43 protein-coding genes (1 of these 43 running past the window's edge) are annotated in these 57671 nt (G+C 32.9%); 8 read left to right on the top strand and 35 right to left on the bottom strand.

Annotation, left to right across the window (positions count from 1 at the left end; translation table 11 throughout):
- The 6 genes from HM981_RS12500 to HM981_RS12525 all read right to left on the bottom strand — a co-directional run.
- On the bottom strand, positions 1 to 2060 hold a 2060-nt coding region (locus HM981_RS12500; RefSeq protein ID WP_246286249.1), incomplete at its 3' end, for a choice-of-anchor L domain-containing protein.
- 178 nt (positions 2061 to 2238) lie between these two features.
- Positions 2239 to 2472, bottom strand: coding sequence for a hypothetical protein (locus HM981_RS12505; protein ID WP_179339149.1), 234 nt, complete (start codon positions 2470 to 2472; stop codon positions 2239 to 2241).
- A gap of 114 nt (positions 2473 to 2586) precedes the next feature.
- A complete protein-coding gene (locus HM981_RS12510) occupies positions 2587 to 4491 on the bottom strand; it encodes an OmpA family protein (RefSeq protein ID WP_179339150.1) in 1905 nt (634 codons plus the stop codon).
- Between the two features lie 20 nt (positions 4492 to 4511).
- Positions 4512 to 5417 carry a PorP/SprF family type IX secretion system membrane protein gene (locus HM981_RS12515; RefSeq protein WP_179339151.1) on the bottom strand — a complete coding sequence of 302 codons (906 nt, stop codon included), beginning with the start codon at positions 5415 to 5417 and terminating at the stop codon, positions 4512 to 4514.
- 30 nt (positions 5418 to 5447) lie between these two features.
- On the bottom strand, positions 5448 to 9467 hold the full coding sequence (locus HM981_RS12520) for a choice-of-anchor L domain-containing protein (protein ID WP_179339152.1): 4020 nt from the start codon (positions 9465 to 9467) through the stop codon (positions 5448 to 5450).
- A 129-nt stretch (positions 9468 to 9596) separates the two neighbouring features.
- Complete coding sequence (locus tag HM981_RS12525) at positions 9597 to 12662, bottom strand: T9SS-dependent choice-of-anchor J family protein (RefSeq protein ID WP_179339153.1); 3066 nt, start codon at positions 12660 to 12662, stop codon at positions 9597 to 9599.
- A 609-nt stretch (positions 12663 to 13271) separates the two neighbouring features.
- On the opposite strand from HM981_RS12525, the gene HM981_RS12530 reads away from it, so the two are divergent.
- The 6 genes from HM981_RS12530 to HM981_RS12555 all read left to right on the top strand — a co-directional run bounded on the left by HM981_RS12530 (position 13272) and on the right by HM981_RS12555 (position 19066).
- Positions 13272 to 15023 carry a tetratricopeptide repeat protein gene (locus HM981_RS12530; RefSeq protein WP_179339154.1) on the top strand — a complete coding sequence of 584 codons (1752 nt, stop codon included), beginning with the start codon at positions 13272 to 13274 and terminating at the stop codon, positions 15021 to 15023.
- A gap of 128 nt (positions 15024 to 15151) precedes the next feature.
- Entirely contained in the window at positions 15152 to 16054 is a 903-nt protein-coding gene (locus HM981_RS12535; protein WP_179339155.1) for a NifU family protein, read from the top strand.
- A gap of 77 nt (positions 16055 to 16131) precedes the next feature.
- Positions 16132 to 16824: a hypothetical protein gene (locus tag HM981_RS12540; protein WP_179339156.1), complete on the top strand. Its 693-nt coding sequence runs from the start codon at positions 16132 to 16134 to the stop codon at positions 16822 to 16824.
- A gap of 284 nt (positions 16825 to 17108) precedes the next feature.
- A complete protein-coding gene (locus HM981_RS12545) occupies positions 17109 to 17813 on the top strand; it encodes a hypothetical protein (protein ID WP_179339157.1) in 705 nt (234 codons plus the stop codon).
- A gap of 174 nt (positions 17814 to 17987) precedes the next feature.
- Positions 17988 to 18188: a dodecin family protein gene (locus tag HM981_RS12550; protein ID WP_179339158.1), complete on the top strand. Its 201-nt coding sequence runs from the start codon at positions 17988 to 17990 to the stop codon at positions 18186 to 18188.
- A 65-nt stretch (positions 18189 to 18253) separates the two neighbouring features.
- Entirely contained in the window at positions 18254 to 19066 is an 813-nt protein-coding gene (locus HM981_RS12555) for a mechanosensitive ion channel family protein (RefSeq protein ID WP_179339159.1), read from the top strand.
- Here the strand turns inward: HM981_RS12555 and tsaB are convergent.
- From tsaB to cyoE, 11 genes are all read right to left on the bottom strand, one after another.
- Entirely contained in the window at positions 19063 to 19734 is a 672-nt protein-coding gene (gene tsaB / locus HM981_RS12560; RefSeq protein WP_179339160.1) for a tRNA (adenosine(37)-N6)-threonylcarbamoyltransferase complex dimerization subunit type 1 TsaB, read from the bottom strand. The two genes, HM981_RS12555 and tsaB, sit on opposite strands and share 4 nt — an antisense overlap.
- A 70-nt stretch (positions 19735 to 19804) precedes the next feature.
- Positions 19805 to 21103: an efflux RND transporter periplasmic adaptor subunit gene (locus HM981_RS12565; protein WP_179339161.1), complete on the bottom strand. Its 1299-nt coding sequence runs from the start codon at positions 21101 to 21103 to the stop codon at positions 19805 to 19807.
- A gap of 2 nt (positions 21104 to 21105) precedes the next feature.
- Complete coding sequence (locus HM981_RS12570; RefSeq protein ID WP_179339162.1) at positions 21106 to 22428, bottom strand: TolC family protein; 1323 nt, start codon at positions 22426 to 22428, stop codon at positions 21106 to 21108.
- A 184-nt stretch (positions 22429 to 22612) separates the two neighbouring features.
- Complete coding sequence (locus HM981_RS12575) at positions 22613 to 22837, bottom strand: hypothetical protein (protein ID WP_179339163.1); 225 nt, start codon at positions 22835 to 22837, stop codon at positions 22613 to 22615.
- A 13-nt stretch (positions 22838 to 22850) separates the two neighbouring features.
- Entirely contained in the window at positions 22851 to 23396 is a 546-nt protein-coding gene (locus HM981_RS12580) for a DUF420 domain-containing protein (RefSeq protein ID WP_179339164.1), read from the bottom strand.
- Between the two features lie 40 nt (positions 23397 to 23436).
- Positions 23437 to 24204, bottom strand: a complete 768-nt coding sequence (locus HM981_RS12585; protein WP_179339165.1) for an SCO family protein — start codon at positions 24202 to 24204, stop codon at positions 23437 to 23439.
- A complete protein-coding gene (locus tag HM981_RS12590) occupies positions 24197 to 24916 on the bottom strand; it encodes a hypothetical protein (protein ID WP_179339166.1) in 720 nt (239 codons plus the stop codon). Before HM981_RS12590 ends, HM981_RS12585 begins: the two co-directional genes overlap by 8 nt.
- Before the next feature lie 167 nt (positions 24917 to 25083).
- Entirely contained in the window at positions 25084 to 25530 is a 447-nt protein-coding gene (locus HM981_RS12595) for a cytochrome C oxidase subunit IV family protein (protein ID WP_179339167.1), read from the bottom strand.
- Between the two features lie 86 nt (positions 25531 to 25616).
- Positions 25617 to 26618, bottom strand: a complete 1002-nt coding sequence (locus HM981_RS12600; protein ID WP_179339168.1) for a cytochrome c oxidase subunit 3 — start codon at positions 26616 to 26618, stop codon at positions 25617 to 25619.
- Between the two features lie 36 nt (positions 26619 to 26654).
- Entirely contained in the window at positions 26655 to 27254 is a 600-nt protein-coding gene (locus HM981_RS12605; RefSeq protein WP_179339169.1) for a cytochrome c oxidase subunit 3, read from the bottom strand.
- The gene (cyoE, locus tag HM981_RS12610; RefSeq protein WP_179339170.1) at positions 27255 to 28148 is read right to left on the bottom strand and encodes a heme o synthase; all 894 of its coding nucleotides are present in this window, start codon (positions 28146 to 28148) and stop codon (positions 27255 to 27257) included.
- A gap of 261 nt (positions 28149 to 28409) precedes the next feature.
- Here cyoE and HM981_RS12615 point away from each other — a divergent pair, with 261 nt between their 5' ends.
- Complete coding sequence (locus HM981_RS12615) at positions 28410 to 29273, top strand: MBL fold metallo-hydrolase (protein WP_179339171.1); 864 nt, start codon at positions 28410 to 28412, stop codon at positions 29271 to 29273.
- A gap of 5 nt (positions 29274 to 29278) precedes the next feature.
- On the opposite strand, the gene HM981_RS12620 is transcribed toward HM981_RS12615, so the two are convergent.
- From HM981_RS12620 to HM981_RS12655, 8 genes are all read right to left on the bottom strand, one after another.
- Positions 29279 to 31387, bottom strand: coding sequence for a gliding motility protein RemB (locus HM981_RS12620; protein WP_179339172.1), 2109 nt, complete (start codon positions 31385 to 31387; stop codon positions 29279 to 29281).
- A 125-nt stretch (positions 31388 to 31512) separates the two neighbouring features.
- Complete coding sequence (locus tag HM981_RS12625) at positions 31513 to 32307, bottom strand: energy transducer TonB (RefSeq protein ID WP_179339173.1); 795 nt, start codon at positions 32305 to 32307, stop codon at positions 31513 to 31515.
- A gap of 119 nt (positions 32308 to 32426) precedes the next feature.
- Positions 32427 to 33155, bottom strand: a complete 729-nt coding sequence (locus HM981_RS12630) for an energy transducer TonB (RefSeq protein WP_179339174.1) — start codon at positions 33153 to 33155, stop codon at positions 32427 to 32429.
- Positions 33156 to 33221: 66 nt separating this feature from the next.
- Positions 33222 to 33572, bottom strand: coding sequence for a VanZ family protein (locus HM981_RS17540; protein ID WP_179339175.1), 351 nt, complete (start codon positions 33570 to 33572; stop codon positions 33222 to 33224).
- A 4-nt stretch (positions 33573 to 33576) separates the two neighbouring features.
- A complete protein-coding gene (gene gcvH, locus HM981_RS12640; RefSeq protein ID WP_179339176.1) occupies positions 33577 to 33957 on the bottom strand; it encodes a glycine cleavage system protein GcvH in 381 nt (126 codons plus the stop codon).
- Positions 33958 to 34014: 57 nt separating this feature from the next.
- The gene (gene sov / locus HM981_RS12645; RefSeq protein ID WP_179339177.1) at positions 34015 to 41331 is read right to left on the bottom strand and encodes a T9SS outer membrane translocon Sov/SprA; all 7317 of its coding nucleotides are present in this window, start codon (positions 41329 to 41331) and stop codon (positions 34015 to 34017) included.
- The gene (gene ruvA, locus HM981_RS12650; protein WP_179339178.1) at positions 41331 to 41912 is read right to left on the bottom strand and encodes a Holliday junction branch migration protein RuvA; all 582 of its coding nucleotides are present in this window, start codon (positions 41910 to 41912) and stop codon (positions 41331 to 41333) included. The genes sov and ruvA overlap by 1 nt, the downstream gene beginning before the upstream one ends.
- Positions 41913 to 41990: 78 nt before the next feature.
- Complete coding sequence (locus tag HM981_RS12655; protein ID WP_179339179.1) at positions 41991 to 44273, bottom strand: NADP-dependent malic enzyme; 2283 nt, start codon at positions 44271 to 44273, stop codon at positions 41991 to 41993.
- Positions 44274 to 44383: 110 nt separating this feature from the next.
- On the opposite strand from HM981_RS12655, the gene HM981_RS12660 reads away from it, so the two are divergent.
- The gene (locus HM981_RS12660; protein ID WP_179339180.1) at positions 44384 to 46747 is read left to right on the top strand and encodes a DUF5686 family protein; all 2364 of its coding nucleotides are present in this window, start codon (positions 44384 to 44386) and stop codon (positions 46745 to 46747) included.
- Between the two features lie 6 nt (positions 46748 to 46753).
- Here HM981_RS12660 and queG read toward each other — a convergent pair whose 3' ends face one another.
- The 10 genes from queG to HM981_RS12710 form a co-directional block, all read right to left on the bottom strand.
- A complete protein-coding gene (gene queG / locus HM981_RS12665) occupies positions 46754 to 47680 on the bottom strand; it encodes a tRNA epoxyqueuosine(34) reductase QueG (protein ID WP_179339181.1) in 927 nt (308 codons plus the stop codon).
- A complete protein-coding gene (locus HM981_RS12670; RefSeq protein ID WP_179339182.1) occupies positions 47680 to 49014 on the bottom strand; it encodes a cytochrome P450 in 1335 nt (444 codons plus the stop codon). Before HM981_RS12670 ends, queG begins: the two co-directional genes overlap by 1 nt.
- Before the next feature lie 115 nt (positions 49015 to 49129).
- On the bottom strand, positions 49130 to 50152 hold the full coding sequence (gene ruvB, locus HM981_RS12675) for a Holliday junction branch migration DNA helicase RuvB (protein ID WP_179339183.1): 1023 nt from the start codon (positions 50150 to 50152) through the stop codon (positions 49130 to 49132).
- Positions 50153 to 50307: 155 nt separating this feature from the next.
- Entirely contained in the window at positions 50308 to 52101 is a 1794-nt protein-coding gene (locus tag HM981_RS12680) for a cytochrome c oxidase subunit I (RefSeq protein ID WP_179339184.1), read from the bottom strand.
- Positions 52102 to 52133: 32 nt separating this feature from the next.
- Positions 52134 to 53192 carry a cytochrome c oxidase subunit II gene (locus tag HM981_RS12685; protein WP_179339185.1) on the bottom strand — a complete coding sequence of 353 codons (1059 nt, stop codon included), beginning with the start codon at positions 53190 to 53192 and terminating at the stop codon, positions 52134 to 52136.
- A 24-nt stretch (positions 53193 to 53216) separates the two neighbouring features.
- The gene (locus tag HM981_RS12690; RefSeq protein ID WP_179339186.1) at positions 53217 to 54605 is read right to left on the bottom strand and encodes a quinol:cytochrome C oxidoreductase; all 1389 of its coding nucleotides are present in this window, start codon (positions 54603 to 54605) and stop codon (positions 53217 to 53219) included.
- A gap of 22 nt (positions 54606 to 54627) precedes the next feature.
- Positions 54628 to 55188, bottom strand: coding sequence for a c-type cytochrome (locus HM981_RS12695; protein WP_179339187.1), 561 nt, complete (start codon positions 55186 to 55188; stop codon positions 54628 to 54630).
- 1 nt (position 55189) lies between these two features.
- A complete protein-coding gene (locus HM981_RS12700; protein WP_179339188.1) occupies positions 55190 to 55729 on the bottom strand; it encodes a DUF3341 domain-containing protein in 540 nt (179 codons plus the stop codon).
- Positions 55730 to 55737: 8 nt separating this feature from the next.
- Positions 55738 to 57480, bottom strand: coding sequence for an NrfD/PsrC family molybdoenzyme membrane anchor subunit (gene nrfD / locus HM981_RS12705; RefSeq protein WP_179339189.1), 1743 nt, complete (start codon positions 57478 to 57480; stop codon positions 55738 to 55740).
- A gap of 28 nt (positions 57481 to 57508) precedes the next feature.
- Positions 57509 to 57671 carry the final stretch of a TAT-variant-translocated molybdopterin oxidoreductase gene (locus tag HM981_RS12710; RefSeq protein WP_179339190.1) on the bottom strand. It continues 3089 nt past the right edge of the window, so 163 of the gene's 3252 nt are visible here — the last part of the coding sequence; its start codon lies beyond the right edge, outside the window; it ends in the stop codon at positions 57509 to 57511.

Genomic DNA, 57671 nt, shown 5'->3' on the forward strand with positions numbered 1-57671 from the left:
TGTTCACTTAAATCAAACGATGCTAATCCATCATTACTATCGTCATCACAAACTTCTAAATCTGAGACGGGGTTGATGGTTGGTTGGCCTTCTGCAGATAACGTAAATGAGACGGTATCAAAACAAGTTTGAGAAATATCTGCTAAACGTGCCCAAATTGTTTGTGGACTAGATGTATTTGTGTAAAGACTAGGTAAGGCTGCAATATTATCCATAGCATCTTGTTCTGAAAGGTGATAACTTACAGATAATTCTGCTGCAGATTGTGATCCCAAAATATCATCATCATTTTGAGATAAATCAAATTCTTCTGAACCCGTACCACTACATATTGATAAATTTGGAGATGGATTAGCGGTTACACTCTCCCTAAATTCAATAACTATAGGATCTGCAGAACCTGTACATACACCATCAGAGTCAAAATCTGCATAGTAAACTCCAGGTTCTGTAACTGTAATTACAGAAGAGGATTCACCATCAATCACAACACCATCTTTGTACCAAATATGAGTTGCCATTTCAAGTCTTGTATCTAAAATAACTTCTGTACCATCACATCTTGCGTTTCCTGCCTCAATAGTGATATCATCACCTAAATCTCCACCTAAATTAAAACTACCGGCTTTTATGAAAACACCAGAATCAAAACTATTATCTCTATCATCTGCAATAACTAACTTTATCGTATAAGTTTCACCTGGAATAACAGCCGATTCTGCTGTAAAAACTGTAGTTCTTCCGTCAAATGAAATCGGTGATCCAGAGTTAGGAGTATAAGCACCAAAATATTCTTCGTTAATACCACCACAAGTTGCATTATTATCTGGATGAATATTAGTTACTAAGATAGGTGTATTGGTGTTTGGTATAACAGCTAAATTTGTAACGTTATCTTCTGAATCCATTAATAAAAACGCGAAGGCATCAGAATAGTTACACTCAAAAGTTCCCATATCATACTCCTCTGAAGCCATTAAAAAATCAAAACTAATAGTATCTGCCTGAGGTGTAAAATCAAATTGAATAAAAGTAGCATCATTAGAATCGACTCCCAAATAGGTATCTAAATCTTCATCACCTGCCCAATTACCATCACTTAAATTATCATTATTAGGCCCACCTGCTCTACTCGCATCACCTGTTGTAAGCAGTAAGCCATCTTCGAATGGAAAGTCAATTCCATTACTAAAAAAATAACCAATACCATTTGGCAAAATTGGACTAATAATAGACCCTGTTGAAGCAATAATATTAGAAACAGAAGCACAAGGACTATCAATTAAAACATCCTCAATAAGTTGTTCTGGAGTAAAAATATCTTGATCTACTACAACATTTTCTCCTAAAACAAAAACTGTAATTGTCGTCGTATTTGAGCATATCTGAGGATTATTATCTACAACTGTTAATTCTACTGTATAAGTGCCAGGACTAGTAAATACATGGCTTACATCAGCACCTGTTGCTTCGTTTGAATCTCCAAAATCCCAATTATAAGATGCATCTGTATCATCAAGCGAAAACGTAGCACTACCTGAAAAGTCAACATTTTCACCTGGAAGTATACCAACAACACCAGCTCCGTTAAGGGCTGGAGTTGTATTATCAATAGAAGCAACAATATCTTGACAAGGAGTTGCACATAAAATTTCTGCTTCCCAACCATTTATATTCCCACTGCTATTACTTGTAAACACAAAAGTTAAACACCCTGAACTATTACTTTCCGATGCTGAAACAAATCCTGGAGAAGTAGAACCTGAATACGTCCCAATTATATCTGCGGTTATATCATCGCCATCATAAATAGTTAAAATATCTTGATTAAACTGTGTGATAAACTGAGTAAAATTAACTATCGTAAACTCGTCTTCATTTTGAGGACAAATTGTAGTCGTGAAATTTTCATCATTTTCGTAATTACCAAATTCTCCGCCTGAATCAAAAAACTTATCTGGTGCACATCTGTTGAATGTGTCATTTTGCATTGATAAGTCTTGCGCAAAACTTATTGTAGTTATTAAAAAAGATATTATAAAGATTGTAATTTTTACCATAAGTTTCCTTTTACCAAACAGTCCATTATTAAGCATGAAATTTAACCATTTCATATGAATCAGCATAAAATTTTAAACGCGAAATGTATTTTTTTAGTTTAAGTGCAAAAATAAACTATAATATAAAGCTACCTCCACACTTATTATAATTGCATGCACATTACAACTGAGATCCGTTTTATGCGATTTTTTTTATAACTCTACGCTTATTTTTAAGTAAAAATTCTCTTGCATTTTTTTTGGATTTTCTATTTAAAAAATTTTCGATTCTCGCTCTTATTTTCACCTTACTTCCATGAGTAGGCAAATCATTTTCTTTGCAAAATTCGATTAATTCAAATTTTAAACAATAACGAAAATCATTTTCTGAATTCAAATCATCTAAAAGAGTCGCTTGTGAACTATATAACATTACTTTTTAAATTTAAGAATTAACTAAACCATGCACTGATTGACATCTGCATTTTTTTAAAGTAAAAATGATATGGTTTACTAATCAAATATTAAAACTAAACACCCTATTTCATTAGAGCGTTTTATTAACAATAATAAACTCTGAACGTCTATTTTCTGCATGTTGCGCACTAGTACAACCATTAGTACAATCTACTTTAGGTTCGGTTTCACCTTTACCTTCACCTGTAATACGAGATTCGTCTATACCTTTAGAAATCACATACTGAACCGTAGTTTTTGCTCTACTATTAGACAATGCATTGTTGTAAACCTCTGTTCCTCTATTATCTGTATGTGATGTGGCTTTAATAACCATTTCTGGATATTTATTCATGATCTGAACTAATTTATCTAATTCGAAAGCTGCTTGTGCTGTAATGTTTGATTTATCAAATTCAAAGAAAATTGGCGCTAAATTTATAACTTGATCTGCGATTAACTTCTCAATAGGATCTAAAGAAATCTGAACATTATTTTCTTCTTCGTTAGAGCCTTTCACTTCTACTTTTTTGCTATCAAAACCTTCTATAACAACTTCTAACTCTGTGTCTTCTTCACATTCTACAATAAATTCTGCAACACCTTCTCCATTCGTTGTTTTTGAAACTACCTTATTACCTTCTGCATCAAATAAAGATACTGATGCACCACTAATAGGCTCAAGAGTTTTATCGTCTAAAACAGTAGCGCTAATTAATACATCGCAAAGTGGTTGTAGTTTTTTAAATGTGTAAATATCGTCACTACCTTTTCCACCTTCTCTATTAGAAGACACAAACCCTTCATCACTTTCTTCGTCAATAGAGAACGCAAAATCATCTGCATTACTGTTTATAGGAATACCTACATTGCGTACAGGTGCTATTTTATCGTCAATTACTTTTGTATAAAACACATCTAATCCACCAAGTCCTAAATGGCCGTTTGAAGAGAAATAAAGAGTATTGTTACTACTAACGTATGGGAACATTTCTTGGCCTTCAGTATTTACTTTTTGACCTAAATTTTCCGCTTCACCTAGAGTACCATCAGTATTTATAGGTGCTTTATAAATATCAAATTGACCAAAACCTCCGGGCTTGTTTGAGGCAAAATATAAGGTTTTACCATCAGAACTTACTGCTGGATTCTTAACTGAGTAGTTTTCACTATTAACAGCTAATGCTTCTATAGTATTCCAATCACTATCTAATTTAGTGGCTTTAAATAAATAAAGTTGACTAAATTTTGTTCTACTTAAAGAGTCCTTTTGAAAATCTTTCTCAAAATAACTTTCTCTAGAGAAATACATGGTTTTGCCATCTGGAGAAAAAGACACTAAACCTTCATGAAACCTTGTATTGATTTTATTATTTGCTAAAACTGCTTCTTGGTACGTCTCGTCTGTGTTTTTAGTGATTGTATAAATATCTAAAAATGGTTGATCGTTCCATCCATATGTTTTACGACTATCATTACGACCAGAAGTAATGTATAATTTGCCATCATTAATAATACCTCCAAAATCTGATTGCTCAGAATTAAAATCAACGTTCTGAACATTAAACTTTTTACCCTGTTCTAAAATCTTAGGAATGTAATTTGGATTTTTTCTAAAAGCTACAGATCTATGATCTGCGGGACGCATAGATGCAAATTTTTCCATTTGTTGATTAGATACTTCATACTTACCATTAGCTTTAAGCATTTGTGAATACTTATATATCATTTCTGGTTTTTCTGATATTTCTAATGCTTTAGCATACCAATGTTCAGCTTCTTCTGTGTTAAAAACGTTATAGTAACTTTCTGCAAGTTGCCCATAAACGTATGCATCAGAGTTACCATTAGCGATCAGTTTATTATAGCTCTCTATAGCCTTTATAAATTCGTATTGTGCAAATTGTTTATCTGCTTTTTTAGTGTCTTTATTCTGAGCAGTTAGGCCAAAGCTACTCATCAATGTAATTAATAATAATGTTTTATAGTTTTTCATAATTGATTTAGCTTAACTGATTAAAAGTATCTAGGTGAACGAGAAACACGTTTTCCAAAATCAAGATCGAATAATAGCATGATCTCGTGAGATGCTGGTGCATAAGCTTTAATACTAGAAGATACAGCATCATAAGCATATCCAATTCTCACAGATGGTGATATAGCAAAATTAACTAAGCCAGAAACTGAATCATCTAATCTATATGATGCCCCAATTTCAAATTTCTTATAAAACCTTGCATTAACATTAACATCAAAAGAAGTTGGAGCATCAAAAGCAGATTTAACCATAAGGGATGGCTTTAATTCTGTATTTGGTGATAAATCAAACACGTAACCACCAGTTAAGAAATAGTGTTGTGTTTCAGAGCCTATTTTATTACCGTTTGCATCTAAATGAACAGAAGACAAAAAGTTAGGAACAGAAAGTGATAAGTAATATTTATCTGTATAATAAAATAAACCTGCTCCAAAATTAGGTGTTGTACTATTAATGTCATCAGTAAAAAACACATCTGTATCATCTATGACATCTAAATCGGTTAAACCAATATCGTGGAAAGTTGCTCCAGCTTTAACACCAAAAGCCAAACGATGTTCACCACCCAATTGCAACGTATAAGAAACATCTGCATAGACATTTGTTTCTGTTACAGGTCCTATCTGATCTGAAATAATAGATAAACCTAATCCCATATTATTACCTAAAGGTGCATGGCCAAAAAACGTTCCTGTTTCTGGCGCTCCGCTTAGTTTATACCATTGTTTTCTGTACAATAACCCAAAAGAAAGGTTCTCCGTAGAGCCTGCATATGCAGGATTAATGACATTCATATTATACATGTACTGCGTGTACTGAGGGTCTTGTTGCCCATGCAACTGAAATGCTAAAAGCAAAACCGCTATAATAGTGAGTTTTTTCATATTATATTTTAAGTTGATTCTATTAATCTATTATCTATTAATGTATATCCAAGAACTACGTGTTTTAGCACCACCTTCATATTCCATAGTATAGAAATAAGTACCTACTGGTAATTCCTTACCTTCATTGGTTTGTCCTTCCCATTCGTTGGTATAGTTCTTTTTAGAATACACAAGCATTCCATTTCTATTAAATATTTCTAGCTTGGTAACATTAAAGCTACTTAAATCGAAATAATCATTTTGCCCAGGAGATACGCCTGGCGAAATGCCTTGAGGAATAACACAGGTTTCTAATTCGATAACTGTAATTTCAGTAAATTCATTACAACCAGTATCATTATATATGACTTCAATTTCATATAATCCAGCTTCTAACACAGGTAAGCTTAAGCTACTCTGGTTATCTATAACACCACCATCACGGTACCAAACAATAGAAACTTCTGAAAGGGAATAGTTTTCTGGTATTGCCTCAAGAATTATTGGTGTTGTTGTATTTGGACATACTTCATAATCAAAATCTGCAGGAAAATTTGTAACTGGCTCACTTCCTATTACTAAATTGAAACTATTAGTTACGTAACAATTGATGTAATCAATAGATTCTACTCTCACAAATAACATTTCACCTGAACTATCATAAGCTCCTGTAATAGCACCTGTACCTAATGTAGCATCTGCTTGAGACATATAATATGTAACATTAAACAATGAAGCATCTTGACCATTAAGAACAAATGAATTGTGTTCTGATAAATCAAAACTAACAATACCGTCATTATCAAAATCACAGCCAATAAAGTCTATACTTTCTACTGTATGTGCTGGTGTAGAAGTTACCAAATCAAATGTTGTTAAAGCAAAACAACCTGTAGCGTTATCTTGGACTCTAGCATAAATTGTCTGAGGATTTGAAATATTAGTATAAGGAGATGTCAATGCACTTAAGTTATCTATAACATCCTGTTCCGATAAGTGATAAGTAACTGTATATTCTGATGAATCTTGAACACCTAAAATAACATCATCATTTTCTGCAAGATTAAATAATGCCTGATTTGTTGTAGAACACCCAAATAAATCATCAGCTGAATTCGCTGTTGGTGCTGGAAGAAATTCAACAAGAATACTATCTGATATCATACAGTCATCTGAAAAAACGACTTGAACATCATAATAATCAGGTTCAGTAACCGTTAATGTAGAAGAATTTTCACCAGAAATAACAAAACCATCCTTATACCAAACATGTGGAAATTCTGGCGCATGCGTATCTAGGATTATAGGCTCATTTGAACAACTTGCTGTACCAGCATCAATAGTAATATCATCTCCTAAACTTAATTCTCCAATTTCAAAACTTCCTGCTTTAAGAAAAACACCAGTGTCATACTGTGAATCTCTATCATCTGCAACTATGAGCTTTATATGGTAAATCTCCCCAATATTCACAGGAGATTGTGCCGTAAACACAGCCGTTCTACCATTATAATTCATCGGTGGCAAATTTTCAGTGATATATTCACCAAAATACGCTTCATTAATAGCTGCACACTCTGTATTTTGAGGATGAACATTAGTTGTTAAAATAGGAGTATTTGTATTTGGAATAACTGCTAAATTAGTTGTATTATCGTTTGAATCTGTTAAGAAAAAAGCAAAGGCATCAGAAAAATTACATTCATCAGTACCTCCAATAGCCCCAGTATATTCCTCTGAAGCCATTAAGAAATCAAAACTTATATTGGGTGAATAAGGCACAAAATCAAATTCTATTATAGTAGCATTTCTTGAATCTACACCTAGAATATTATCTAAATAATAATCACCAGGCCATGCACCTCCGCCTGCACTCATTAAATTATTATTTGGACCAGCTGCTGCTATAGCATGTCCTGTACTCATTAAAACTCCTTCACCAAAAGGAAATTCATCTCCGTCCATTGTAAAATAACCAATACCATTTGGCTGACCACTATCAAAGCTACTGCCTGTTGAAAATGTAATATTTGAAACATTAGCACAATCACTTCCAAATAATACGTCTTGTATCAATTCTTCAATAGTATGAGAATCATCACTAACCTCTATACTATTAAAACCGGCCTTTATACATAAATCAAAAGTAACATCTTCAGCTTCAGAACCTTCTGAAAAAACTCTTATAAAATAGGTATTACCTATTACTAATTGTGGTGTAACACTAGTAGTACTATCCATACAATATAGTTCACTAAGATTTCCACAACTACCTTCATACACAGCATGATTGATACCTGATGAATTACCATTAACAACTATATTCTCAAATGTTATAATTTGACTGTTATTTAAGGCTATAAACTGAAACCATACATCATCATCAGAATCCCCTGAACAAGACGATGCAGGAACACCTGATGGAGTTGCCGACAAAAGCGTACCAGAGTTTAATTGCGTACAATTTTCATCTGTATTTACAACCGCAACTGCCGCATTTAAACAGTCATTATTCTCTGGAATACAAGCCGCTAATTGTATAGGCAAACTATTAAACACACAATTAAAATCTTGATCATTATTTAAAGTATATATAACATCTACACCAAAAGGAAAAGGACCGATTTGATATATTCCTGCTGATGTTACACTAGTTGTATTTAAATCTATATTATTAGATAAAGTTAATGATGTAGCACTACCTAAAGATCCAACATTAACATCTATTAAATATTGATCACCATTATCACAATCATCTACAAATGCATATGTTGACTCTGAATTTGTACATGTAGCACAAGCAACGGTATAGTTAATACCATTTTTCATAGGCAAGTCACCATTTGCACAACTCGATGGTAAAAAATCATCTGAAGCAATATAAAATGATATTCTATTACCACTAGACGTATAAGAAAATCCAGCAAGATCACCATCATCACCAAAGAAATAATCAGTGTATGCAACAATAGGCGAACCATTAGTATCAAGAACAACCAAAGGATCCCATCCTTGTTGAACATAACCAGATTGAAAAGTTAAAGTTAAAGGTGTACCGTCTGTACTTGTAAAAGTGAACACTTCAGGATTTACAACTCCGTTATCACCATAGCACATAGACTCTACTAAAGGGCCAGCACTACAATCTACTATAAAATCTGTTTGTATTGGAGTTGTAAAAGTTAAGGGGCCCGCCCAAATACTATTACCATTTGTACAATTTGCTCTTACATATACCTCATACTCCATTCCAAATAATAAATCATTTTCAATAATATTTGTAACTGTAGACACTATACCTGAGGTTGGAATATCAGATCCAGAAGGCTGTATAACATACTCCCAAGACGTTTCACTATCATTAGCTACCCAATAAAAACTAGCAGATGCATTTGAATCATTAGAATTGACATAATTAAGAGAAAGCGTTGGTGAGATACAAAATGTCCCACAGGTTTCTACACGCACCAAATCAATAGAAATATCTGCTCTACTACTAAAAGTGGCTCGTGTATTCTTAAATTCAAGATATATAGATTGCCCAAGATAAGCATCCAAATTAATACCTACCGGAACCCAAGCTTCAGAACTAGACGTCTGTAATTGACCAGCCCATGTAAATACATTTGTAAAGGGACCCGAAATTGAAGTAGAAATACCGACTTCCAATTCCCCCATATTATCACCATAAGCATGCATATAAAAAGACAATTCAGCCCCATCTGTAGCTGTAGTAAGATCAATTACAGGACTAATGATTGATGCTGAGGCCTGGTTAGCATTACCTGAAGCCTCAAAATTCATATAATTAGAACCGCTAAATGCTGAACTTGGTCCGGTTCCGCTACTATCTGAATTACCCGGAACTTCCCAATTACCACCAATATTATTTGTTGTTATATCACCTATCCATCCATCAGAATCATCAAATTCTTCTGTAAATACGTAAGTAGAATTATTAGAAGGACAAGACACCCCAACTGGTGAGGGTATTGTTTGACATAAAGCGATTGAACTCCCAAGCAAACAGAAAGCTAAAAAGGTCAGTTTGAAGATTTTCTTATTCATTTCAATTTTTATTTAATTCGGTAAAAAAAATTAGTCAATTTTTAAACAGACATCTGTTAAATCCTAAATCAATAAAAACAACAAAAGCCACATAGTAAAATTAAGTGGCTTCTGCGTTCTATAGTAAATTTATTGTTTAATTACTCGTATCGTTTGCGTCACACTTTCAATAGTAACCTTAACAAAATAAGCACCAGTACTTAAGCCAGACATATCTAACTCACTAGCAATACTATTAGGCGCTGTATTTAACACCCTTTGCCCTAACATATTGTACACTATTATATTTTCAATACTTTTTTGAGCATTAAATGACAACGTGTTTTTAACTGGATTAGGATAGTAAGTAAATGCCGCTTCGTTAATTACATCTTCAACACCTAAAACAGCGCATGACACTGTTGCTTCCCAACCCGTTAAATTGGTATAAGGACTAGACCTAAACTCGATAGTTAAGGCTCCTGATGCATCTGTAGATGTAAAAGAATCACCGATATGAAGTTCACTATCGGCTACGATTGTATTATCTCCATTGCTACTGTCTTGGCCACACAATGTTTGTGCTAAAACAGGATATGTATTATCTGGCCCATTATAAATAGTTAAGTAGTCATAACAACCATCTTGTTCACCTGTACCAAAAGTATCAACCTCTATATCAACATATGTAAATGTAATAGTTACGGCTTCTCCAGCTGAATCTGGAAGAATAGTCGAAGACGAAAATTCAGATTCCGAATAACCTCCATGACTTCCTCCTCCATCAACAAAAATACCTTCACAAGCTGGTGGAACAATTGCTGTTGCAAACACAAATGGACCTGTCCATGTAGAAACTCCTTCTGCACCACAATCGGCCTGCACATAAACTTCGTAATGGTTATCAGCTGTTAAACCTATAAGTGTATACGGATTTGTAACTCCTGTTACTGTTGCTACTCCTGTAGCTGTTTCACCTGCTGTTAGATTAACAACTTCAATATTCCAAGTAGTACCATTACCATTAGCTGTCCACGCGACGTCTGCTGTAGTTAATGTAATATTAGATACAGATAAATCTGTAGGAGCCATACAAGCAGGCGCCTCTCCAAAAGTAACATCATCAATAGCAATATCATCGTCAACATCACCAGGGGCAATAACTTCAGAATATGTAAAACGCGCTTGTGCTGGTCCGGTAAACGTTAAACCACTAATGTCTAAAGTCTTCAATTCCCAACCTACTGTATTTGTATTATAAGTTGCCATTAGATTCCAAGCTGCACCATCCCAAACTTCCACATCTAGTTGTGCATTTTCTGAATCTTCAGAATTACTTATTTCATAAAAACTTAATGCTGGTGTTGTTAATGTACTAACATCTACAAAAGGACTCACCAAATATCTAGGACCATGATCCTGAGAAGCATCTGCTGCGGCATAGAAACCTCCTGTCGCTGTACTTCCTATTATGACACCATGATCACCAACATGACTTAATCCTGAATCTTGAAAAATCCAATCTTCCTCACCTGAATCACTATACATTCTCCAACAATCTGGTATGGCACCACCATTATCAAAACCTTCTGTATATGGTGCTGTCAGAGCTTCACAATCCGTTATAATAGACACTGGTCCTATCCAAGACGAATTTCCATCTGTGGCACCACAATTTGATTGGATATAAAATTCATAAACGGTATTAGATAATAAACCTGTTACTGTATAAGGATTAGTAACTCCAGTTAGTGTTGCTGTACCTGTTACAGTTTCTCCCGCAGTTAAATTTACAATTTCAATATTCCAAGCAGTAGCACTACCAGTTTCTGTCCATGCCAAATCTGCTGTTGTAGCAGTAACATTTGCAACTAATAAATCTGCAGGAAAGATACAAGGTATAGGGTTATCAAAAATTACATCATCAATCGCGATATCATCATCACTACCTCCGTTAGGTTCAGAAAAGGTAAAGCGAGCTTGTGCTGGCCCTGTATATGTTAATGTACTTATATCTATTATTTTTAACTCCCAACCATCTGTATTGGTATCAAATGTAGCCATAAGATTCCAGGCAACACCATCCCAAATTTCTACATCCAATTGAGCGTTACTTGAATCTTCTGCATTACTTATTTCATAAAAACGTAATTCAGGTGTCGCTAATGTACTTACATCTACAAAAGGACTCAATAAATATCTTGGACCATGAGTACTCGATGCATCACAAACAGCGTAATAGCCATCTGATAATGTACTGCCTGAGAGGTCTCCACCATCTCCTACATGACTTGGACCAGAATCTCTAAAAAACCAATCTTCTTCTCCTGAATCACTATACATTGTCCAACAAGCTGGAATATCACCTGCATTTTCAAAATTTTGTGTATAAGGTGCTGTAAAAGTATCACAAACCGTCGTAAATGACATTGGACCTACCCAAATAGAAGAACCATCAACCACACCACAATCTGCTTGCACATAAAATTCATATTGGGTACCTGACATTAAACTAGTTGCCGTATAAGGGTTAGTAACGTCACTAATTGTGGAAACTCCAGTTATAGTTCCACCTGCAGTAATATCTACAATTTCTATATTCCAAGCTGTAGCAGTACCATTCTCTGTCCAAGCTAAATCTACTGTTGTAGTAGAAATATTATCTACTGTTAACTCTGTAGGCTCCATACAAGCAGGAAATGTGTCATTCACAAAATTATCTACATACAATTCCCAATTATCACTTGACGTTGATTTAATAGCAACATAAACTGATTGGCCATTATAAGATGACAGGTCTAAAGTAACCTTAGTCCATTCATCAGAAGCTTCGCTATCTGGTTGTAGAATTACAGTAAAACCAGCTGCAGTAGCTGTGGTTGTGGATAATACCACCTCATAAGGATCTAAAAACAAACCACTTCTTGATTTTACATAAAATGTCAATCTATCGTTTAAATCAGAAGTCACTGAAATTTGAGGGGTAATTAAGTAATCATCGTTAGAATCAGGAAACCCAGATCCAATCTTTGCAACTGAAGAACCATCTTGTGCTCCATTTTCTGGTGCACCTTCCCACACCCACGATGTTGTACTAGCAAGATCTAAAACAGTCCATGTCGCTGGTATTTCGGTTTCAAAGCTCTCTGTGAATTGCGCATTTGATTGCCAACAAAAAGCAATCATTAGAATAAATAGAAAAGTAATTTTTTTCATAAAGTCAAGATTAAATAGTTAGTGTTTTTTTATAGTTTAAAAACTAAATCTTCTTAAAGAGAATTAAATATTTTAAACTTATGAAGCTCAAGTTGAACATTATCTTCCTTATTTTTGAATTTTAAGGGTTATCAAAAGGTAATCACGTTAAAATAAACAAAAACACAACCGCATAAAAACTTAACAAACAACTAGTTAACGAAATAAATAAATTACAATAAAAAATACAGAGATATTACTAAATAAATGAGAATTAAGTAAAACTATTGGGTTTTAGCTGAATTTATCTTAGAAAAAACAACATTATCCAAAGCGTCGACCACCAAAAAAATAATTAAGAGTAAAAAAAAATTAACATATAAACTACTCCAAGAAGAAAAATATTAGAGTTCAATATTACGCTTAAAAATGCATTAATTTCAGCAAAAACACACTCCAAAATCATGATTATCACAAAAAGATCCAAATAAATTTAAAAGCCTTAATTATATTATAAACTTTCATTATCATTAAAGGCTTTAAAGAACCTTTTAATAATAAAAGAAAAATAATAACTCATTTTTTTGAGAAGAATTAGCACATCAAATTAACAAAAACCATAAAGCAATTATGTTTTTAAATGCCTTAAAAAAATCAAGTATACTCTTTTACATCCTTCTTTTTGTTAATACATGCTATGCTCAAGATAATGAACCCTTAATTAAAATTAATGACTTAGACAGTTTACACAATCAATTTTACGGACAAGCCTCTGAAGAAGCTTATTATATTCACAACAAACTTTTAAGACAATCAAAAAAACTTTCTTACGACCAAGGCATACTTTCTGCCTATAAAGGATTAATGTGGTATCATGGTGTAAATTCAAACCCAAATATTGATAGTGTTTTACATTATGCCGATCTTTTTGAAACAAAAATTGCAACAAAAAGTATCAAAGAAGATACCTTACTAATTAAAGCATTAAAACTTCCTCAATATTACTTAAATAAAGGGCAGATATTAGCCAATGGATTTGGATTACCAGAACAAGGCTTAGAAAGTTACTTTAAGGTTTATCCATTCATTTCAGAGGGCGACACTAAACTATTTATAGGCTACAACATTTCAATCGCTGAAATTTATTACCATAAATTCCAATACGATAAAGCACTCGAAGTACTCACGCCACTATTAAAAGACACTGTTAATATAGGATCTTTTACAAAAAAGTTATTATTAAAAAATATTTCAGCAAATTATGTCCATAAGGAAATGCCCGAAAAAAGTTATCCTTTACATAAAGAACTATTAAAAATAGCCAAAAAAGATAATGACATTCCAGAAATCTGGTGGACTACAAACAGGTTAGCAAATGATTATTATAAATTAGGAGATATCCAAAAAGCCATTGACTCTGCCGTAGTTGTGAGAAAATATTGCCTAGAAAACAAAGACTATCGGCTTCTTTTTAATAACACGGCTTATTTAAGCACATTTTATCATGCTGCTGGAGATCTTAATAAAGCAATTGCTTATAGAGAAGAAGCCATTAAACTATCTTCTGGCCCTGAATCTAAGAAAGATTCTTATGACAGACTAGCAGAGTATTATACAGAAAAAAAGCACTACTCAAAAGCTATAGAAACATATCAAAAAAAAGATGCGCTAGTAGATAGTTTAAGATCTAATGAAAAAAAAGCCCTTTCTAGTTATATAGACTCTAATATAAAACTTCTAAAAGAGAAACAAAAAAGTCAACAAATAAGTTTTGACATTGAGTTATTAGAAATAGAAAACAAAAAGCAAAAACTCTATTATTTAAGTATTAGCACCATACTTGTAAGTATCATTTTAATATTAGGTAGCATTCTTTTATTTAGAAAATATAAAAAAGGAGAAAAAATTATAGAAGTTCTAAAGAGTAATGAGAAAAAATTACTCGAAGAAAAAATTATACTTCGTGAAAACGAACTAGAAGCTTCTGCTATAGCATTATCGCAACGGATAGAAACACTAACATTAATTAAGAACGAACTAAACGAAATAAAAAAACCAATAATACCAAAGTTGGAAGCTGCCAAACAAAAAGTAAATGATCTTATCAAATCTGCTTCAGACGTATCCATTATTACAAAAAGAATAGAATCAGAATACCCAACCATGTCGGCTAAATTATTAAACAAATATCCCAATCTATCAGATACACAAATTCGCTATTGTTTATTAACTAAAATGAATTTGTCTATAAAAGAAACTGCTACAATCTTAAATGTAACACCAGATACTGTAAAAGTCGCTAGAAGTAGATTGAAAAAGAAATTAGGAATACCAGCAGAAATATCCATTAAAATGTTTTTAGATCAATTATCGGCCGAGTAATTTATGTTTATACAGCACTTATGAATATATAAATGATGTAAGATAAAAAATCAATTACAGTAGATTAAAACTTAGTTAAAAGTCTGAATATTTAAGCATCATATTCCCTATTTTTGCAAATAAAAAAGATGGCACAGACCAAAATTTCCATAGTAAATACTTCTAACGATACCATAAAGAAGTTTGAAGCAGACCGATTTTTAACTAATCATAACAGCTTTGAATTTAACAACATAGACGACGCTAAACATTCGCCATTAGCCCAACAACTCTTCTACCTTCCATTTGTAAAAAAAGTATATATATCCTCAAACTTCATCGCTATTGAGCGTTATAACATTGTTGAATGGAAAGATGTCGAAAACGAAGTTGCACTTCAGATTGAAGATTACTTGTCTAACGACGGAGTTGTAGTAAGCGAAGATGCCAGTAAGCCTAAGGCTGCAGTTACTGTTTATGCAGAAAGTACCCCAAACCCTGCAGTACTAAAATTTGTATGTAATAAAGTATTAGTGCCAAACTTATATGAATTTACATCTATAGAAGATGCTAAACCGTCTCCTCTTGCCACAGCATTATTCCAATTTCCATTTATAAAAAATGTATACATGGAAAAGAATTTTATTTCCCTCACAAAGTTTGATATTGTAGAATGGGAAGATATTACCCTTCAATTAAGAGAATTTTTAAAATCTTATGTCGAAGATGGAAAAACGATTCTAAATGATGACGCTCCAAAAAAACTTCAGAAAACAGAAGAAGCCATAGAGCAAAAGTTTGAAGCTTTAGATGATACATCTAAGAATATTATAAATATATTGGAGGAATACATAAAGCCAGCTGTTGAAAGTGATGGAGGGAATATTGAATTTATATCTTACGATGAAGCAACTAAAAAAGTTGAAGTGTTATTACAAGGAGCTTGCAGTGGTTGTCCGTCATCAACTTTCACCCTTAAAAACGGTATTGAAACTATGTTAAAAGATATGCTGAATGACGATTCGATTAGTGTAAATGCTATAAATGGTTAAAATACATTAACTTTAAACGATGCCTATTTAAACTATACTAATGACTTTTCTTTCAGATCAAAACTAAAACCATAATTATGAAAACATACTTAAAAAAAATTTGGGTTGCATTAATCTGTTTTGGTCTACATAGTAATATGGCCATTTCCCAAAATCAAGGTTTAGATTTAGCAGAAATAGATTTAAATATAAAAAATATAAGCACAACCGTTTTAGCAGAAGGTTCACCTTACATTACAGAAGAGTTTCTATCCTTAAAATTAGAAGATCTTACTACCAAAATATATAGCGGAAGGTATAATGCATATAATGGTGAAATGGAAATAAAACTGAGTGATGATAAAATCATTGCTTTAGATAATAATGCTGATTACACAATAACATTTATTGCAAGTAATAAAAAATACAAAACTTATACTTATAAAGATGCCGACTTAAATCTTCAACGAGAGTTTTTAGTTGTTGTGAGCAAAGATTCAAGTTTTACACTCTTAAAAAAAGAACATATAAAGTTTCAAGATAAAGTGAAACCAAAATCGTCTTATGACAAAGAAAAACCCGCTAAATTTATAAAAGCAAATGACACATATTATCTAAATTTTGAGAATAATACTAGGGTTTTATCTCTAAATAAAAAACAATTTCTAAGTTCTTTCCCAAAGACTGAGGTTCAACTAAAATCATACATTAAAAAAAATAAGCTAAGCCTTAAAGATGAAAATGACCTCATAAAAATTGTCGCTTATTTATCTTCTATTTCTAAACCATAAAAGCATTTTATTACACTGATCCTATTTATATAGATATATTTACCTCATACTTAATTTAAAGATAACGCAAAGACTATGGTAATGTTAAATCCGTGTTGAAATTTTATTACTAATTAGAATTTATTAGTTTTGTATTCTAGGTTGTTCTTTTTCAATAAACTTAGTGATAAAAAGCATTATAAATATTGATAAAACAACAGCAATATTAATTTGGTACATTGATTAATAAACCCAAAACCTATTATATTATTATCTGTAGTATAAATTAAATTTTAAAATAAATTATGATACGTATTAAACATCTACTTCCTATAATCCTTATTAGCCTAAGTGCTTCTGAAATAAGTTATGCTCAATTTCAAAACACCAACGAAACTACTTTACACAGTAGTTTAGATGGCGTAAATTTTGCTATTAAACAAAATGCTGATAAATCATTTTACGCTAAAGGTTCTCCTTTTATAAACGAAAATTTCGAAGTTGTTAAATTCAAAAAAATTAAAAACAAAACTTTCGTTGCTAGATATAATGCTAATTTGGGTGAAATGCAGATTCAAAGGGAAAATGACACCATTGCGCTATTCAATTCCGAAGATTATGAAATAACATTTACTCTAAGAAAAAAAGTATATAAAACCTACAACTACTCAAATAAGCAAGGTGATTTAAAACAAGGATTTCTTGTTGTTTTAAAAGAGATTGATTCCATTTCACTTTTAAAAGAAGAATTAGTACAGTTCATAGAAAGCAAACCTGCATTAACTGGGTATGACAAAGCAAAACCAGCTGAATATAAAAGATTAAATGATGTCTATTATTATAAAACTGGTGATAAGGTTTTGTTACTACCATCTAAACGTAAAGATTTTCTTAAATTATTCCCGGATAATTCAGAGAAAATAAAAGCATATATCAAGGAAAATAAAATAAGCCTAAAGGACGAAGACGATCTTATTAAAATTGTTGGTTATTTATCTACAATTAAATAGTGGTTACAATTCTTATACATTTATAAAATCTTATAAAGTGTTCTAAAATAATCTTCGATTAGCTCAAGTATAAAATGGGTTGATCGAAGATTTTGTTTTTAATAAATATAGTAAAAGTGACTTTTTTAAACTTATAGTGTCTAAAAAATATAACCATTAACAATTTATAACACTATGGCAGTATTAAAAGTAATTGAAGTATTATCTAACTCAGACATCAGTTGGGAAGACGCAACAAAGAAAGCAGTAAAAGAAGCTTCTAAATCCGTTAAAAACATACGTTCAGTGTATGTGCAAGATCAGAGTGCCATCGTTAACAACGATGCTGTAACAGAATTTAGAGTGGCTTTAAAATTAACGTTCGAAGTAAAATAATAAACTAAAACTCAACATTTAAAACGTTGAATTTTTCTAACTAAACTAAAACTAATAAAATTAACATGGATACACAAAAATGGATTGACTCAGGCTATAATTTCATAATTGAGTTTGGCCCAAAAGTTATTGGAGCTATACTTATATGGATTATAGGAAGCTGGGTAATAAAAATGCTATTAAAAACGGTCAAAAAAGTCATGGCTAAAGGCGACTATGACGAGAGTCTAAGTAAATTTTTATTAAATCTTATCAATTGGATTTTAAAAATTGTCTTAATCATTGTAGTATTAGGTACTGTTGGAGTAGAAACCACCTCTTTTGCCGCAATTCTAGCAGCAGCTGGTTTAGCTATTGGCTTAGCTTTACAAGGCTCATTAGGTAACTTTGCTGGTGGAGTTTTAATCATGATTTTTAAACCTATTAAAATTGGGGATTTAATTGAAGCACAAGGAGAAATAGGTGTTGTTAAAGAGATTGAAATTTTTACCACAAAATTAATCGGCCTTTCTAATAAAGAAATCATCATTCCAAATGGATCGCTTTCTAATGGAAACATTGTTAATTACACCACTCAAGGAACTCGACGTGTCGATTTAGTATTTGGAGTAAGCTATGATGCAGACATTAAGCAAACAAAAGACGTTTTTAGCAAAGTATTAGCTGCACATCCTTTAATAATGAAGGATCCTGCGCCAACAATTGCTTTATCAGAATTAGCTGATAGCTCAATAAACTTTGTGGTTAGACCTTGGTGTAAAACAGAAGATTATTGGACTGTATTTTTTGATGTTACAGAACAAGTTAAAGAAGCTTTAGATGTTGCTGGTATTGAAATACCTTATCCTCATCAAGTAGAAATACACAAAGAAGCTTAAGCTTTCTTTTTTAAAGCTACAAAATCCTTTAAATAATAAGGTTCAAAATAAGCGACATCTTCGGTGTCGCTTTTTTTATGCTTAATTTCTGCTAAAAAAGACATTTCGTTTGCAGAAGGTAATTTTCCATCTACAAAAACAGCATTAGGATGCTTAATTAGACCTTTAGTCTTCTCTACACCACTTCCTATAAAATAAACTTTATTTGTTTCAAGAAGCACTTTATAACTGTCTTCTGTAAGGATTTCTGCTTTAATCTCTCTATGCAATTCTAAATTTGAATTATATATTGCAGAATACACTTCCATACGTCTAGCATCTAACATAGGAATAATAAATCCGTCAGTCTCTTTAACTTGATGCGCCAAACTTTCTAATGTCGAAATAGAAATCAATGGTTTATTTAAAGCGAAGCACAAGCCTTTGGCAGACGACACACCAATACGCAAACCTGTATAAGAACCAGGCCCTTTACTCACCGAAACAGCATCTATTTCTGACGGTTGTAATTTTGCTGTTTTAAAAACGTCGTCTATAAACAAATGCAATGTTTCTGCATGCGAATACCCAACACTATTATCTTCTCTTAAAACTAAAGTCTCCCCATCCTTAGACAGAGAGACCGAACAATTTGTTGTTGCTGTTTCTATATTTAGCACTAATGCCATTGCGTTGTTAATTTTTTGATAGCTAATTTAAAACTATTGCTAAAACACAATAATGAAATCAATTATCTATTTATTTTTCAGAAGCATCTTCTGATTTTTTATTCTTATCTTCAATTAAATCACCAGCATTCAAGGTTTTTGAAACCATATTATATGGTCCTGTAATGATTTTATCATCTTTACTTAAACCCGAAATAATTTCGATATTAGTATCATCTTGAATTCCAGTTTTAACAACTCTTAGTTTTGCTTTTCCGTTTACATTCACAAAAACACACTCAAACTTCACCTCTTCTTTCCCTGAATTATCATCAACTATATTAGATTTTTCACCATAATTTTTCTTAGTAGAACTTGTATCTGTTTTAATCACAATAGCACTAATAGGTACAGAAATAGCATCCTTTCGCGTTTTTGTAATCACATCTACAGTGGCAGTCATTCCTGGTCTAAATGGTGAGTATGTTTCAGGTTTACCTTCTGTTAAATCTTTATATGACTCTTCAATGATTCTAACTTTTACTTTGAAGTTTGTAACCTGATCTGCGGCTAAATCTCCTGCAGCAGAATTAGCAATCTCGGTAACTATTCCTTTAAATTCTTTCTTTAAGTAAGCATCTACTTCAACAATTGTAGAATCACCTATATTCACTTTTACAATGTCATTTTCATTAACATCGACTTCAACTTCCATATTATTTAAGTTGGCTACTCTTAAAATTTCGGTTCCTGCCATTTGTTGCGTACCAACAACACGTTCACCTAACTCTACATTTAAAAGTGAAATTGTACCACTCATTGGTGCATAAATCGTAGTTCTGTTTAAGTTGTCTTTTGCTTCATTTACTGTAGCTGCTGCACTCTGTACACTATAGTAAGCTGAGCTTTTCCCTGCCACAGATGTTTCATAAGCGGCAATAGAACGGTCCCAATCTGCTTTAGAAATTACACCTTTATTAAAAAGTGTTTTGTTTCTTTCGTAATCTGCTTTTGCTTGTTTCAAGTTCGCTTCTGCTTGTTCTAAACCTGCTCTTACGTTTTGATACGACGCTTGAGAACGACTTACTGCAGATTGAATTAAATCTGGATTTACTCTTACCAACAGATCACCTTTTTTAACTTCTTGACCTTCTTTAAATGGTAATTCTAATATTTCACCAGAAACTTCTGAAGAAATCTTTACTTCTACTTCTGGTTGAATTTTACCCGTTGCAGATACAGTTTCTACAATATCTTGTAAGGTTACTTCTTTGACTGTAACTTCTTTAAAATTACCTTTTTTACCAAACCATCCCATTGATTTACCTGCGATTAATACAATCGAGGCCACAACGACAATTCCGATAACTATTTTTACTGTTTTGCTCATAATTAAAACTTTAATTCAGTTGCTGGTATACCAAAATATAACTCAAGAACTTTTAACTTAAAAATGTAATCGTATTTAGCACGATTTAATTGAATATTAGCATTATCAAATCTTTGTTTAGATTGGCTAAAGTCGAAAGCATTGGTTAAACCAACATCATAACGTTCTTTAGCATAATCATAAGCTAAGGCTTGAGATTCTAAGGACTTACTTGCTGCTTCAAAAGATTTTAATGCTCCTTTAGCATCTACATAAGCCTGATATACGGTAGACTCTAGAGTCAATTCCTCTTGTTCTAATTGAAATTTAGTACGTTCTAAGTTGATTTGATTTCGTTGTACATTTCCTTTAACCGAAAACCCATTAAATATAGGCACATTAAGACTTAAGCCATAACCAATACCGTCATTTAGATAAATTTGTTCATTAAACGGAATGTCGTTAGCATCTGTATAACGTGTATCATAGCCTAAAAAAGCTCTTAAAGTTGGCCAATAAGATCCTTTTGCAATTTGAACATCTTTTTCTGCTAAGGCAACATTCTGCTCCGCTATTTTAATCTCAGATCTATTTGCTTTTGCATTTTCAATAATTTCAGAAACGGACTTCGTAGAAATACCATCATCTACAATATCATAACCTTCATCTTCAATATCAAAATTTTCATAATCCTTAATTAACAACAATTGCGCTAAACTTATTAATGAAATCTGAATGGTATTTTCTGCATTTACAATATTCTGTTTCTCACTAGCATCTGTTGCTTGTATCTCTAATAAATCTCCCCTTGGCAAAGAACCTGCTTCTACTAATTGATTTGTTCGTTCTATTTGTTCTTGAGTTACTGCATTTTGAGATTGCAAAACTTCAAGATTAGCTTTATTTAAAATTACTGTAATGTATCCATTGGCTACAAATAATGAAATATCATCTTTCATTTTAGACAACCTATAATCTGCCGCTAGTTTTGAAATTTCGGCACGTTGGACTTGTCTAATATTCTGCAATCCATCAAATAAATTGTAACCTAGACTTATATTTCCTGATGAAGAAAGGAATGTTGTAGTTGATGAGTTTCCTGTAGTAGGATCAAAATTTAAACCTGTATTCTTAGAAACACTACCTCCAATGTTTACTGATGGCAAAAATTGACCTATAGCAGTTAATTTTTCTATATCTGTGGTTTTTACGTCTAGCTCACTCTGCTTTACCGAAATATTATTTTCTAAAGCATACTCTACACATTCTTTAAGCGTCCATTTTTTATTTTGGGCTTGTGCAAAAACTCCAAAAAGAAGTAATGTTATAAGGATTGATTTTTTCATGATGTCTATTTGTCTCAATAAATCGTTATGTGTTACACTAATTTATAATTAATTATTCCTATCAAAATCTAAAACCTCTCGAAATTAGTTAAAATCGTAATTTCATTTAATTCTGAAATTCTGTATTTCACATTGACAAAGATAGCATTACAAGACTCTAATTGAACCTAATACATAAAAGAAACTATTCTGATTTATTTGGTCCACTAAATTTTTTGTAAATAATAAAACCAATAACAGCCACTAAAATATAAGGTATCGCCATTAAGAAAACGATGCCGTCATTAATACCTTCTGCCGCAGATTGATCTTCGCCACTTTCTAATACAGCTCTACACATAGCACATTGGGCATTAGTCTTTAAAAAGAATAAAACCGAAAACACTAAAAAAATAATCTTGCGTTTCATAAATATCTACTAATTATACATAATAAGGTGAAATCATTATATAAACGATAACTCCTGTAACGGCAACATATAACCACATTGGAAATGTAATTTTGGCTATTTTTCTATGACGTTCTATATTATTTGATATGGCTCTTACATATGTAATTAATACAAAAGGTATAATGATTACAGACAACATTATATGAGTAATTAAAATGATATAATAGATGTATTTTATAGCTCCTTCACCTCCAAACTTAGTTGAATCACTAGTCATGTGATAAGCCACATAAAGCACCAAAAATATAACAGAGCTCCAAACAGCAGTGGTCATTAGACTTTCATGAAGTACTATTCTTTTGTTTTTTATTGCAACAAAAGCCGCAATTAAAACTAGTGCAGTAAACCCGTTGATCGTAGCATAAATTGGAGGTAATATGTTTAATGGCTCTACATCGAAACCTAATTCTTTAAGGTTAACACCGAACAATGCAGCAACTGCAATAGGAATAACTATGGATAGAATAACAATCCACTTATTATATTTCTTTTCTTTTTCTAAATCAATTGAATTCATTAGGCCAACATTTTAATTCTGAATGGTAAAGCTACAATTTCTATTCCTTTAATAACTTAGCAATATCTTCTTTTAAAATCGTTATTTCTTGAGGAATCCCATCTTCATCAACTCCTACGGCTTCCTCGATTAGTCCATTGTAGAAAATTTTAGGGTTTCCAAAATCATCTTGTCTAGATCTAATATAACCTTCTTTATCTATTAATGCAAAGTTTCCAGAATGTTCAAATCCACCTTCTACACTATCATCCTTAGCAGTATATAAATTAAACCCTTCATTTGCTAATTTATAAATTGCTGTTTCATCTCCTGTCATTAGGTGCCAATTAGGGTTTGAAATACCATACTTATCTGCATAAGCTTTTAAAACTTCAGGAGTATCAATGTCTGGAGAAATGGTAAATGAAGCAACACCAAAATTATCAAAGCTTTGAAATTGATTCTGAACCTCTACTAAGTTTCTATTCATAATAGGACAAATGGTTGGACATGTGGTAAAGAAAAACTCTACTACATAGACTTTACCTATATAATCTTCATTGGTAATTGTCTTACCCTCTTGGTTTGTAAAACTAAAGGCTGGTACTTTTTTCGATTCACCGTTGATTTCTAGATAAACCAAGTCAGTTTTTGAAGGCTTATTAGCGTTTTCTTCGGAATTAGACGTGGAAACATCTTGACTGCGACTTTCGTCTCTTATAATGTCTCCCTCGCTAACGCGATCTATGATTTTAGGAACAAATATAATTCCGAAAATTAAAATTATGAATGTAATACCGACGTAAGAATAGTTTGTTTTATTACTCATTATCTTTCAATATTTCTTTATTTCTTCTCGTATTAGAATCGTCAAATTTACCTTGTCGCTTTTCTCGGTATTCTGTAAACAGAATTCTAACATCATCACTCATCATGTTTTTAATCTCTGCAACTTCAATCATGTTATAGGAATATACACTAAAAGCAGCTTTATTATCTTCTACCTGTTTCTCATCCCTTCCATCAAGTCTACCACGTTGACTTAAGTCTTTATCAATAATAAACACGTTGTTAGAAGATAAGTTTGGATCTAATCGTTCTTTAGACTTAAGGGTATTGTATAACATTTTTATTTCACCTTCAGTTGCGAATGCATAATCCCAGTACTTTAAATCTTCATAGGTATTAATCTCCTTTTTAAGCGTTTTAATATCTTCTTCAGTACCATTAGGAACAACGATTATAATTTGAAAGTTCTTAAACCCCTTAAATTTATCGTACACTAACTCTTTAAGATTAGATACTGCAATCATTTTATCCAAAGGATTTTTCCCTAAAAAGCCTAGAACTGTAATTTGATCTTTTAAGGCAATACTATCGCCTCTATCTGAAGTAAAATTAGATATATCTGAGATATTGGTGTTTACGATATCTAACGGATCGTAATTATGCTTTGCAGGATAAAGCATTAATAAAAAAGCAACAGGCAAAAAGAATAATATACCTAGAACTATATAGCGTTTAACTTTTACTATTTCCATCTTTTGAGAACTGAAGCTCTTATTTAGTGGGATAAATTACTACTAACCTGAGTTAGGTTAGTAATTATGCAAAAATAAAAAAGGTGGTTTAGAAAAACCACCTTTTAATTGTATTTAACACTTCGATTTAACTTAGTGTAAGCATTTAATAAGATGCTATAAAACTTTTAAAAATCTCTCTTTATCAAGGCATCTTCACCATTATATACTCCAAAGACATAACCACCTTCTTGTAATAAGATAAACATTATATAGCAGATTAAGAACACAGACGTCCATACCACCATTTTTCTCATACTTCCTTGCTCATCTCTCATGTGCATAAAATCCCATGTGATATAATATGCTTTAACTAAAGTTAGTAAAATGAATAGTAAGTTTAAAGGTTTCATGTAAACTATAGGTGAAAACAAAATATTACCTAAAGTTGCAAAGAATCCTCCTTCAAATGGATCCATCCACATATCCATAAGGATACTTGGCTTATAGATACCTAAAACGACCTCTATAATTGTTATAAATGTAAGGAAAGCTAAAACTCCCCAAATTTTCTGAATGTTAGATTTAAATTTCCAACGTCCTCTAAATATTTCTAATTTATGTTCGTGTGCCATAATTTACTCTTAATTTCATGTGAATCTACATATTGATATTATAGGACACATGTTGTTCGCTAATAACTATATATTCTCGTTTCTTATTATACTAAATAGAAGAATGTGAATACGAATACCCATACAAGATCGACAAAGTGCCAGTATAACCCAACTTTTTCTACCATCTCATAACTTCCACGACGCTCATAGGTTCCAAGAATAACATTAAAGAAAATAATAATGTTAATCACAACACCTGAAAATACGTGAAATCCATGAAATCCTGTGATAAAGAAAAAGAAATCAGCAAATAAAGATGGACCATATTCATTTACATGAAGATTAGCACCTTTTACTACCAGCTTTCCGTTTTCTTTTATTTGCTTCAGCGATTCTGCTCTAGATAAAATGGTTTTATGACCATTCTCATCAATGATTTGGTTTCTTACTAAAACATTTTCATTTGCAGCCAAACCAGCATATATTTCATTTACTGAGTATGGAGGTAATGATTCACCACCAACAAACCAAAGTCCATTTTTACGCTCATGATCAACACGATCACTTTTTTGTTCGATAGCAATATCATCAATTGAGACACGCTTAAACTCTGCGACACCATCAACAGTAACATACTCTCCAAACTGCAGAATGTTACCTCCTTTTGTTTGCACAGCACCATAGTCTCCTTGAATAAATGTTGCCCATTCCCAAGCCTGAGATCCAACGAATATAGCACCACCAATAACGGTTAAGAACATATACAACGTTACTTTCGCTTTATTCATATGGTGACCAGCATCTACTGCTAACACCATTGTTACTGACGACATAATAAGTACAAACGTCATAAATGCCACATAGATCATTGGCAATTCTTGACCATGTAAAAACGGTACGTGAGTAAACACTTCATCAGCAATTGGCCATTCGTTTACAAACTTAAACCTTGAAAAACCATAAGCTGCCAAGAAGCCTGAAAATGTTAATGCATCAGATACGATGAAAAACCACATCATCAGTTTACCGTAACTTGCTTTAAGAGGTCTATTGCCTCCACCCCAAGTTTTTTCTTCTGTACCAGTACTAGCTACTGTAGAATCCATAGAATTAGTTTAATTTTTAAGATTGGACAAAAATAATCAAATTATATATCTAAAAAAATATAAAAACAAAAAGAGCACAAGCCAAAGCATATCTACGAAATGCCAAAAATTCGCTGCTAGTTCAAAACCCAACATATTGTTGGAGTTATACTTTTGTTTAAAATGATTATAAATTACAACAATCAAACATATTAGGCCAGCAATGACGTGTGCTATGTGCAATACTGCTATGACATAAATGTAAGACATCGTTATATTACTCGTTGGTCCTGTAAAATAATAACCCGTTGCAATAATTTGACTAAAACCAGCAAACTGACTGTAAACGAACGCAATACCTAAACCTAACGTTACTAACAACCAAACAGATACCATCTGCATTTTGTTGTGTTGCAATGCTTTTTTAGCTAATATAAAAGTAAGACTACTTAATAAGATTAATACGAGACTTATTAAGAATGCGCTAGGCAGTTCAAAATCAATTAACCAATCTTCGTTTAACCGTTGCTTACTGCTCACTATAAACGCACTAATTAAGCCAGCAAAGGACATTATTAAAGATCCAATACCAAACCAAAGCATCATCTTTTTAGATCTTGCTTTTTTAACTTGCTGTGTTCCTTCTGTTAAATCCATCTATCTTAAAAATTTATCTGCAACATATATAATTTGCAATAATGTAATATAAAACACACTCGATAACATAAGTTGTTTCGCGGCCTTTATAGAGCGTTCCTTAAATAATCTTAATGCGTAAAACACCATTACTAAACCAAGTATAAAAACTAATACAGCACCAACAATAGACAATTTTAAATCGCCCGTAAACCCAAATACAGGTATTATGGATACTAATGTTGTCCATACACTATACATAATAATTTGCACTGCAGTTCCTTTATCGGGCTTCCCTGTTGGCAACATGTGGAATCCTCCTTTTGTATAATCTTCGTGTAAAAACCAACCTATAGACCAAAAATGTGGAAACTGCCAAAAAAACTGAATAGCAAACAACATTCCAGGCTCAATACCAAAACTATTACGAGCTGCAACCCATCCTAACATAAAAGGAATTGCACCTGGTAAAGCTCCTACAAAAACAGATAAAGACGTTTTTGTTTTTAAAGGTGTGTAAACACTTGTGTATAAAAATATAGAAATAGCACCATACATCGCCGTCTTAGGATTTATAATATATAGTGTAATTAATCCTAGAATTGTAAAGGTCGTCGCAATTATGAATGCTGTATTTACAGACATTCTGCCTGCAGGAATTGGCCTATTTTTGGTTCTATCCATGAGTGCGTCTAAATCGCGCTCAATAATTTGATTATATGCATTAGATGCTCCAACCATAAAATACCCTCCAAAAGCCAATAAAACAATAGTAACCAAGCTTATAGTCTCTGCACCAAGAAAATAACCAGCAATTGAAGAAAACACAACACTAAGGGATAAACCCATTTTTGTGATTTCTTTAAAATCTGTTACCAAACTAGCTGTTGATATTGAGGATTTTGTACTATTCAAACTATACTATCTTTATTCTTTTTAAAGCGACTGCAAAGATAGATTGAAAATTAATTCTGACCAATGTAAAAGCTTATTATATCGCATATAAGAATTGAGCTACACTATTTATACAAAACTCAGGATATTTAAAGATGAAAACAAAAGCTAAAGAAAAAAAAAGAAACATTTATTCTGATAAATTCATTTCAATTGATTTAACTGTAACTTTAATGTAAGTTTATATCTTTATAAAAGACCAACCATTCTTAAAACACCGATATGAAAACGATAACAAAACTATCTATTCTAACTTTATTCCTTACATTAAACATCCAAGCCCAACGCTTTGATAAGGTTACCATAAAACCTACAAAACTAACGGAACGTGTTTACATGCTAGAAGGTGCTGGCGGAAATATTGGAGTCTCTGTTGGAGATGATGGTGTTTTTGTAATCGATGATCAGTTTGCTCCACTTTCTGAAAAGATTTTAACAGCAATAAAAACTATAAGTGATAAACCGCTTAAATATTTAGTAAACACGCACTACCATGGAGATCATTCTGGTGGTAATGAAAACATGGCTAAAGCTGGAGCTGTAATCATTGCTCATGATAATGTTAAGAAACGCTTAGTGGAAAAGGAATCTCCAAAAGAAGCCTTACCTGTAATTACTTTTAATGATCAATTAAACATCTCAATTAATAATGAAAGTATCGCAGTATTTCATGTTGCAAATGCACACACAGATGGTGATGCCTTACTTTATTTTACAGAAAGCAATGTATTGCATACAGGAGATACTTTTTTCAACGCACGTTATCCTTATATAGATTTAGATTCAGGTGGAAGTGTTAAAGGGTATATTGAAGCTGTAAAAAAAGGATTAATGCTTATTGATAGTGATACCAAAATTATTCCAGGACATGGAGAGCTAGCTAATAAAGAAGATTACAAAACGTTTTTAACAATGCTTGAAACACTTCAAAGTAATATTCAACAAGCCATTGATGCTGGAAAGTCAGAAGACGACGTTAAAATGGACACAAGCCTCACTAAAGTCTATGACGATTTAGATTATGGTACTGGATTTATTAATAGTAAAAAAATTAGAGTTACGTTTTACAACAGCTTAAAACTATAATAATTCTAAAAATCGTTATACCAATTAAATAAGTCTGTACGTAAACCTATACTAAACCAAAGTGTATTAGAATCTTGAGTTGATGCAGTGATAGCATCTGGGTTAAAATCTCTATATATAATATTTGTAAACACTTTTAAGTTAGTCGTTGGATTTAATACATAACCTGCTTGAATCTCTGTCATAAAACTATTTGTTTTATTTCCCTGACCTATCTCAATACCTGTATCTGCATTACGATCGTTATAATCCCTGTAAATATCTCCGCCATAAGAAAAGCTATCTTCATCAGTATTAAAATCAAAACCTCGCTTACCTACTATAAATTTAGCATCACCAAACCATCGTTTATAATTATACCTTCCAATTAACAATAATTCTTTGAAATTTGCTCCCCAAAGATGTGCCATTGGTTGATTGAAATTTGCATAGTTAAGAATTTGAGTGTTGTGCGAATACGTGTAAGGTCGCACCTGATTGTACTCTGCTTGGATTAGTAAATTATCAACATCAAAAGCATTAAAATACTTAACACCTAATTGATAGCCATATTTATTCTTCCAACTTTTATCACCCGCTTTCACATCACTTAAAGAGAATTCATCTAAAATAAATTGCCCATAAAGATTCACTTTATTGTTCCATTTGTATTTAGAAGAAAGGCCCAATATGGCATTACCAGCACCTTGACCAGTTTGAAATTCGATAGCTCTAAAAAATATAATTGGGTTTAAATAATTAACATCAAAACCTCTTCCGTTACTATCTGACCATACAACAGATTCAAAAAAACCAATATTCAAGCGTTTAGAAACATTCCAACTTAAATAATGATTGGCCATATATTTCGTTAAAAAGGCCTTGTCTTCAATTACTTCATCTCTAACATCCTTTAACCACATCCAAGTACTGGTATATTTAATCTTCCAGAACGTCGCATTTAATTTTAAGAATGGATAGGGGCTAGAAACATCACTTTGCAATAATGAACGGTAACCATCTCCTATAAAGTTTTTACCATGACCAAATTGAATATTTAAAAAATCTGCAGGTGTATAAGACAAATAGGCTTCCGCTACTGGATAATCATAAGAATTGTCTTTAAAACTTTTAGCAATACCACGACCTGGTATAATAGCTGGATCTGGTCCAAATGCTTTTAAACTTTCTGCAAACTGATTAAAATAGTCTGCAAAACGTCCTTGACTTTCATAAACCGAAGCTGTTAAATTAAAGCGTTTTCCTAAACCGGCTTGTATATTAATCCCTCGAGTATTATTCCACGTAGAACTGAAATCTGCTTCAGTATCCTTACCTACTTGCAAATCCAAAATTGGGTCTACAGTAAACCAATAGTCTTTACCTTGTACTTCTACTAAATGTTCATTAAATATTTTTTTACCTAACCAAGAACTTGTTTCTTTTGCTAAGCTTTCTTTTTCGGCCTTAATATCATAATACCTCGCTACATCACTATATACAAATGGTTTTGCTCCAGTATGGCTATTAGTCCCAATAGCATTCATTTCGTCATCGAAGCGTGCATAATACGAATGTGTAAAAGGAATATTAAGTTGGCTATTATATTCTAATTTATCGTAGGCTTTAATTTCTTTAGTAATATCATCGAACTCACTAGATAAAACAGCATTAATACTGTCTTTAACTATAATCTTATCTGGATCTATAGGCTCATTTACTTTTAAAACAGGCTCAACTAATGGTATTGCAATACTAATACTATATTGAACAAATGTTGGATTACCATTATAGGTTCCTGGTTGTATTTTAGGTAGTGAATCAAAAACACGTTTGCTTTCTTCTTTTAATTCTTCATAAATAGCATCTGTATAAATTGCTTTAAACTCACCTTCTTTATTTACTTCGAATAAGACTTTAATATCTCCTACGTAAGATTCATCTATAACAATTTGAGGTATTTTAAAGTTTTCATAAATAAAACTATTCAATGTAAAATTGAAACAAGACTTTAATTGATCTACAGCTACAGAATCACATTCTTTAAAAACTGGAGATTTCTCGTAAGTCAATACCGTTTGGGCATACCCAAAAGTGGTAGTTAATAGAATAGCAAATAGCACTATGCGCTTCATAAAGGACTAAATTTTAATGTGCGAAAGATACTTAATTTTTTTAGTAACCGAGATTAGAATTAGCGTATAAAAAAACCGTTACTATAAAAATAACGGTTAGTTTTTTTCTTTACAATTGAATTTAATTAGTTACTCACCTGATATGAAATTGGTAAAGTATAAATAACACCTACTGGCACATTACCTTGTATACCTGGTTTCATTTTAGGAATCTTATTAATCACTCGGTTTGCTTCTTTCTCTAAAGCAGGATGCGGACCTCTAATTTTCACATCAGACACATTACCCAATTTATCAATGGTAAACTGCGTATAAATTTTCTGTTTTCCAGAAATACCGTAGTTTGAACCTATATCTACATTGAATTTTTTTCCAATTAATTTTGTGATTTTATCAGACATACATTTTTTTCGATCCATATTAGTTGAGTATTTTTCGCAACCAGGATAAACAGGTACTTTTTCTACACTAATAAAATCTACGATTACAGGATCCTTTACCTTTTCAATATTTGGGATGTCACCGACTTTAAAAGGGACATCAATTTTAGATTTAGAATCTACAGGAACATCGACAACGGTTTGAATAACTGGGTCATCATCTTTTACAACCTTAAATACATCTTTTAAATCTACACTTGGCTTTGGTGTGGGCTGTTTAACCTTAACCTCTTCTACAACATAAGGAGGCACATAGTCTATTGTAAGTGTCTCTGCATAAGCAGTGTCTTCTACAAGTTTGAACTTTTGCTCTTGAAACTGCATTTCAAAAAGTGCATACGTACCCAATAAACAAAGAATCAAACCTATTTGGAAATAAAGGGTTGAGTTTTTTTGTAAATTTGCATCATGCTTTTGTGATTTCTTTACTTCAGTAGAGCTCTGACCAGCAATACCGAAGTCTTTGTTAGAATTCTTCATAATATTTATTATTTAAATGTTAATATTATGTCAAAGTCACAATAAGTATACCAAAACGAAAATCCCGCTCAATTAATTTTGAACGGGATTTTTATTATAAAAATAATTCTATAAATGTCTTAGTCTTGCACTTGAAACACAATAGGAATAGAGAATGGCATAACCACTGATTTTCCTCTTTGTTTACCTGGCTTCATTTTAGGAAGCTGACCGATAACACGTTTTGCTTCTTTCTCTAATCCTGGGTGAGGACCACGAGCTACAATACTAGTTATGTTACCTGTTTTATCTACTTTAAACTGAACAAAGATTCTCTTTTTGCCAGGAGGCAATCCTAAATCTCCAGCTAAGTCTGTATTAAACTTTTTACCGATAAATTTATTCACCTTTTCGTTCATACATGCTTTTTTAGCAGCATTCCCTTTTTTATTTTCACAACCAGGGAAAACAGCCACATTCTCAATAACAGAAAATGGAACTTCTAGATCTTCCTCTACTTCTACAACTTCTACTTCTTCAACTTCCACAATTTCTGTTTCCATTTCTGTTTCAGTCGATTCTATAACTGTTTCCTCTACTTCTACCTCATCTTCTACAACTTCAATTATTTCTGGAGCTGCTGGTGGTGGCGGTGGTGGTGGTGGCGGTGTAACAATTTGTTCTGTAACTGGCACTTCTTCATCTAGATCATCATCTAAATTTAGAGAGTCTGCAATGACATCGATTTTATCGTAAGTTTTGTAGTTAATTGCCATGTAAGTTATACCTAACATTAAGGCAAGACCAACAGCAAAGTACAGCGAACTGTTTCTACTTACGTCTGATTTCGGATTTTTTTTAGGTTCCATAGGATTCTTTTTTTTTACAACGTCGCTAATTTAACTAATTAATAGTAAAAAAAACAAGGCTTTAGGTTATTTTAATTCATATATATTTATTTGACGTGCAATTAACGTACCAAAAAGGGCACCTATACTATTTGCAATCAAATCATACGTATCATACGTTCTATTGGGATTAAAAAGGTATTGTAACAATTCTAATATAAAACCAAGAAAGGCAGCAGCAAAAAACACTTTAAAAGGAATGTCCTTTGTTTTAAAGGGTTTAAAATAAAAAGTCCACAATCCAGCTAAACCAAGATACGCAATAACATGATAAATTTTATCATCGAAAGACGAGCCTAAACTTGGCACGGCATTTAGAGTAATTAAACTGGCAACAATTAACGCTAATGTATACGCTATCGCGACAAGTAAAAACACTTTTTTAACCACTAATAAGTGCTTTATAAGCGTCTGCAGACAATAAGTTCTCTATTTGAGATTCGTCTGAGAATTTTAATTTAATCATCCAACCAGCTCCATAAGGGTCCGAATTTACATTTTCTGGTTCATCTTCTAAACCTTCATTAAATTCAATTATTTCACCTGATAGTGGTAAAAATAAATCTGAAACTGTTTTTACAGCTTCAACAGTACCAAAAACTTCATCTACTTCTAAGGTTTCATCTAAAGTTTCTACTTCTACATAAACAATATCACCAAGTTCTCCTTGAGCAAAATCGGTAATTCCGATAATTGCTACATCTCCTTCAATTTTTACCCACTCGTGGTCTTTGGTGTATTTTAATTCTGATGGTATATTCATTTTAATAAAATCTAATATTTAATTACAAATGTAATTTTTTATGGTTTCAATTCAAGCTTAATTACCAAAATTATAACGTAAAGTAATTCCTGATCTTAAAGAGGTCTGTGGGAATGACGTTGATATGGCAAATTCAGAAAAAGTATAATCAAAATAAAATATAGCGGTTAAGTTCTTACTAAAGGCATAATCTGCATTGTACTTAAGTCCCCAAATTGTCTGACCTGCTGTAATTTGATTGTTATCTAAATCTAAATATCTAATAATGGTTTTATTGTCTCTAACGGTAACATCTAAACTCATGTTTAAATCACTAACAACAATCTGTTTTGGTCCTGCAAGCTGAGATCTAATTCTTAAATCTTTAATACGGTAACCTAATCCTAGTGTGTATTCTTTACCTTGTATTTCGGTCATTAAATTATTATCAAAACTTAATGATAATGTTCTATCTGTTTTAATTTCTGCTAAGACTTTAATTGAGTTTTTCATTTCAAAATCTAAACGCACCAATGGACTAAATTGCTCTTCTAAGTTAATGTTACTATAAAGTGTTTCAGATTTAAAATTACCTGCAGCATCTAAAGCATCTGCGTTTCCAGGAGCCGTAAACCCTAAATCTAAATCATAGTCTTCATAATCTAAATTAGTTCTAAACTGATTTATAGTATATCGAGATCTGTAACCATGTTGGACTGAAAAACGTTTAAAGGTTTTCTTAAACCATGGTAATTTCATCAACCCAGTATACTTTAACGTCCAATTTGGAATTGGAACATCACGAAATGCATCTGTACTTACTTTATTTGGATCTGTACCTTGATAAGCAGATAAAAAAGCTGGTAATAATACACGTTGGCTATTTTTTCCGAAACCTTCAGGATAACCTTCTGCATCTGTACCAAATGGTGTAGTACCATAAAAATCTTTAGCTAAACGATTTGCTAAAACTAATCGGTTTGCTCTAAAATCGTTAAAAGTCGCTGATTGGTTTTCGTCACTTTTACTAAAAGCCGTTTTAATCATTGTGGTAGAAATATTAAAATTACCATAAGAATTGGTAATTAAATCTTCGTATACATCACTAAAACCGTCACCTGTAATATCTACCGCTATAAAACTTTCTGTAACATTATTAGCATACGTTCTGTTTCCTATTAAATCGATTTTTAAATCTCTCATAGGCTCAACGTTAACTGAATAATCGAGGGTTTTATTTTCTACCTCTGTATATTGTTCGTTAAAATTGTCATATGTAGTTAACCAACCGTTACTTGCTGATAAATCTCTAATATTACTTTGGCTACCAAAGGTGTAACCTAAAGTAGGTTTTAATGTTCCAACAAAACCTGGCGTTGGTAAATATCCTGGTAAAAATGTACCATTGTTTTCAGTATAACTAAACTGGACCCGCTTAACCATTGTTACAACACCAATTAGTGTATTATAAGCTTGCTTTCCTGCACTTAACTTATTTGGGTCTTTTGCTTCTCCATCTTTACCGTCTAATGAAGCATCTGGTGTTGTTGAACGTTGCCTTGGAGCTGAACTTCTAGTACGTCCTTTAACTTTGGGTTTCCCTTTTTTAACTAAACCTAATGTTTTATATAAGGTTTCCATATTAAGGGTTGTATTAATATTATGCGTATTAGAGTTTTGAATAGAGTTTCCTAAATTCACAGTTTCATAAAGACCCGTATCTTCATCTAGCACCTCTAATCCTGTATTTAAATCGGATCCTTTTTGCCATTGAAATGCTCCGTTATAAGCATACGTTGTTCTTAAGAAATTTAATGCTGGTATCTTGTATAAAGGCAGTTCATAATTTAATTGAAATTGCTGCGTTTGGAAATTAGGATCTCCAAAATCAAAGAAACCATCCCAAACATTAAGTTCTGAATCTTGTACTCCGTTTATACGATCATCAATAAAATAATTACGAACAATATTAGTGTTAGCTGCTGTAAAGTTTAAACTCAAAGCATCTGTAAGGTTATAATTTATAGCATACTGAAAATCGAAGGTGTAATTCCTTCTATATAGTTCTTCTATTCCAATATTACCAGCTTCCAATTCTACTTCTCTAAATTTTTGTCTGCTAAACTGTCTATTAATATCTGTATTTACTGAAATATTTGATGGCAATAAATTAAGATTGAAATCTTTTAGTAATTTCCAATTTTTCCCTGTAAATAGTGAATCATTATCTTTAAATGGTTCATATTTTAAGGGTTCAAATGCAAAACTATAATTAGCTCCCGCTCTTACCGTTTGGTCTAGTGAATTTTCAATTTCGAAATCGCGATGCTCTACTTTATTATATGAATAATTAAACGTTAGATTTTCTACATCGTAAACACGTCGTTTAGAATCTCCTGTTTTTTGCTTTCTTACTCCTATAAAATTAATACTTTGTCGTTTGGTATAATCTTCAGACTGCTCACTAATTTGATCTGCCTCACTTTCGCTAGTGGCAGCATCTATTCTCGATTCTAGTGTAAGATCATTATAATATTGATCGAATTTAGGTGTTATTAACTCTTCACTCTGAGCATAATTAAATGGGACTTGAACTCCCCATTTTTTTGGTAATAATTGCCCTAATTGTATGTTAGTAACAACATCATATTGCTTAACATCTTCTAAACTTCGTTCGCTTGGTCCTTGTTCTACACCACCAAAACCAACAGTACTTCTTCTTCCTGTTGCACTGATATTTGCAAAATCTGCAATTTGAGTATCCATGCTTAAAACGGCTGCCCAACCTCCTTCGTTGTCCATATCAGACATACGCAGCTCGTTAAACCAAACTTCTCCACATGAACTCATCCCTGTAGATCCGGAATTTTTTACACCAACCATTAATACTCTAATATCTCCAAAATTTGGATTTCCTTTAATCCCAATACGTTGTTGTTTTTGAGTACCTACAATATCTGCATAAGGAACGTTTATTGAGCTTAATGCTGATTCATCTAGAACACCATCTACAACATTATAAATGGTAGGATCTTCATTACTTAATGTTCCTGCAGATATACCAAGTGCTTTTATTTTTTGTAAAAATTCTAATGGTATTTCAATTTCATTTTGTTCTGGCCAAACACGTTCTCTTGCACTCCCTTCTGCATCTGAAGAAGGCAATAATGGAACTTCAATCTGATAGTAGTTTTGTGTAAAATCATTACCCATTCTAATAAATCCAACCATTTCGGCAGGTTCTAAAAGTGCTCCTTCTTGAGCTTCTGCGTGAATAAACATACGTAGTTTCTTATACTGACGCATATCTATACTAATGTTTTTGTAAACACCGTGAGAATCTGTAGGTTCCAAATCACAAGCCTGAAGTACTAATGATTGTTCATTCTGTCTTATAATACTATTATTATTATTTAACTCTTCTTGCTCTACTCCTGGTGGTCTTAAATAACCTGCGTTATCTTGAACACTAACAACACCTACACTAAATTCTGGATTAACACTATTGTTGGTATCATCGTTATCCAAATCTAAAGCATATTGTCTCCAATCACTTCTTACCAAATCTAAACTAGCAAAACGTAATACCGTATTTTCTGTAAAATCTGAAACATACAAACGTGCAAAACGAATTGAACGAATATCTGAAATACCACCGATTGATTCCCGAATATCACTTTCTCCAATTGGAATTCTAAACTGATACCATTTTACATCTCTAGAATCACCATTTGGTAAGGTTACTGTATTTTCTTTGATATCATTAATTATTGGGTTATCAATGTTTAATACAGCACTATTAATGTCTACTTCATATTGATAATAGCTATCAATAGTATTCATCGTGTTATCTCTATTAATATCCTCAACATCTGGTTGTGTTGTAGATCCTCTATTGGTATCGGTAAAAGTCTCTGGTGTGTTTCCTTGTGTACCATTATATTTTTTATAACGGTTAAAAACATCCCCATCTGTATTTAAATAATACTGATAATTATCATTTGATGGATCATCTCCAAATAGTCCACCAAATTCTGCAACTTCTTCTGCATCATTGAAACCATCAAAACCTACATCTTGATTTATACGTTCTGTTCCTGTAGTTCCAAAGGTGTAAATAAGAGATTGATTTTGAGGTACCACACCTCCAAAGTCTGTTCTCTCTAAAGTAGAAACATCTCCATCTTCTGGCAAACCGTTTTCATAGAGTTTTTTACCATCCCTTAGAATATCTTCTGAGATATTACCTAGGTTTAAAAATAACTTACCGCCTGGGTTTGATGGATTATCTAAAAATGGATCTTGAACCCAAAATTCTATATATTCTACATTAGATTGTTCAAAATCCGTAGATGTAATTTGCCTTGTTATACCAGCCCAACTTCTTGACCCATCTAAAGCTGCGTTATTCGCAGCAGTTGGATCAAAGTTATAAGGACCACGTTCTGTCGGATAATATGCCAAATCTAACGTGTTTATTACAGAAGTTTGCCCTTGTACAATATCTTGGTTAAATATTTCTTCGATAAAAACACGGCGTGTGTATAAATCGCTCATATCGTCGTCAGTGATACCACTTGGACGTTGTGTACTATAAAAAATAGGATCAATAGTATACCAGTTTAAGAGTGCTCTACCATAACCATTTTCCGGCCCATTAAAATCACCTCCAGGAACGGTATTTGGTAAATCTATAGGACGACTCGATAACGTCCATGATAATGGACTTAATAAATCTATAGCTCCTTGTGTGCCTTCAAAATCATCTATATATGCTGTAGCCTCATCATCGAAATCTGCTCCACTAGATGCACCTGGTAATAGATATGCAAACTCTCCTCTTAAAGAAAGACTAGATGGTACATCTGTATCTATATTAGGTAATTTGTTAACCATTCTAGTTAAAAACGGAACTTCAGTTGAGTAATTCCCATTAAATCCAAAAATAGTATTGTTGATAGGTTCTGAATTGAAATTAGCTTTTTGGGTAATTGGACGTTCATTAAGGTTTAATAAGGTAGCGCCCAAAACAAAATTCTCGTTGAATTGATGCTCTACATTAATCCCTGTAAAACGTTTTGTTTGCTGACCAAAAACAGCATTATTTTCTACGGACACATTAATTGGAGTGTTAGATGCTTTTAAAGCTTCGTCTAAAATCTCTACACGTCCTAATTGATAATTCACGGTATAATCTACTCCTTCTACAAGCGTGCGACCACCAGCTGTTACAGTTACAGAACCTCTAGGTACATTAAATGCACCTATAGGAATACCACTATCTCCTCCACTACTTTTATACGTTCCCTTTATTTGGAATTTATTCTTTTCTGCTTCATTTAAGGCATCTGTCTTCGTAGACTTATAAAGAATATCGTAAACGTATTTCTTTTGATTTTCATTGAAACCACTTTGAGTATCTGTAATATCATCATAGTCTATGGTGTTATTACCTGAATTACCATCATCATCTAAAACATCGAATAAGTAACGACCAAAAGGTTCTTTTTTAGTGAAAATAATTTTACCGTTTTGCGATAATACTGTTACTCCTTCAACATAATCAAAGAAACCATCACCAAGTTCTTGCGGATCTCCATTATAATTCAATTTATCTAAATGAAAAAGTCTAATTAATGGAGTTTCTCTTATTTCTGTATCATCAGCAGTATTAACGGTATTGTTATCAAAGGTTGGAAACGGAACTTCAACGCCACCAACAACTGCAGGTGTTATGTAATTTAATGCAGACGATTCTGTATAAAAGATATTAAGTTTAAAATCCTCTTGATCTAATTGATATGAACCTGTATCATAGATGTTTTTCATCATTAAATCCCAAATAGGTTGTTCCACAGAAGTCACGGCACTTTTTAGCATTTTTAGTACCAAACTTTGATTACTTACAACTTCAGTACCAGAACTATCGTCTACAGTAGTTGCCTCTACACCATCAGTAGCAAATTCACCGACTTGAAATACTTCTCCTCCAATAGTATATTGAAATGCAACTGCTAAAACCTCGTCATTTAATAAACGTTGACTTAAAGAAATATATCCTAAATCTGCATTTAAAACGTACTCTTGATTTTCTACTAACTTTCTTGCAGACTCTAATTTCCCGTAATCAAAACCTTCTTGAATACTAATATTTACGCCACCTTGTACATTGGTAATGTTTCTAACTCCTTCCGTTAATACAGATCCAGCACCTCCTATATTAGTTGGATCAAAATCATTATTTTCATTATCTGGTTTTGCTCCTAGATTATTCACAAAACCAGCTGGTATTGGGTCAAGTCCTATGTTAGCTGCTGTAGATTCTCCTAAATCCTGAAATGCAACAATATTTCTAACATTATCTGTTTGGTTATTCCTGTTAGTAACCCAAACTTCTACTCTAGTAATATTTAGGCCTTGGTTATCTATAAAAGGATATTGCAACAATGCTTTATCATAGTTTTCACTAAAGTATTGTGATAAGAAAAAGTGTCTGTTTTCGTCGTAATCTTGTGCAAAGAACTCAAATTCTTCTACAGTTCCTCCTCCTTCTACAACAACAGATGTTGATTCTGACTGTTGCTCAGAAAATACGGCTGTAACCCGAGTTTTTCCAAATTGCAATTCTGTTTTCACACCAAAGAGACTCTGCGCACCTGTGATTAGAGAACTGTTTAATGGCATGCTAACGTTACCTACTTCAATTTTACGTATAATATCATCTTCAGTTGGAGTGTATTCTAACTTTACTACTTGTTGAAAATCGAAGGTTGCTTCAGTATCATAATTCGCAGTCACTTGAAGTCGTGTTCCTACTTTCCCTAATAAACTTAAGCTAATTCTCTGATCAAAATCAAAGGTGAAATTTGTTCTATTCTGCGGTGAAATAGACGGGTTATCTTGTTTTGAAAACAAAATACCTAAATCTACCTCTACAGAACCTTGAGGTATAACATTTATGGTGTTTCCTCCAAATATGGTTTCAAACAAACCAGAATTCACATAAAATTCGGGTAATAAATTCTTCTGATCTTCTTCTGAACCTTCTTTTTGTCCAGCTTTAGCATCAGCCATTTTTTTATAATATGCTTTTAATTTTTCTTGCAATACCAGTTCTTGATATTCTGCTGGTGTAAGAATTAAAGGGTAATTGATACTAAAATCCCCAATCTTTTCAGAGTAAACATAACGATCTAAAACGGCATCGTAAGTATATTTTGAAACAATGCTACTTGGATTTGGCATATTTAATTTACCAAATGCATATGTTGTTTTAGTTGAATCTTGTTCTGTTTCTTGGGCATTTACTAAATTACCAACTAGCATAATTAAGGCTAGTACGTAAAAACACCTATAAGGAAAGCGTTGCTTATGTGGAGATCTATTCAATTGCATTATAAGTTTTTTAGAGCTTCTTTAATAATCTGCTCCACTTGGGCGTCTGGTTGGGCTTGTAAAATTTTATCGACAACTTTTTCGGATTGTTTTTTATTAAATCCTAAAACGTCTAATGCTGATAACGCTTCATCTTTGTGTGTATTGTTTGGTATGGAAGAAAGTTCGTCTATCCCATACACTTTTAACACTTTATCTTTTAAATCTATGATAACACGTTGTGCTGTTTTTACTCCAATACCTTTTACACTTTGAATTAATGCAACATCTCCACCTGCAATTCCTTCTTTTACTTGATCTGGAGTTAATGAAGACAACATAGTACGTGCAGTATTGGTACCAATACCACTTACAGAAATTAATAATTTAAAAATTTCGCGCTCTACTGTTGAAGAAAACCCATAAAGGCTCTGAGAATCTTCACGTACTTGAAGATACGTGTAAAGTCTTAAATGTTCTTGATCTGGAATTTGAGAAAATGTATGTAATGAAATATTGATGAAATACCCAACACCATTACAATCTATAACAACGTCTGTTGGATTTTTCTCTACAAGTTTGCCCTCTATATGTGTAATCATTTATAACGAATAGTTAAGAAACCAAATGTAATAAAATTATTTTCAATTCAGGGACAAGATAAAAAACTAAGAAAATGCCTATTTCTGTTGTTTTTTATCTCTTTCCTGAGCATCGATAACAGCTATTGCCGTCATATTTACAATTTCATCTACACTTGCTCCCAGTTGCAAAATATGCACTGGTTTCTGCATTCCCATCATAATGGGACCAATTGATTCTGCATTGTTAAGTTCTTTCAACAATTTGTAAGTAATATTAGCGGAATCCAAATTAGGAAAAATAAGCGTATTGACTTTACGACCGGCTAATTTTGAAAACGGAAAAATATCCTGAAGCATTTTCTGGTTAAGTGCAAAATCTGTTTGCAATTCACCATCAACCACCATTTCTGGATACGCTTTATGTAAATAAGACACAGCTTCTCTTACTTTCTCTGCTCTTGGATTGTCTGAAGAGCCGAAGTTAGAATACGAAATCATAGCTGTTACGGATTCTATTCCAAACATTTTTGAAACTCGCGAAGTCATTCTTGCAATCTTAGCTAAATCTTTAGCTGTAGGATCGATATTTATAGAAGTATCACTTAAAAACATTGGTCCACGTTGCGTCATCATCACATTGGTCGTCGCCACTCTAGTCACACCATCTGCCATACCAATTAATTCTAACATAGGTCTTACAACCGATGGGTAATTGCGTGAATAACCTGTAATAAGTGCATCTGCATCTCCTTCATTAACCATCATTGCCGCAAAATAATTACGCTCTCGCATTTTCTTTTCTGCAGCGTAAATCGTTACACCTTGACGTTTTCGTTTTTTCCAATATGCTTCTGCATATCTATTTTTACGCTCTAATTCTTCATCTGATTTTGGATCTACAATTTGAACATCTGCATCAAATTCAATCTCTTCCATCAATGCAATAATTGTTTCTCTTCGTCCTAAAAGAATAGGGTAAGCAACACCTTCATCATGAGCAATTTGTGCAGCTTTAAGAACATCTAACTGATCTGCTTCTGCAAACACAACACGCTTAGGATTGTTTTTAGCTCTACCTAATAACATACGAACCAACTTATTATCTGAACCTAAACGTTCTAATAATGAGTTTCTGTAACGATCCCAATCTTCTATAGGTTCTTTAGCAACTCCACTATCCATCGCTGCTTTTGCTACAGCTGGTGGTACTACTGCAATCAGTCTTGGGTCAAAAGGCTTTGGTATAATATAATCTTTACCAAAAGTAAGACGTGTTTCTGCGTATGCAATATTAACTTGTTCTGGTACAGATTCCTTTGCTAAATCCGACAAGGCTTTAACTGCTGCCATTTTCATCGCTTCATTTATTTTTGTCGCTCTAACATCTAAAGCACCTCTAAAAATAAATGGAAATCCAAGCACATTATTAACTTGGTTAGGATGGTCACTTCGACCTGTGGCCATAATAATATCTTCTCTAGTATCTATAGCTAGTTGATAATTAATCTCGGGTACTGGATTTGCCATAGCAAACACAATAGGGTTTACTGCCATAGAGATTAGCATATCTGGAGTTACAATATCTGGTTGCGATAAGCCTACAAATACGTCAGCATTTTGCATCGCTTCATCTAAAGTATCGATTCTACGATGTGTTGCAAATTCAGATTTCTCTGGAGTTAAATTGGTTCTATCGTCTCTAATAACACCTTTGCTATCTAGCATAACAATGTTTTCTCGTTTAGCACCAAAAGCTTGATACAAACGTGTACATGAAATGGCTGCAGCTCCCGCTCCACTAACCACAATTTTAGCTTCTTCAATCTTTTTTTCTGCAATCTCTAATGCATTTATTAAAGCAGCTGCAGAAATAATCGCTGTTCCATGTTGATCATCGTGCATTACAGGAATATCCAATTCTTCCTTTAAGCGACGTTCTATTTCAAAAGCTTCAGGAGCTTTTATATCTTCTAAGTTAATTCCTCCAAAAGTTGGAGCTATATTCTTTACGGTTGCAATGAACGCTTCAACATCTTCGGTGTCAACTTCAATATCAAACACATCAATATCAGCGAATATTTTAAAGAGCAACCCTTTCCCCTCCATGACTGGTTTAGAGGCTTCTGGCCCAATATTTCCTAGACCTAAAACTGCAGTTCCATTAGAAATTACAGCAACTAAATTTCCTTTAGCTGTATACTTATAGACATTTTCAACATCTTTTGCAATCTCTAAACAAGGTTCTGCAACACCTGGAGAATATGCTAAAGACAAATCGCGTTGCGACGCATACTTCTTTGTTGGAACTACTTTAATTTTACCAGGAGTAGGTTTAGCGTGATATACTAAGGCTTCTAGACGTTTGCTCTGTTTGCTCATAATTTGAATTGAATAAGACGCAAAGATAATGATTTTGAATGTTTGTTATAAATAACAAGCGATCTAAAAAAAAAATCCGATATTTAGTTACTGCTAAGCGACACATACTAATGAGATACTTACTTCTGTTTACTTTGCTTTTTATAAATTTTGTAACTTTTAGTCAAACTAATAAAAAATTTATACTAATTGATAACTCTACAGATCAAGTTATACCTTTTGCTAATGTACTTTTTAATGAATTAGAAAACAAAGGAACATCTACAGATATTGATGGCGTTTTTTATGTATCTAACACTATCAAAACCATAACAATTAGTTATGTTGGTTATGAAACAAAAGTTTTAAAACTAAACGAAATTAATTCTCAAATTATAAGACTTGATTCAAAATTTAGTGAATTAGATGAAGTTGTAATTAATGGAGAAAACCCTGCTCATCGTATAATTAGATTAGCAATTGCTAATAAGACGCTTAACAAGCCTAAAAATTTAAATTCCTTTACCTATAAATCATATGATAAGGTTTTTGCTGATATTAATGAAGACCAACCTTTAAATGATTCTCTCAAGGATGTTAGTTCCTTTTTTAAGGATTCTTATATTTTTATTACTGAAACTATAGCGAAGCATAAATATTTAAAACCGCGATTTACAGTAGACAGTGTTATCGCCAGAAGAACTTCAGGGTTTAAAAGTCCTAATTTTGCTGTATTAGCCAATAGTTTACAACCCTTTTCATTTTATGACGAGTATATTTCACTTTTTGAAACCAACTATCTTAATCCCATTTCTAGCGGGAGTACGAACAAATATAAATTCAGATTAAAAGACGAATATGTAAAGGGACAAGACACCGTTTTTGTGATTTCGTTTGTACCTAAAGCTAATCGCAATTTTGAAGGTTTAGAAGGTTTGCTTTATATTAATTCTAATCAATATGCTGTAGAGAGCGTTGATGCCAATACATACAATTCAGGAAAAATAGATTTTACCATTCAACAGAAATATAAATTTATAGATAATAAATATTGGTTTCCTGAACAGTTAAATTTCGTCATTATTCTAGGTGAAGGCTTTGGTAGTTTTAAATATGTTGGAAAAAGTTATTTGTCTGAAATTATAACAAACCCTCCATTACAAAAGAAAGATTTTCCATTAGTCGCACTCACTATACCTGATAACGTTCAAGGCAGAAATTCGCCATATTGGGAGCTATACAGAAAAGCCCCCTTAGACATCAAAGAACAACGCACCTATGTTTTGATAGACAGTATTGGGGAAGAAATAAAATTAGACAAATTTTTAAAATGGGCTCCAAGTTTGGCCAAATGGAGAATTCCATTAAAGTATGTTGATCTCGACTTAAAACATCTAATTCGATACAATAAATACGAAGGCACAAGATTAGGACTTGGACTATATACAAATGATGATGTTTTTAAACATGTGTCTATTGGTGGTTATAGTGCCTATGGATTTAAAGACCATACTTGGAAATATGGAGGAGAGATTTTGATCGATGTTCCTGGAGAAAAAGATATTTCGGTAAGTTTAAAATACAATAATGATTTACGAGAAACAGGAAGCTATTCTGGAAATACTGTTGATAATCCTTTGGTTCAACGCAACTGGATTGCTAGCCAAATGGACGCTGTAGAATCCATTAGTATACATACAGAGATGAAACTATTGCGGAATATAAATTGGAATGTAGGCTTTAATACAGCTGATGTAACTCCGCTTTACAACTATCAATTTATAAACAATGGGCTACCAATAACCACGTATACTAATTCTGAAATAAATGTTGGTATTGGCTATCATGTTAATGAACAGTTAGTAAGAACCTTTGGAATTACAACAAGAATACCGAGTGACGCCCCTGTTTTTAATCTTATCTATTCAAGAGGATTAAAACGCACATTTAATAGTGATTTTAGCTATAACAAATTACGTTTTACTTTAGACCATAGCTTTATAACTAAAGGACTTGGAAAAACAACGTATCACTTAGATTTGGGTTATATTGATACTGCACTGCCTTATGGCTTGCTTTTTACTGGAGAAGGGACTTTAGACAAAAAAATTCCTTTTGTGGTGAGAAATTATTTTCAAACTATAAAACCTTATGAGTTTTTATCTGATCGTTATGCTAATTTGTTCATAACACATAACTTCGGACGGCTTTTTAATAACAAAGGCCAATTTCAACCTGATGTTCTACTTTATAATAATTTTGGAATAGGAAGTTTAGATCAGGCATCGTATCATCAAAATATTGAATTTAAAACCAAAGACGAGTTGTTTTTAGAAACAGGTTTAGAACTTCAAAATATTATTAAAATTCCGTATTTAAATATTGGTTATTTGGGAATGGGTATTGGTGCTTTTTATCGTTATGGGTATCATAATCTCGAAACCTCTAGTGATAATTTTGCTTTTAAATATTCTATGAGCTTTACGTTTAAGTAATAAAATTTATTTTTTCAAAAACTTAATATTACGTTCCAAACCAGAGAACTTAGTCCGTTTTACAGCCGATTTCTGAAACACTTTTTTAAAGGTATCTTCTGTAATTTCTTCCCAATCCTTTTTAGTCATATCCAATAATTCAGGATGTGGATTAAATAAAGGCTCATTGTGTGGCTTACTAAATTTATTCCAAGGGCATACATCTTGGCAGATATCACAACCAAACATCCAATCGTTAAATTGACCTTTAACATCGTTTGGAATATTTTCTTTAAGTTCTATGGTAAAATAAGAAATGCACTTGCTGCCATCTACCACATAAGGCTCTGTAATCGCCTCCGTTGGGCACGCATCTATACAGGCTGTGCACGTACCACAATGATCTGTGGTTGCATGGTCGTAGTCTAGTTCTAAGTCTATGATTAATTCGGCTATAAAATAAAATGAACCGACTTGTTGTGTCAATAAATTAGAGTGTTTCCCTATCCAACCCAAACCCGACTTTGCAGCCCAAGCTTTATCCAAGACTGGTGCAGAATCTACAAAGGCTCGTCCACCAACTTCCCCTATTTCATCTTGAATATGAAGTAATAACGATTTTAATTTATGTTTTATGACATGATGATAGTCGTTACCATAGGCATATTTAGATAATTTATATGAATCATCAGTTTGAGTTTCTGTTGGATAATAATTTAACAATAAAGACACGACACTTTTAGAACCTTCTACTAACAATGTTGGATCTAAACGCTTATCGAAATGGTTTTCCATATAACGCATTTCACCATTCATGTTCTTATTTAACCAAGCCTCTAATCTCGGAGCGTCTTCTTCTAGAAAGCCTGCTTTACTAATGCCACATGACAAAAAACCAAGACGTTTTGCTTCGGTTTTGATAATCTCAGTATATTTAGCCTTGTTATTTAGCACTAATTTCTTTTTTCAAACTTTAAGAATGCATTTTTAGGCTTCAACGTAATAAGCGGAGTAATATCTATGGTTTCAAACGTTGAAGAAATTTTATAGTTTGAAACTAATTCTGAAACGGCAATAATCATTTCGAACATAGCGAAATTATTCCCTATACATTTTCGTGGACCTGCTCCAAATGGAAAATACTGCGATGAAAATTTCCGACTACCTTCACTAAAACGTTCTGGAAGAAAATCGTCTGGTTTGTCCCATAATTTTGGATGTCTATGGATTTCATAAACTGAAAACAAAAGATTTGATCCAGCTTCAAAATCTAATCCATTAAATGAATCTGGTTTTATATTAACACGATCTATAAAATAAGCTGGAGGATAGAGTCTCATAGCTTCTTCTAAAACTTGCTGGCAGACTTTAGATTTGGTTACCAAATCCATTAAATCGTCGCTAGATTCTTTTAAAACTAAACGCTCCTTATAGATTTTATCTTGCCATTCTGGATGCAAGGCCAATAATTGTGTGGTAAATGTAAGGGCATTCGAAGTGGTTTCATGACCTGCCGTAAATAAAATTAAGATTTCATCAATGAGTTGCTCTTCTTCCATTGAATTCCCATCTTCATATTTTGCATCGAGCAACATATCTAATAAATCGTGCTGTTTTTCATTTGCAGCTTTACGTTCATTAACAATTCTTTTTAAGATAAGTCGTGCTTCGTTGGTAAGGTCAATGTGTTTTTTAATTTCTCCACTAAAGTTAAACCACCAACCTAAGTAAGGTTGTCGTAATTCTTTAACCAACATTTTTTGAGCCTGTTCAGTAATATATTGCAAACGATTAATATCATCTTGATTCGCTGCACTACTAAATAATGATTTTACCACGGTTTGAAATGCTAAATCATTCAAAATAGGAAATATGTCTATTTCACTATTTGGTGTAATTTTATCATATTCTAAAAGGATAGCATTCTTAAGACTTTCTAAAAGATTTTCAAGTTGCTTTTTATGGAAGGCTGGCTGAATAAGTTTTCGTTGTTTTTTCCAATGTTCACCTTCAGACGTTAATAAGCCTTTTCCAACATACTTAACCAAATCTTCTGTCTGAATTTTTGATTTTGTATAGTTTCTCTGATTCTTTTGAAGTACGTATTCTGCAAAAGCTGCATCACGAACAAAAACAACACTATTCTTAAATCCAATTTTCAATCTAAAAACATCACCTTGTTCAATAAAATTTTGATGATGAAATGGTAAGGGATTTTTCAGGATTTCTAATGAATGTTTAAAAAATCGACTTAGTGGAACTGTAGGTATGTTTTCTTTTGAATTCAAAATTGTGACATCTAATTTAAATGAACTTAGTATTATTTCTTGAGTATATGTTCCTATTGAAATCTAATAAACGTAAATGCAAAAAAGCCCCTCAATAAAGCGCACTAAAGATGAATTAAAACAATCCTCCTTGAGTTGGTCCTTTTATCTTCCCAAGATGCTTGTAGGCCTGTTCTGTAACTTCACGACCACGTGGTGTTCGCATTATAAAACCTTGTTGAATTAAGAATGGCTCGTATACTTCTTCAATAGTTTCTGTACTTTCACTAACAGCTGTTGCAATAGTACTAATTCCTACTGGTCCACCTTTGAACTTTTCAATAATGGTCATTAAAATCTTATTATCCATTTCGTCCAATCCATAAGCATCTACATTTAAAGCTTTTAAAGCGAATTGTGCAATTTCAATATCTATTTTCCCATTACCTTTTATTTGCGCAAAATCTCTAACACGTCTTAACAAGGCATTAGCTATACGAGGTGTTCCTCTACTTCTACCTGCAATTTCTATAGCAGCTTCCATAGAGATTGGCATATTTAAGATGGAAGCACTACGCTGTACAATGGTAGTTAGTAATTCTGTTTTATAATATTGTAATCGACTTTGAATACCAAATCTCGCTCGCATTGGAGCAGTAAGTAAACCTGAACGTGTTGTGGCACCAATTAACGTAAATGGATTTAAATTGAGTTGCACACTTCTAGCGTTTGGGCCAGACTCAATCATAATATCAATTTTATAATCTTCCATTGCCGAGTACAAATACTCTTCTACAATTGGACTTAACCGATGAATTTCATCTATAAAAAGTACATCACGATCATCAAGGTTAGTTAACAATCCTGCTAGGTCACCTGGCTTGTCTAAAACCGGTCCGGAAGTTACTTTAATACCAACATCTAACTCATTAGCTAAAATATGTGCTAAAGTTGTTTTCCCTAAGCCTGGAGGTCCATGAAATAAGGTATGGTCTAATGCCTCTTCTCTTAAGTTCGCCGCCTGTACAAAGACTAATAGATTTTCCAATACTTGATCCTGTCCCGTAAAGTCTTCAAACGTTAAGGGTCTTAATTTCTTTTCAACATCTAGTTCTTCTGGACTGAAATTATCGTTGTTTGGATTGAGGTTGTCGTTCATAGTACTTCCCATAAAAACGGGAATCTCTTTAATTATTTTTAAAAGAAGCTGAACTAAATTCAGCTTAAACAAATATAACGAAAAAGCCTTTCTGAAAACAGAAAGGCTTTGATATTGTGAATCTCTTTAATGAGATCCCTTTTTTAAAAGGGATTTTAATGTTGTAGTTCTTCTTCACCTTCTTTAAGTGGAACATTTTGAGGAACAAAATCTACATCATGTCCTGGCTTACTATAATCATAAGACCAACGGTATACATGAGGTATTGCACCTGGCCAGTTTCCATGAATATGTTCTACTGGTGTTGTCCACTCCAAAGTTGTAGATCTCCAAGGGTTTTGAACGGCTTTCTTACCATAATACATACTACTAAAGAAGTTATATAAGTAAATAAGCTGTGCTAAACCACCGATGATAGCAAATACAGTAATAATAACATTTGTATTAGCTAAATCATCGAATAATGGAAAGTTTGAATTTGTATAATAACGTCTTGGTAAACCTGCCATTCCAATGAAGTGCATTGGGAAAAATACTCCGTAAGCACATATTGCTGTTATCCAAAAATGTAAATACCCTAAGTTCTTGTTCATCATGCGACCAAACATTTTTGGATACCAATGGTAGATACCTGCAAACATACCGTAAAGAGCAGATATACCCATTACTAAGTGGAAATGCGCAATAACAAAATAAGTATCGTGAACGTTAATATCTAAAGCACTATCACCTAAAATAATACCTGTTAATCCACCTGTTATAAATGTAGAAACAAAACCTATTGAAAACAACATGGCTGGATTCATTTGAAGGTTACCTTTCCATAATGTGGTAATCCAGTTAAAGGCTTTTACTGCTGAAGGAATAGCAATTAATAATGTTGTAAATGTAAATACAGATCCTAAGAAAGGATTCATACCTGAAATAAACATATGGTGACCCCAAACAATAGTAGATAAGAATGCAATTGCTAAAATCGAAGCAATCATGGCACGATACCCAAAGATTGGTTTACGTGAGTTAGATGCCATAATTTCTGACACTAATCCCATTGCTGGTAAAATTACAATATATACTTCTGGGTGACCTAAGAACCAAAATAAGTGTTCAAATAATACTGGTGATCCTCCTTGATAATGTAAAACTTCACCTTGAATAAATATATCCGATAAGAAGAATGATGTTCCAAAACTTCTATCCATGATTAACAACAAAGCTGCTGATAATAATACAGGGAAAGAAACAACGCCAATTACAGCAGTAACAAAGAATGCCCAAATTGTAAGTGGCAATCTTGTCATTGACATTCCTTTAGTACGAAGGTTAATAACCGTAACAATATAGTTTAACGAACCTATTAAAGACGACGCAATAAAGATAGCCATTGATACAAGCCATAACGTCATACCTAAACCAGATCCACCTGAAGCCATAGGCAACGCAGATAATGGTGGGTAAATTGTCCAACCTGCAGCAGCTGGTCCAGCTTCTACAAATAAAGAACTAATCATTATAACACAAGATATAAAGAATAACCAATAAGAGACCATATTAAGGAATCCTGAAGCCATATCTCTTGCTCCAATTTGAAGCGGAATTAACAGATTACTAAATGTACCACTCAAACCGGCTGTTAATACAAAGAATACCATAATGGTACCATGAATGGTTACCAATGCTAAATAAACATCTGCATCCATAACTCCATCAGGAGCCCATTTACCTAATAATGCTTCAAACAAAACGTTTGGCTCTTCTGGCCAAGCTATTTGCATACGGAACATTATAGACATTAAAACACCAATAACGCCCATTAAAGTACCTGTTACCAAGTATTGTTTAGCAATCATTTTATGATCAATGCTAAAGATGTACTTAGTTACAAATGTTTCTTTGTGATGATGTACGTCGTGATCGTCGTGACCGTGTGTATCTAATATTGCTGACATAATATCTCTTTATCTTTTTCTTAAAACCTTTGTTAATTTAACGAATTTGGGAATGTTTTTTGATCTTTCATCCATGCATCAAATTCTTCTTGAGTTTCTACAATAATCTTCATTTGCATATTGTAGTGCGATTTTCCACAAATTTTATTACACAATAAAAGGTAATCAAATTCATACATTAAGTCTTGTCCTGACTCTTCAATCTCAGCTTTTCTTTCTTTTCTAAGTTCATTAATATTTTGAACTTTTTCAATCATGTCTGGATTTTGACGCATATCTACAGTCGTAACCGTTGGCGTAAAAGCAAATTGTGTAACCATACCAGGAACACAGTTCATTTGTGCTCTAAAGTGTGGCATATACGCAGAGTGTAATACATCTTGTGAACGCATTTTAAACACTACTTGTTGACCAACAGGTAAATGAAGCTCTGTTACAATAACATCATCTTTAGCATTAGGATCTTCTTCATCTACACCTAAGATGTTAGCGCGATCTAAATCAATCAATCTTACATTCGCTTTTCCTAAGACATTATCTGCACCACTGTATCTTGCTTTCCAGTTAAACTGTTGAGCGTACAATTCAATAACCATAGGATCTTCATCTTCATCAACATTCATAATGTCGTTCCAAGTGAATAAACCATAGATAATTAAACCTGCTAAAACAATAACAGGTATAACGGTCCAAATAAATTCTAAGGTATTATTATCAGCATAGAAAAATGCTTTTTTACCCTTTTCACCTTTATATTTAAAAGCGAAGTAATGTAATAAGAATTGTGTTATAGTTTGAACAATGAATATAACTACCATAGAGATAATCATAAGATTATCTACCTCTAATCCATGCTCTGAAGCAGCATTAGACATTAATGGTAAATCACCTATGTACCAAAAACATAGTATAGTAATTACATAAATAAATACTAAAAATCCCATCATTAAGTAACCATTGATCTTGTTATCATGATCATCAGCCACTTGTGTGTTAATCGTTCCAACCTGTGCAAGGTCAAATATTTTTACCATTTGCCATAAGGCAACAGCTACAAAGAGTACAATTATAATTGTTAATAAAGCAGTCATTATCGTTTCTGTTCTAATTTATAATTAATAATGGAAATGTTCACTTTCTTCAATAAACGGATTTCCTTTTGCCGTTAATGGATATTTACCAAGTGCTGAGAATACAATAAGTAAAAATAATCCGCCAAAAAATAAGATTGATCCTATTTCTGGAATTCCTATAAACCATCTATCGCCAACAGTTGCAGGCATAATCATATTGAATATATCTATATAGTGACCACAAAGAATTACTATTCCAGCCATGATTACAAACCAATTTACACGTTTGAAATCACTATTCATTAATAATAATAGTGGGAATAAGAAGTTCATAGCAATCATACCAAAGAATGGTAAATTATAATCCTCGATTCTCGTAACAAAATAGGTAACCTCTTCAGGTATGTTTGAATACCAAATTAACATAAATTGAGAGAACCATAAGTAAGTCCAGAAAACACTAAAACCGAACATGAACTTCGCTAAATCATGAATATGACTATCATTAACATGTTCTAGTAAACCTTTTGATTTTAGGTATATGGTAATCATAGATATTACAGTAACACCACAAACTAGCATACCTGCTAATAAATACCATCCAAACAATGTACTAAACCAGTGAGGATCTACACTCATTATCCAATCCCAAGACATCATTGACTCAGAATACATAAAGAATACTAAGAAAGCTGCAGAGATTCTAAAGTTCTTTTTAAAGAAACGATTATCATCTGAACTATCTTGAGCTACTGAGAATTTTCTTGAAAAATGACGGTATAAAGACCAACCTCCTAAGAAGATTAAACCTCTTATAAAAAACCATGGTTTATTTAACCAACTTGCTTTACCAGCAACTAATGCATCATAGTTTTCATGACCTTCTGTAGTCATACCTTCTTTTAACCATACAAACAAATGACTGTCTGCCATGAAAGCAATTATTAAGACCAATAAACCTCCAGGTAAAACATAAGAAGTAATACCTTCCATAACTCTAAATAATACTGGCGACCATCCGGCTTGAGCAGCATATTGTACCGCATAAAATGCTAAGACACCTAAGGCTATCATAAAGAAAAAGAAAGCCGCTATATACAATGCAGACCATGGTCTGTTATGTATTTGGTGTAATACATGTTCTTCATGAGTAGCTTGATGATCTTCTACATGTTCCGCACCATGGGCATCATCACCATGAGAGTCTTCACTGTGAGCCTCTTCTCCATGTCCAGCAGATTCAACGTGAACATCCTCATGACCTTCTACTTCGTGTGCATCACCATGATGAGATTCACTAGCTAGAAATTCAGTAATGTTGTCCTCATTTACTGTATGTGCATTCCAAAAACCGTAGCTAATACCTAACAATCCTAAGACCATTAAGATGATAGCTCCCATTTTTAATCGATTTGAAATTTTATATTCCATTTATATAATCTTTATCTAAATCTTATTTTTCTAAATCTGACTTCAGTTTCTCAACGTAAGCAACAACTTGCCAACGCTCTTGTTCGTTCAATTGGTTAGCATAAGAACCCATTGTGTTTTTACCATAATATATAACATGGTAAATACTTCCAGTTGTAATTGCTCTACCTACATCATCGTAACTAGGAACACCTAATATTTTTTCACGATCTACAAGCTTTCCTTTACCATTTCCTTTTGTACCATGACAAATTCCACAATAAATATCAAACAACATTTTACCTTTTTCATAATCCACTTCAGTCGAATCTAAAGGACTCTTTAAACTAGCCTTAGCTAGAGCAAAACCTTCATTGGTGTTATCTATTTCATAAGGCATAAAATCTCCTCTAGGAATAGTTCCTTCTGCTGGTAATTGTGCTTCAACACCATTACCAAAAGCACTAGATTCTTGGTAAGTTTCATAACCAATCGATTCGTACATGTTAGGCATGTATTGATAGTTTGGTCTAGAGTTCTCTTGGCAAGAAATAAGCCCTACCAACATAACTAATACTACGATATATTTTAACGATGTCTTCATATTAATGTGCATCTTCATTTTTATCAACAATATTTATTTCAACTGCTCCTGTATTCCTCAAAAGATCTGTTAAAGATTCTTCATTATTATGAACAGCAATTTCCATTAAAAAATGATCATCTGTTGTCCTTGGATCTGGATTCTCAGCCTTTTTAAATGGCCACATTCTACTTCTTAAATAAAATGTAATTACCATTAAATGGGCTGCGAAAAATACCGTAAGCTCAAACATAATAGGAACAAATGAAGGCATGTTCTCTAAATAACTAAAGCTTGGTTTACCACCAATATCTTGTGGCCAATCTTGAATCATTATAAAGTTCATCATTACAGTCGCAACTGTAATACCAACACAACCATATAAAAAAGCTGTTATTGCTAAACGTGTAGGTGCTAAACCCATTGCCTTATCTAGCCCATGAACCGGAAAAGGTGTGTATATCTCTTCGATATGATATTTTTCTGCCTTAACCGATTTAACGGCTGACATTAGTACATCATCATCTGTATAAATAGCATGAATTACTTTTGAAGCTTCCATATACTATATTAGTTGTTTAATAAATTTTTAGCTTGTCCTGACCAATCATCACGTTCTGCCCTTCCTGGGAAAGAACCTGTAATTGAATCTAACAAATCATATTCTTTTTTTGTCATCTTACTAACTTGAAGGAAAGTAAAAATACCGATACTGTTAAGTACTTCTTCCATCTTAGGGCCAATTCCATTAACAATCTTTAAATCATCAGCCGTTTGAGATGCTGAATCAAAAGAACCAATAGAACCTAATAAGTCATTTACTTTAGTTGAATTATCTTGACTATGAGAAACCTCTACTTTCTTAGGTGATGACTTACCCACAGTTGGATGAGATGTTCTAGCATCTGCACCAGTTCCTGATAAGCTTTCACCACGCTCTCTAATATTCTTGTAACGTTCACCAGATGACTTTAAGATCGTTTTCACTTCCGCTTGTGCAATTACTGGGAATGTACGTGAGTACAATAAAAATAGTACAAAGAAGAATCCTATAGTTCCGATAAATATTCCAATATCAACAAATGTTGGTGAGAACATAGACCAAGATGATGGTAAATAATCTCTATGTAATGAGGTTACAATAATAACAAAACGCTCAAACCACATTCCGATGTTTACAACAATCGAGATAAAGAAAGAAAACATAATACTTGTTCTTAATTTCTTAAACCACATAAACTGTGGAGAGAATACATTACAAGACATCATTGCCCAATAAGCCCACCAGTAAGGTCCAGTTGCTCTGTTTAAGAAAGCGTACTGTTCATACTCTACACCAGAGTACCATGCAATAAACAACTCCGTAATATAAGCTACACCTACAATAGAACCTGTAATCATAATTACAATGTTCATTAATTCGATGTGTTGTACTGTAATATAATCTTCAAGGTTACATACTTTTCTCATAATTATAAGAAGTGTATTTACCATGGCGAATCCTGAGAATACAGCACCTGCTACGAAGTAAGGCGGAAAAATCGTTGTATGCCAACCAGGAATTACCGAAGTAGCAAAATCAAAAGATACAATGGTGTGTACAGAAAGTACTAAAGGTGTTGCTAAACCAGCAAGTACTAAAGATACTTCTTCAAAACGTTGCCAATCTTTTGCTCTACCTGACCAACCGAAACTTACTAAAGAGTAAATCTTCTTTTGAAAAGGTCTAACCGCTCTATCTCTCAACATTGCAAAATCAGGTAATAAACCTGTCCACCAGAATACTAATGATACAGATAAATAGGTAGATATTGCAAATACATCCCAAAGTAAAGGCGAGTTAAAGTTTACCCATAACGAACCAAATTGATTTGGAATTGGTAATACCCAATATGCTAACCATGGACGACCCATGTGAATAATTGGAAATAACCCTGCTTGTACAACAGAGAAAATTGTCATGGCTTCCGCAGAACGGTTAATTGCCATCCTCCATTTTTGACGGAATAATAATAGTACCGCCGAAATCAAAGTTCCTGCGTGACCAATACCAACCCACCAAACAAAGTTAGTAATATCCCAAGCCCAGTTTACAGTCTTGTTCAGACCCCAAACACCAATACCTGTAGATACGGTATAAATAATACAACCTATTCCCCAAAGGAACGCTACCAATGCAATACTGAAAACAATCCACCAAGCTCTGTTGGCTTTCCCCTCTACAGGTCTAGCTACATCAACAGTAACATCGTGATAGGATTTTTCTCCGGTTACTAAAGGTCTTCTAATAGGTGCTTCGTAATGAGACGCCATAATTATATACTTGTTACTTAAATTTATTTTACGCTTTTGATGTGTTTCTCACTTTTGTCTGATAAATCACGTTAGGTTTTGTTCCAACGTGTTCTAACAAGTGATACATACGATCATCTTCTTTTAATGCTGTAATCTTACTGTCTTTGTCATTAATATCTCCAAATATCATGGCACCGTTTCCACAGGCT

Source organism: Winogradskyella ludwigii, from assembly GCF_013403985.1.
GTDB lineage: Bacteria > Bacteroidota > Bacteroidia > Flavobacteriales > Flavobacteriaceae > Winogradskyella > Winogradskyella ludwigii.

Excerpts from the sequence above, each read along its gene's own strand:
- HM981_RS12620 (WP_179339172.1), bottom strand. The coding sequence starts at position 31,387 with ATGAAGCGCATAGTGCTATTTGCTATTCTATTAACTACCACTTTTGGG.
- nrfD (WP_179339189.1), bottom strand. The coding sequence starts at position 57,480 with ATGGCGTCTCATTACGAAGCACCTATTAGAAGACCTTTAGTAACCGGA.
- ruvB (WP_179339183.1), bottom strand. The coding sequence starts at position 50,152 with ATGAACGACAACCTCAATCCAAACAACGATAATTTCAGTCCAGAAGAA.
- ruvA (WP_179339178.1), bottom strand. The coding sequence starts at position 41,912 with ATGATTACACATATAGAGGGCAAACTTGTAGAGAAAAATCCAACAGAC.
- HM981_RS12580 (WP_179339164.1), bottom strand. The coding sequence starts at position 23,396 with ATGAATTCAATTGATTTAGAAAAAGAAAAGAAATATAATAAGTGGATT.
- HM981_RS12545 (WP_179339157.1), top strand. The coding sequence starts at position 17,109 with ATGATACGTATTAAACATCTACTTCCTATAATCCTTATTAGCCTAAGT.
- HM981_RS12530 (WP_179339154.1), top strand. The coding sequence starts at position 13,272 with ATGTTTTTAAATGCCTTAAAAAAATCAAGTATACTCTTTTACATCCTT.
- HM981_RS12655 (WP_179339179.1), bottom strand. The coding sequence starts at position 44,273 with ATGAGCAAACAGAGCAAACGTCTAGAAGCCTTAGTATATCACGCTAAA.
- HM981_RS12680 (WP_179339184.1), bottom strand. The coding sequence starts at position 52,101 with ATGTCAGCAATATTAGATACACACGGTCACGACGATCACGACGTACAT.
- HM981_RS12590 (WP_179339166.1), bottom strand. The coding sequence starts at position 24,916 with ATGGAAATAGTAAAAGTTAAACGCTATATAGTTCTAGGTATATTATTC.
- HM981_RS12520 (WP_179339152.1), bottom strand. The coding sequence starts at position 9,467 with ATGAATAAGAAAATCTTCAAACTGACCTTTTTAGCTTTCTGTTTGCTT.
- HM981_RS12540 (WP_179339156.1), top strand. The coding sequence starts at position 16,132 with ATGAAAACATACTTAAAAAAAATTTGGGTTGCATTAATCTGTTTTGGT.
- sov (WP_179339177.1), bottom strand. The coding sequence starts at position 41,331 with ATGCAATTGAATAGATCTCCACATAAGCAACGCTTTCCTTATAGGTGT.
- HM981_RS12565 (WP_179339161.1), bottom strand. The coding sequence starts at position 21,103 with ATGAGCAAAACAGTAAAAATAGTTATCGGAATTGTCGTTGTGGCCTCG.
- HM981_RS12510 (WP_179339150.1), bottom strand. The coding sequence starts at position 4,491 with ATGAAAAACTATAAAACATTATTATTAATTACATTGATGAGTAGCTTT.
- HM981_RS12685 (WP_179339185.1), bottom strand. The coding sequence starts at position 53,192 with ATGACTGCTTTATTAACAATTATAATTGTACTCTTTGTAGCTGTTGCC.
- HM981_RS12630 (WP_179339174.1), bottom strand. The coding sequence starts at position 33,155 with ATGGAACCTAAAAAAAATCCGAAATCAGACGTAAGTAGAAACAGTTCG.
- tsaB (WP_179339160.1), bottom strand. The coding sequence starts at position 19,734 with ATGGCATTAGTGCTAAATATAGAAACAGCAACAACAAATTGTTCGGTC.
- HM981_RS12700 (WP_179339188.1), bottom strand. The coding sequence starts at position 55,729 with ATGGAAGCTTCAAAAGTAATTCATGCTATTTATACAGATGATGATGTA.
- HM981_RS12505 (WP_179339149.1), bottom strand. The coding sequence starts at position 2,472 with ATGTTATATAGTTCACAAGCGACTCTTTTAGATGATTTGAATTCAGAA.
- HM981_RS12550 (WP_179339158.1), top strand. The coding sequence starts at position 17,988 with ATGGCAGTATTAAAAGTAATTGAAGTATTATCTAACTCAGACATCAGT.
- HM981_RS12595 (WP_179339167.1), bottom strand. The coding sequence starts at position 25,530 with ATGGCACACGAACATAAATTAGAAATATTTAGAGGACGTTGGAAATTT.
- HM981_RS12695 (WP_179339187.1), bottom strand. The coding sequence starts at position 55,188 with ATGAAGACATCGTTAAAATATATCGTAGTATTAGTTATGTTGGTAGGG.
- HM981_RS12615 (WP_179339171.1), top strand. The coding sequence starts at position 28,410 with ATGAAAACGATAACAAAACTATCTATTCTAACTTTATTCCTTACATTA.
- HM981_RS12570 (WP_179339162.1), bottom strand. The coding sequence starts at position 22,428 with ATGAAAAAATCAATCCTTATAACATTACTTCTTTTTGGAGTTTTTGCA.
- HM981_RS12515 (WP_179339151.1), bottom strand. The coding sequence starts at position 5,417 with ATGAAAAAACTCACTATTATAGCGGTTTTGCTTTTAGCATTTCAGTTG.
- HM981_RS12525 (WP_179339153.1), bottom strand. The coding sequence starts at position 12,662 with ATGAAAAAAATTACTTTTCTATTTATTCTAATGATTGCTTTTTGTTGG.
- HM981_RS12600 (WP_179339168.1), bottom strand. The coding sequence starts at position 26,618 with ATGGATTCTACAGTAGCTAGTACTGGTACAGAAGAAAAAACTTGGGGT.
- gcvH (WP_179339176.1), bottom strand. The coding sequence starts at position 33,957 with ATGAATATACCATCAGAATTAAAATACACCAAAGACCACGAGTGGGTA.
- HM981_RS12690 (WP_179339186.1), bottom strand. The coding sequence starts at position 54,605 with ATGGAATATAAAATTTCAAATCGATTAAAAATGGGAGCTATCATCTTA.
- HM981_RS12575 (WP_179339163.1), bottom strand. The coding sequence starts at position 22,837 with ATGAAACGCAAGATTATTTTTTTAGTGTTTTCGGTTTTATTCTTTTTA.
- HM981_RS12555 (WP_179339159.1), top strand. The coding sequence starts at position 18,254 with ATGGATACACAAAAATGGATTGACTCAGGCTATAATTTCATAATTGAG.
- HM981_RS12660 (WP_179339180.1), top strand. The coding sequence starts at position 44,384 with ATGAGATACTTACTTCTGTTTACTTTGCTTTTTATAAATTTTGTAACT.
- HM981_RS12585 (WP_179339165.1), bottom strand. The coding sequence starts at position 24,204 with ATGAGTAATAAAACAAACTATTCTTACGTCGGTATTACATTCATAATT.
- HM981_RS12605 (WP_179339169.1), bottom strand. The coding sequence starts at position 27,254 with ATGGATTTAACAGAAGGAACACAGCAAGTTAAAAAAGCAAGATCTAAA.
- HM981_RS12625 (WP_179339173.1), bottom strand. The coding sequence starts at position 32,307 with ATGAAGAATTCTAACAAAGACTTCGGTATTGCTGGTCAGAGCTCTACT.
- HM981_RS12535 (WP_179339155.1), top strand. The coding sequence starts at position 15,152 with ATGGCACAGACCAAAATTTCCATAGTAAATACTTCTAACGATACCATA.